This window comes from Mucilaginibacter sp. CAU 1740 (genome assembly GCF_039839285.1).
Taxonomy (GTDB): domain Bacteria; phylum Bacteroidota; class Bacteroidia; order Sphingobacteriales; family Sphingobacteriaceae; genus Mucilaginibacter.
Genome location: NZ_JBDOQS010000015.1, coordinates 1 through 57,671 on the forward strand (window position 1 = coordinate 1; position 57,671 = coordinate 57,671).

Below are 57,671 nucleotides of genomic sequence, written 5' to 3' on the forward strand. Positions count from 1 at the left end.
ATTTACTCAGATAATTCCGCTTTAAGGTTAGATCATTATTGATGTTCCGCATAATTGAATTAACGTTTTTTATTGCTTGTTAATTCTGTTACCGAATTATCTAACCTTTACAGCAATGACGTTTAGAAGATAAAATTGCCTTAAAACTACAACGCCTTTATATAATCCAAAAACATATACAACGCTTTCTTCTTATCCCCGGTCAAATCATAGTCTATCTTCACCATCAAATAATCAACCAAATCAAAATCATCGCGCATGTCCATCTCTTTAAACAAATCTTCACGGTGATCTAACCCATATTTAAGCGCCTGATTAAACTCATCCATAAACTCCTGCGGGATGGGCTTGTTGGCTATCCAGGCTGCAAAAGTGAATGGCAGACCAGTCATTTTTTGCCATTCTTCGGCAAGGTCATAAACGTATTTATATTGATCTTTTTTTCCGAAGGTGCGGTCGCCTATTTGTACAAAGGCGGTTTGCTCATCGGTTGATTGTGAGTAATCCGGCGCATTAACAATTTGTTCCGGGCTTACCTGCCAGTGATTTTTCATCAGCACGCGGGCCAGGTTATTTGATGAGCGCGATTGCGGATCGAGTTGAATGGTTTTCACATCTTTAATATCGCAATTACTGAAGATGAATACCGAATTGACAGCGCCAATGGCACCAATGCAATAGTCGGATACTATTTCCCATTGAGGAAGGCTTAATGTTGCCGCGACCGGGATAAGGCCGATATCAACCACATCATCAATGAGTTTTTGAGCGCAATCGGCCGGCATATCCAGGCTCAGGTCGATCTTGTTAATAATGTCGGTATGTTGGATGCCGTATAAAAAGGGTTTGGTATTAGTGTAGCTTACCGCTGATATTCTGATCTTGTTCACAATAGCTATTTCTGTTCTTCGGAATGTTTTAAATGTTCGGCGTTATTAAAATCGACGATCTCGAATTTTTCGCCGTTGTAGGTTACCTTATAGAGTACCAGGTTTTGATGTGGAAAATTATCCATTTCGGATAATGGTTTGCCTGTAAGGATACATAGCAGCAAACGCATGGCACGACCGTGCATACAGATCAGCACTGTTTTTTCTTCGGGATGGCTCATGATGACCTCCAAAGCTTCACGCTGGCGTTTCTCAACTTCCAGCGGACTTTCGCCGCCTTCAAATTTACTATCCAGCTTGCCATCCAGCCAATCGCGCATGATCTGCAAAAAAGCTGCTTTATTGTCTGCCGTAGGTGCCTGCCCTTCATGCACACCCCAAGCTAATTCGTCTAAACCCGAAAGCTTTTCGAAAGGGATGCCACGGTCGATAAAGGGTTGGATACTTTGTTGTGTACGCTTCAGCGCAGATATGTAGATCTTATCAAACGGAACTGTTTTATAAGCCTCAAAAAACTGGCGGGCTTGTTTACGGCCTTCATCGTTAAGGTCAGTATTAACTCCGCGGCCTTGAATAATGCCTAACTTATTAAATTCCGTTTGCCCGTGGCGTACTATGTATAAGGTTTTTTGTACCATATTTTTGAGCTGAAAGCTTAAAGCCGAAGGCCTAAAGCTTTTTTGCTTTGTGTCTTTTTTGCTTTAAGCTTTCAGCCTTTGGCTTTGAGCTTAGTTAATAACCGGTAACCTATAATATTGAGGTTTGGGTTCGTTCTCAAACTCAAAATTAGTGTAATCTGTTACCACATTATATAAGGTATCACGCTCTATTGGCTGGCGATCTACATGTTTAATTAACTCAACTAATTGCTTGGTGCTCATGCCTGGATTTTGCTCCTCAGCACCTGCCATCGAGTAAATTTTGGTAGTATCATCTAACGTACCATCAATATCATCCACACCAAAATTAAGCGAAAGCTGCGCGGTTGTACGGCTGATCATCGCCCAATAAGCCTTAATATGATCAAAGTTATCCAGGTAAATACGTGCTACAGCATAGTTACGCAAATCCTCTATAACAGAAACCTCAGGTACGTGCGACATCTGGTTATCCTTATTCCTGAATTTAAGCGGAATGAAGGTTTGGAAACCACCGGTTTTATCCTGCAATTGGCGCAGGCGTTCCATATGATCAACCCGATGCTTGTATTGCTCAATATGGCCGTAAAGCATGGTAGCGTTTGAACGGGCACCAAGCTTGTGCCATTCTTCGTGAATAGCCAGCCATTGATCTGCAGTACATTTATCTTTTGAAATTTGATCTCTTATTTCCGGGTCGAAGATCTCAGCACCACCACCGGGGATTGAATCCAGACCGGCTTCCTTCATCAGTCGCATGCCTGTCGCGTAGTCGATCTTGGCTTTTTTGAAAATGTAGTGATATTCAACCGGGGTAAGCGCTTTGATATGCAGCTCGGGCCTGTGGGCGCGGATACGGGCGAATAATTGCTGATAAAAAGGCACATCGTATTGGGGCAATACACCGCCTACAATGTGCACTTCAGTAACCGGTTCGCCATCGTATTTGGTTACCATATCAAACATCTCATCCATGGTGTATTCCCACCCTTCTGATTTTTGTTTCAGCAGGCGTGAGTACGAACAAAATTTGCAATCGTAAACGCAAAGATTGGTTGGCTCGATATGGAAATTGCGGTTGAAATAAGTTTTGTCGCCGTGGCGCTCCTGGCGGATATGATTGGCTAAAGCGCCGAGATATCCAAGCTCGCCCTGCTCATAAAGCAAAACGCCTTCATCAAAAGTGATGCGTTGTTTATTTAGTACCTTTTGGGCAATGTGCTTTAAGTCAGCAGATAAATTCGGATCGTTAAGTAAAAACTGTAAATTATCTGAATTTTGCATCATTATAAATTTCCGCCAAATGTACAAAAAAGCATAAAAGTAATATGCGTTATAACGCATATCGACCAAATTTGACGGTAAATTACATTAAAGTTACAGAGCTTTGATCTCGCTGATGTGGATCCCTATCGAGCAATCGTCCTGGCAACCGTTGGGTACATAAACCGCCATTGATATCATGCCATTATTTTTATTCTCGAAGTACACCGTATTCTTACTTTTATCAGCACTAAGCCATTCGTTTTTTGCTTTTTTATAAACCTCTTCCAGGGTAATTGCCAAAGCGCCTGAGCTATGTTGCCCTATTGCAGCCTTATCTTCGTGCCACAGTTCAAGTGTTTTTTTAGTTGGCGGAACATTGGAACCTTGTTGATACTCTAATCTATATGAATAATAGTCGCGGGCAGTCACAGCTCCTTTTTCAACGGTGATCTTTGTTTCTGAACCAAACCCGAATACCGAACCGGATGTTACCGTATAAGTGTACGAGTTTTTACTTTCGGCTTTAAAGTTTTGCCATGCTTTGTAGCTTTTATCATAAGCAGGATCGTTAACATCTTTTTTGCAGGCGGCAAAACCGGTAATAATGAAGAGTATAAGGATAAAGGCTTTTTTCATAATGGCGAGGTTTTATAACCTATTCGGTTAAAAATAGAAAAACGCTACAGCTAATCACAAATATTCTTTTTTACTTTGGGCGATATCACACAATACGCCATGAAAACTGAAACTATAGCTATACACGCCGGTAACCATGTTGATGAAGCAACAAGGGCCGTGATTCAACCCGTCATTATGTCAACAACCTTTGAGCGCGGTGAAGATGGCGGATTCCCGGCAGGCTATATTTACAGTCGTTCGGCTAATCCCAACAGGCACGGTTTAGAGCGTGTACTCGCTCAATTAGAAGGCGGTGTTGAAGCTGCTTCATTTTCATCGGGGAATGCCGCGGGTATGTCGGTATTTCAATCGCTTGCACCGGGCACACATATTATCGCACCCGATGATATGTATCATGGCCTGCGCAATCAGCTTAAAAACCTGTTTGCAGGTATTTTGACGTTTGATTTTATTGATGTAAATGATGAGGCCGTTTTACAACAACATATCAAACCAGAAACAGGATTGATCTGGATTGAAACCCCGTCAAACCCACTTCTTAAAATAACTGATATAAAAAAGGCAGTTGCAATTGCCAAAGCAAAAGGGATTAAAGTTTTGTGCGATAATACTTTTGCCACCCCAATTTGCCAGCGACCGCTTGAGTTGGGTGCCGATATAGTGATGCACTCCGCCACTAAATATTTCGGCGGGCATAGCGACCTGATGGGCGGAGCTTTGATCACAGCAGAGAAGAGCGACTGGTGGGCAAAAATTCGCCAGGTACAGGAAATGGGCGGCGCTATCCCCTCGCCTATGGATTGCTATTATTTGGTGCGCAGTATTAAAACTTTGCCGTACCGAGTAAAAGGTCATGTACAAAACGCGCAATTGCTGGCCGAATATCTTGAACAACATCCTAACGTAGAGAAAGTAATGTATCCCGGTTTGCCATCACATCCGCAGCATGTAATAGCTAAAGATCAGATGCTTGCTTTTGGCGGAATGTTATCCTTTATTATTAAAGGTGATGAAAACGATACGCATAACATCATCAATAAATTAAAACTCTTTATCAAAGCTACCAGCCTTGGCGGAGTTGAAAGTTTAATAGAACATCGCGCAACAGTTGAGGGGCCGGATACCAAAACGCCACGTAACCTGCTGAGGGTTTCGGTTGGATTGGAGCATATTGATGATTTGATAGCGGATTTGGAACAGGCCCTCGCTTGGTGAGGTGAAAGGCAAAAGGATAAAGGCGAAAGATAAAAGCATTTGGGAGGTCTGAAATATCCGCCTTACGAAAACCTTTTGCCTTTCGCCTTTATCCTTTCAGCTTAAAAACTCCTTTCGCCTTTGACCTTAATCCTCCTTTCTGAAATAAAATTTGGTACATAACCCCATAACCCCTTATATTCGCAACATTATTTGGTAGCAATACCAAAGTCGATCAATACTCCGCACATAGTTCGGGTTTTGATTTATAAAGAAGCGGCGAGAGATCAGGCTCAATGACCCGCTGGCAACCCTTCAATGTTGAAGAAGGTGCCAATTCCTGTCCCGGCAAATAACACCGGGGAATATAAATTTATAACCATGAAAAGTTTAATTAAATTTACGCAACACAACACTTTTTACACCTTAACTGGTAACGTACAATATATTAGCTCTCCTATTAGCTGTATTTGTATGTGTTGCTGCTGTTGATGCTTAGCGCACTCTTGTTTTCTATCTCCGGAAAAGGCGTGCATTGTTAAACCGGTTATTTCACAACCGGCTTTGTCAAAATCCATCTAACATTTAAAATCTAAATTAAACACATAAAAAATCACAAAACTATGTCTGCCTTAAAATTCGAAACACTACAATTACATGCCGGTCAGGAAGTTGATCCAACAACAGGTTCACGCGCTGTACCGCTTTACCAAACTACCTCTTACGTATTTAACAGTGCCGAACATGGCGCAAACTTGTTTGCCCTGAAGGAGTTTGGCAATATTTATACCCGCCTCATGAACCCAACTACCGATGTGTTTGAGAAACGCATAGCGGCATTAGAGGGTGGCGTTGCGGCATTGGCCACAGCATCGGGTCAGGCGGCCCAATTTATCGCGCTGAATAATATTTTACAGGCCGGAGATAACTTTGTTACCTCTCCTTTTTTATACGGTGGTACCTACAACCAGTTTAAAGTTGCTTTTAAACGCTTAGGCATCACAGTACGCTTTGCTAAAGATGATACCGCGGCCAGCATTGAGGCACTTATTGATGATAAAACAAAAGCTATTTACCTGGAAACCATAGGTAACCCGGGCTTTACCATTGCCGATTTTGAGAAAGTAAGCGCGGTCGCCAAAAATCATGATCTGCCTTTAATAGTTGATAATACTTTTGGCGCAGGTGGTTACCTGTTCCGCCCTATTGAACATGGCGCTAACGTGGTTGTTGAATCAACCACTAAATGGATTGGCGGGCATGGTACAAGTATAGGCGGCGCTATTATTGATGCCGGTAATTACAATTGGGGCAATGGAAAATTCCCACAATTCACCGAACCGTCTGAAGGCTACCACGGGCTGGTATTTAACGATGTATTTGGAATCGGCGGTCCGTTTGGAAACATTCAGTTTATTATTCGCGCCCGTGTGGAAGGCTTGAGGGATTTCGGTCCGTCGCAATCGCCGTTTAACGCTTGGTTGAATATCCAGGGATTGGAAACACTTTCATTAAGGGTTCAGCGCCATGTTGATAATGCTTTGCAACTGGCCAAATGGCTGGAGCAGCATCCGCAGGTGGCAACAGTGAACTACCCAGGATTGGAATCATCACCATACCATGACCTGGCTAAAAAATATTTAAAAAATGGTTTCGGCGGTGTATTATCGTTCGAAATTAAAGGTGATAAAGAATTGGCCAGTCAGCTGATCAATAACCTGAAACTGGTAAGCCATTTAGCCAACGTGGGCGATGCGAAAACACTGATCATTCAACCATCGGCAACAACGCACCAGCAATTATCTGAGGAAGAGCAATTATCGGCCGGTGTTAAGCCAACGTCATTACGGGTGTCAGTTGGCATTGAGCATATTGATGATATCAAAGCCGATTTTGAGCAGGCTTTTGCAAAGATCAGAGAGGCTGAGTTAGTTTAACAATGTATAGTTTTTTTTAAGTGATATAGTAAACGTTATTACAGGCAGCAACCTGAATGCAAAGCCGGTTGCGCCTGGAATAACAAACAAAAGAATGAACGCAGAGATATTTAAATACACTGATACTTTTGAGTTTGAATCGGGCCAAACGCTGGAGGGTTTAGAGATAGGCTTCCATACCTATGGCCGTTTAAATAAAGAGAAAAATAATGTAATTTGGGTTTGCCACGCGCTTACCGCCAATAGCGACGTATTCGACTGGTGGAAAGGTTTGATTGGCGAGGGCTATTTTTTTAATCCCGAAGAGCATTTTATTGTTTGTGCTAACATTTTGGGTTCGCCTTATGGCACTACAAGTCCGCTAAGCATTAACCCTGCTACTGGTGAGCCATATTATCTTACCTATCCTCAGTTTACCACAAGGGATATGGTGAAGGCGCACCAGTTGCTTGCCGCACACTTACAAATTAATCATATCAGTGTATTGATAGGCGGTTCGTTAGGTGGCCAACAGGCCATGGAGTGGGCCATTACCGAACCTGAGCGTATCAAAAACCTTATTTTGATAGCCACCAATGCCAAGCATTCGCCATGGGGCATTGCCTTTAACGAGTCGCAACGTTTAGCACTTACCGCCGATCCTACTTTTAATAATAACACGCCCGATGGTGGCCAGAATGGTTTAAAGGCGGCACGCAGCATCGCGTTGTTAAGTTATCGTACTTATAAAACCTATGGCTTAACCCAGCAGGAAGAAAGCGATGATGTAAAGGATGATTTCCGCTCATCATCATACCAAAACTACCAGGGGCAAAAACTGGTGAACCGTTATAATGCCTATAGCTATTGGTACCTTACTAAGGTGATGGATTCGCACAATGTTGGTCGCGGACGCAACGGGGTAGAAAAAGCTTTAAGCCAGATCAAAGCTAAAACTTTGGTTATCGGCATCTCGTCGGATGTGTTGTTCCCTGTAGAGGAGCAGCAATTCCTGTTCAGGCAGATCCCTAAAGCGGCCTTTGCCCAACTGGATTCGTTTTATGGACACGACGGATTTTTAATTGAAACAGAAGCATTAACAAACATATTTACATCGTTTTTTAAAACCGATGTGAAAGGAAAAATTATAGAACTGCAACGTACAGCGTAATGAGTAAAAAGTTAAATATCGGTCTATTTGGTTTTGGAGTAGTAGGCCAGGGTTTATATGATATTGTAAAAACAAAAAAATTAAACATCGAGATAGTAAAATTCGCCATTAAAGATCCTAACAAAAAGCGTTCGTTACCGGCCGAATTATTTACTACTGATAAAGAAGAACTGCTTAACAACCCCGAGATCAATACTATCGTTGAGCTGATCAATGATACTGAAGCTGCTTTCGAAATTGTATCAAGGGCTTTAAAATCGGGCAAAAATGTGGTTTCGGCCAGCAAAAAAATGATCGCCCTGCATTTGGAGGAGTTGATCGAGATCCAGCAACAATACGGCACTTCATTACTATATGAAGGAGCGGTTTGCGGTAGTATCCCTATTATCCGGAACCTTGAGGAGTATTATGATAACGAATTGTTGCACTCTATCAGCGGTATATTCAACGGTTCATCAAACTACATTCTATCAAAAGGTTTTATTGAAGGGTTAGATTACCATAGCGCCCTGAAACAAGCGCAAGACCTTGGCTTTGCCGAAACCGACCCAACCAGCGATGTTGGTGGCTATGATGCTAAATACAAACTGGTTATTGCCGCTGCCCATGCCTATGGCGTAGTTGTACAACCTGATGAGGTATTTAACTTAGGTATTCAAAACCTTGCCGCTGCCGATTTGCAATATGCCCGCGAAAAAAACCTAAAAATTAAACTGGTACCGGTAGCTAAAGAACTGGACGACCGCAATGTAGCCCTCTTTGTACTACCTAAATTTGTAAACGACACCGAGTTTTTATATAACGTGGAGTATGAATACAATGGCGTAACGGTACAGGCAGCCTTTGCCGATCAGCAATTTTTCTTCGGAAAAGGCGCTGGTGGCCACCCTACCGGCTCTGCTGTGCTATCTGACATAGCCGCTTTACGCTATAACTACCAGTACGAATACAAAAAAGCAAAAGAAAAAACCGACCTCAATTTTACCAATAACATTGAATTAACGGTGTATTTGCGCTATGATGACGAGGAATTGGTTGAGGCGCTGAACTTTGAACACATAAATGAGCGCTATTATTCAGGCAGTTATAAATTTGTTATAGGAAAAATCAATTTACAAAATCTGATCGCCAACCAACATCGTATATCTGACAGCAAGGCTTTCGTAGCCTTTGCCGATCAGCTTACGGGGGTCAGCTTAGCATCGGCAGCTAAACAATCGGCCGAAGTTTTTTAGTAGATTCTTCGGCTTATAATAAAAAAGGCTTCTCAATTTGGGAAGCCTTTTTAGTTTATTGTTTATTTGGATTATCTGGCAAAGTAAGTCCCTAATCGTTTTGCAAAAGCTACGGTTATAATACCGATAAAGATCTTCGCCCCCGCCGAGATCACAATACTTTGATCATTGGCAGTTGTGAGGTTATATAAACGGTATAAAAAATCTGGAATTGTACCTACCAGCAACAATCCCCCTATAATTACAAGCGCTATTTCAAATATCACCTTGCGTTCGGCAAATAGTTTAGCGTTTTCCTGGTAGTCTGAAGGAGAGGTAAGCCAGCGCGTGATTTTTTTGGTACCTGCAATCAACAAAATGGCTAATACTATCAGGAAAATAAAATTGAGACCGTTAACCATCAATAAATTGCCTTGTTCGCTCCCTTGCTCGGTTGTTGAGGCTACGTGGTTGCCTATAAAAGTGAGCAGGCCGGGTAGTTTGGAAATATCAGCCACCAGGAGATAAATACCCAGTATTTTAATGGCGACCTCATAGATGTCGGATTTTTTCATTCTCGTTAATTAGGGTTAAATTGGTTATGGCTACAAGATAAACAATTGTACCACAAGTAAAAGAGAAATGAAACTCCGCCGGTAACTATTCCAAATAATAATGCCTGATTCTGTTCAACCCCTCATCCAATTCATAAACCAGTGGCACTGCTGTAGGGATCTCTAAATTAGTCACCTCATCATCACTCAAATTATCAATATATTTTATTAGCGACCGTAGACTATTGCCATGAGCCGCCACAACAACCTTTTGGTTACGGCGCATAGCCCTTACAATCCTTTCGTTCCAAAAGGGCAATACCCTGTCCATAGTTTCGCTCAGGTTTTCGGTTAGCGGTAATTCGCGCTCGGTAAGGTATTTATACCGTAAATCATGACCAGGATAACGCGGATCATCTTTGGTAACTGCAGGCGGGCGCTCATTGGGGTCACGTCGCCATTTTTGCACCTGCTCCGCACCATATTTAGCTATCGTTTCATCCTTATTTAACCCCTGTAGCGCACCATAAAAGCGCTCATTCAAGCGCCATGATTTTTCTACCGGGATCCAGAGGTGGTCAAGTTCTTCCAGGATATAATGAAGTGTTTTAATGGATCGCTTTAGGTATGAGGTAAAACCAACATCAAAGTTATAGCCGTTTTTATTGAGCAGTTTGCCTGCTTGCCTGGCTTGCTCGTATCCTTTATCGGATAGATCTACATCTTCCCAGCCGGTAAACCTGTTTTGCTGATTAAAAACACTTTCGCCGTGGCGGATCAATACTATTTTTTGCATAGGTAATTTGATAACGCAAAAATAGCTTAAGGGTTGTTAAAAACTTGCTTAATATTTATAAATCAGTTAGCTTGCGGTACAAACCAAATTAAACCAAAACTTATTTATGACACTTCCTACCACACCTGCACCGGTGAAGGATGGCATTGCCAACCCCGCCCCGCTTGGGTTATGTGCCTTCGGCATGACCACCGTTTTATTAAACATTCATAATGCCGGCTTTTTTGAAATGAATACTATGATATTGGGCATGGGCATTTTTTACGGTGGCCTGGCCCAGGTTATAGCCGGTGTTATTGAAGCTAAAAAGAACAATACTTTTGGCCTTACCGCTTTTACATCTTATGGCTTTTTCTGGCTGTCGTTAGTTGGCTTATTGGTAATGCCAAAACTTGGTTGGGGGACCGCGCCATCTGAAGGTGCCATGATCGCTTACCTGAGTATTTGGGGCATATTTACGTTGCTGCTGTTTTTTGGAACGCTAAAACTAAACCGGGCTTTGCAATTTGTATTCGCTTCATTAACCGTGCTTTTCTTTTTGTTGGTTGCTGGTGATGCTACCGGAAACGCGAGCATCAAACATCTGGCCGGTTATGAGGGAATTGTATGCGGTGCATCAGCTATTTATACAGGTGTAGCACAGGTGTTGAACGAGGTTTACGGCAAAACTGTTTTGCCGATTGGCCCTGTAAAGGATTGAATTAATTGTGCTAACTTGCACCAGTGAAAGATTACAAAAAATATTACAGCATACCGGCCACTCCCGAAGAGATCTATATGGCCATCACCAACCCTATTACTATTGAATTATGGACCGGCGAAGTAGCGCAAATGTCTACCGAACCCAATTCAGAATTTTCAATGTGGGATGGTAGCATTGTAGGGAAAAACATCGAATTTGAGCCGAATAAAAAAGTTGTACAGCAATGGTATTTCGAGGGTGAGAGTGATAACTCAATAGTGACGATAAAACTTCACCCGGATAAAAACGGTAGTACTTCGGCCGAGTTAAGGCATACCAATATTCCTGATAGCGATTATGATGATATAGTTGGCGGCTGGAACGATAGCTATTTTGGTGGCCTGATAGATTTTTTTGAAGGATATTAAGCAATACTTTATAAACAAAGAAAGCCGCTCAAATTGAGCGGCTTTCTTTGTTTAAGTAGCTTACCTATTAATATAAGGTAAACTCAACCCTACGGTTAGCCTGACGGCCTGCCGCTGTTTTGTTTGTAGCGATAGGCTGGGTTTGACCATAACCTGTTGCTTCAATACGTGATGGGTTAGCACCTTTGCTTGCCAAATACGATTTAACTGATTCAGCACGTTCTTTTGATAAACGCATGTTCAAATCGGCAGAACCGGTGTTATCAGTATGACCCGCAAGTTTCAGGCTGAAGTTTTTATCAACCAATAATTGCGCTACCCTATCCAAACTTGGGTATGAATGATCGCGGATGGTAGCTTTGCCTAAATCAAACTCAAGGTTTTTGATCGCGTCTTTAACTACTTTTTTATCCTCTTCGGTAATATAAACTACTGGTTTAGCTAAAGGACAACCGGAGCCATCTACTTTTTGACCGGCAGGTGTGTTAGGGCATTTGTCGTTTACATCCACAACACCGTCACCGTCACTATCTGTAGTTAACTTAGCAAGGTTAGCATTCGTTGCAGCTAAATCACTTGCCAACTGAGCGTTTCTTGCTTTTTCGGCATCAATTTGTTGTTGCAATTCGGCACGTGTACGTTGGTTTTCAACCATATACTCAGTACGCATTGATGATACCGGATTATGAACAGCCAACTGAGGTTTTTTCCTGCTGCCTAAAGCAAACTCTAAACCTATGTGAGCGTATGAGAACCTGTCATCGCCAGTGCCAAAGTTGTACCCATCGAAGTTATCAGACTGTACAAAGTTAACCTGGTAACCCATATCAAGGTTTACACCCGGAGCAAGGTTAAACTTCAAACCTAAGCCAACAGGGATAAATACTTCGCCAATATGGCCATTATCGGTTTGTTTGAAATTTTGCTGTTGGCCACCGGCCGGGGTTATCCTTGGTGTGTAGTTCATGTATCCTGCACCTGCTGTTAAGTAAGGCTGGATAAATGGCCTGTCGTGTCGCCAGTTGATATTAGCCAATGTGAAGTTGGCGCTCAACGCTGCCGACCAGTTTAGTTTTGTAGAGTACGAATCATAAGTGTTGGTACCTGCCGCGGTTACGTGACTGTTTGAAGATGATACTTCACCGCGAAGGAAATCGGCTTGTAAGCCAAATGATGGTAAAATTTGTTTTTTAATGTAAGCGCCGTAACCAAATTGCTCGCTTGGATGAGTAAAATCCTGGTGGGCATTACGGCCAAAAATAGTGTAAGGGGTTAATAAGCCACCGTGTACGCCTATAGACCAGCTGCGAAATTGATCTCCGCCCGAAAATGGTCTAACATAATCTTTAGCTGCTGATGTATCGGGTGCTTGCGCGAATAACTTGCTGCCTACCAAAACTCCGGTAAGGAGTAGTGAGGCTTTCTTTAAATTTGTTTTCATATTAGTAAGTTTAATTATACGTTTAACATTCAGTGAAACGTACACCCGGTAAGTCAACATTGATGCCATCAAAATAAAAGCATAGTTTAAACAGGCCAGAAAGGCTTTAATAATCTCAGAAAAGAAAAGACTTGAAATTTCATATAAAACGCTGATACACTACGGTAATCCATCGTGTTTTTATGACACAATTCAGGTTGTTTAATAAGGCAAATCAGTCGGCACTATTTGACTTTTTGTATAATATGGTCAGTGAGTTAAAAAGAATACAGTTTTGTACTGTAAGGGGGTAAATAAACAAAATTGGTTTAAGCCATTACGGCTACTAAATTGAATAAATTTTCGCCAAGGTTAATATTTCCACTAATCTCAGAAATTTTAATGGCCAATTGTGGGGTAATGGCTTTAGTAAATACCTTCCAGGCAGTATCTGGCGATAAGCTTACAATCGTATCAGGTTGTTTATCAAGAGTTTTTTTCAGGTTCCAACTGCTGTTATTGTATTGTAAAAACCAGCTTCCACCGGCCTCTCCTCTAACATCTATTTGGATAAGGGAATCCTCAGCGGCTTCAACATCGCGATAAGCATGCGGTAAGCCTCGCATAAACGTATCTATACAGGGATAAAACAATTCGGCAGTAATAATGCCTTGCCTGCCCACCGCTTCGCGAATTTGTTGTTGATGATGGAATTTCTCTGTGTATTCGCGCGCTATGTGAAACCAGTTTAACGAGTGCTCCTCTCCTGCCCACGCAACCGAAAATTGTGATTGCGCAAAGGGATCAAGCCCGGCAATAATTTCATTGAACTGTTTCCCTGTTATTTCTAAAAGCTCAATGAGTAGCTGTGGGCTCATTTGCTTCATGGCCTGTACCCAAGTGGCATTTAAGCCGTTCAGGTAACTTACAAGATCCTGATAGCTGTTAATAGGTGCAGATGGCGGATCGCCAGGGTGTTGATGAGAAGATGAGATGGTACGTATGTTTCCATCCAAAAGATGGGCGGCGATATCTTTAACCTTCCACAGGCGGGCAACGGTAGGTTTATTCCAGTCATCGGCTGATAGTGACTTGAGCAGCTCTATCAGCTTTTGATTTAAAATGGGGAACAGGTGTACTGTTCTAATAGGTATCTCCTGCTCCTCCATTTATTTAAACTATTAAAAATATTATTGTGCCGGATGTACTTCTACCTTCCACTTAATATCGGCACCTGCTTTTGATAATGTAGCTGCAACCGAGCAGTATTTGTTAATAGAAAGTTCGGCAGCGCGTACCGCCTTATCATAATCAACATTACCGTAAATATGAAACTCGATATCTACATCCTGCCATAGTGAAGGTTCAACACCTGCTTCACGTTCGCCGTTTACTACCATTTTGTAATCAACAACTTCCTGGCGTTGCTTTTTAAGGATGCTGATCACATCAATTGCCGAGCAGCCGGCAAGGCCCATTAATAACATTTGCATTGGGCGGATACCAAAATCCTGGCCGCCGCTTTCCGGACTGCTGTCCATTTTTACAGTGTGACCAATGGAATCAACGGCTTCAAAGCCGAAATCGCCATGTACACGTTTTAATTCAATCTGAGCCATAGTGTTTAGATATTACAGTACGAAGTTATACAATTGCAGCCGAATGCAAAAACACGCTACGCTTTGTTTAACAGCTTTTAACCAAAAATGACTTAATCCGCATATTTCCGGTCTTTTACCGGGATCACCAGTTTCAAACCCGACCATACCTCATCAACCGCACAAACTTTTATATCAACCAGGCCAATTGATATGGCGTAATTCCGGATCAGATCTTCGGTAATATCAGTAACTACTTTCGATGCTTTTTTTGGCCACGATACCCAGATCATCCCGTCGGGTTTAATTTGCTTCATTAGCGTAGGAAGCATTTGCCTATACTCATCCAGGCTTTTGGTAAAAAAATGGATCAGATCTTTCCGGATAGTAACATCGTCAACAAAAAGCGCATCGGCAGGCATATCGCTGAATAACTCCATATAATGCTTAGGCGGGTTTATCAGCGCCACTACCGAATTTGATTTAATACCAAGCTTTTTTGCCGGCGGCGTTTCCGAATATCCTGCCATTACAGTATATCTTTTAAGTGATGTAACATATGCTCAACATAATCTGCCGCAAGCCATTCTACCGTTTGTAGGTTTGGTTCATGTTTGCTGTTATCACATTTCGCTGTCAATCTATCGGCAGGATAATTTTCCAGTACCCTTGCAATTTGCAGGTTCAATAACGCCCATAAATCTATCAGATCATCAATGTCTGCATGTTGATACCGGGCTGCCTTTACCCATTCTACCTGCTCATAAGTAAGCCGGAAACCTTCTTCGTAAGTGCAACGCACAAACCTTTGTAAATTGATCTGCGCGCTATCAATCAGGTGCCCTATTACTTCTTTCTTCGACCATTTTAAGGGCGATGCTTTGTGCGCCCAATCAACCTGTTGGTTCTTTAGCTGCCTTACCGCGTTAATGGTTTCATTAAGTTTACTGATAGTTGAGTTCATTGGCAGGTATCATTATTTCATATTCAACAACAAAAGCGCTAACTTCAAAGCCTTAAACATTACTATGGCCCTTAACTATATCTGGATAGCGTTTTTTGTAATTGCTTTTGTGGTGTCGCTTATAAAATTAGTTTTTTTTGGCGATACCGAAGCGTTCAAATTACTGGTTGAAGGTTTGTTTAATTCTTCCAAATCATCGGTAATGGATATAGCGCTACCACTGGCCGGTTCAATGGCGTTTTGGCTGGGCATATTGAATATCGGCGAAAAAGCCGGGGCAATTAATTTTTTATCGCGCATAGTAAGCCCTTTTTTCAGCCGTCTTTTTCCTGATGTCCCTAAAGATCATCCGGCTACCGGCCAGATGATGATGAATTTTTCGGCCAATCTTTTAGGGCTTGATAATGCGGCTACCCCGCTTGGTTTAAGGGCGATGGGCAGTTTACAGGAGCTGAACAAGGACAAGGAAACTGCCTCAAACGCGCAGATCATGTTTTTGGTGCTGCATACTTCGGGTTTACAACTACTTCCCGTTACCATCATAGCACAACGAGCCATACTCAATTCAAAAGATCCCGCCGAGGTTTTTCTCCCATGTATTATTGCCACATATGTAGCTACAGTAGTGGGACTTATAGCGGTCGCCATTAGGCAAAAGATCAATCTTTTTGATAGAGTGATCATCGGCTGGCTGGGTGGTGTTACCACATTTATAGCATTGATAGTGTGGTATTTTACCACTCAATTAACCCGCGAACAAATAGGTACAGTATCATCTATAGTGAGCAACGTGATGCTATTCACTATCCCCGTGATATTCATTGTTGGCGGCCTAATAAAAAAAGTAAACGTATTTGAAGTTTTTGTTGAGGGAGCGAAAGGCGGCTTTGAAACCTCTATAAAAATAATCCCCTACCTGGTAGCTATGCTGGTAGGTATAGCTGTTTTTAGAAGTTGTGGCGCGTTGGATTATATGAATGAAGGCCTGCGCTGGATCTGCGTTCAACTGGGGTTAGATACGCGTTTTGTTGATGCCATGCCCGTTGCTTATTTAAAACCTTTAAGCGGCTCGGGATCAAAAGGAATGATGATCACTGTGATGCAGCAATTTGGCGTTGATAAATTTGCCGGTCGCCTGGCCGGGATATTTAATGGTTCTGCAGATACAACTTTCTATATCGTTGCCCTTTATTTCGGCTCAGTAGGTATCAAAAAATCGCGCTACGCTATTCCAGCTGGCCTAATTGCCGATTTGGCGGGCGTTGTTGCAGCTATATTTATCGCCTATTTGTTTTTTGGACATCAACCCTGATAACCGTTTTTCCGTAAACAGCGAAATCAATTTTACGCCTCAGGGTTGTTAATTGATTTTATTGTTACTTTTGATTCCCCGGTTATAAACTAATGGAAAAAACTTATCTTAAAGACAAGCACCTCAAAAAAAAGAGGGCTATGAAGGGCGTGTATGCTATTATGATCGTAGCGCTGGTATTTGTGTTTATAATGATCAAATTTGCCACCTCGGGCGGTGCATCTGACATTCTCTCCTTCGGCAAAATGCCTAATGCCGATGATGCTTACAAAATTGCACAGGAGTTTGTGATACCCACTATCAGAACAACTAACACCTCTTTTCCTGAAGACGGTTACCAATTTGGTAAAAAATCAGATTCGGTGTACGTCATAAAATCCTACGTAACGTCTGTTGATGAACGCGGACGTACAAACCGCACTAATTTTCAAATGATTTTAAAATACAACGGCGGGGCAAAATTTTTGAAAAAAAACTGGTCGATGGTTGATATTAATGAAAGTTCACAATAACGGTTTTAACTTCGTCTATGGAAAACACCGAATCGGAATTAATAGAAAGTGCCAACGCGGTAATTGCCCGTAGCCAATATCAAACCATAGTTACCAGTGGCGGCCACGCCCTTGTGGCCGATGAGCCGGTAAAATCGGACGGGACGGATACCGGTATGAATCCCTTTAGCTTGTTGCTGGCAAGCCTGGCCAGTTGTACGGTTATAACCTTGCGTATGTATATCAATCGCAAAATGTGGCCGATAGATGAGATCAGGGCCGATATAGAAATGTTTAAAACCCCGAATGGCACCCGCATAGAAACTAAACTAAGTTTTAAAGGCGAGATAAATGCAGAGCAACGTGAAAGGCTGCTTAAAATAGCTGATGCCTGCCCTGTACATAAAATACTGGTGGGGAATATCGCTATCAATACTGTAATACAAAACCCATAAAAAAGCCGGTATGGTATTAAACCACACCGGCTAAATCACTCTAAAACAATCACCTCTTAAAAAAGAAGTATTTTTAGTATAAATAATTTTAGATAGCAGGTATTTGTAGCTATTGAATTATTTGTAGAAACAAATGTACCTATAATAACAAGTCGGAATTAACCCCTGAGTCCTTTTTGACGACTAACTGACAGTGCGGGCGTTTTATACTTTTTGATGACTGATATTGCGAAGTCCGAACTCGTTAGTATGAAGTTATAAGTCAAAAAAACGGTTTTTAACTTCAGTCTGTCAACTAAAACTAATACATCAATCCTTTAATAAAAATATCTACCAGGAGCAGTTTTTTGGTGTGAATTTCTTCGAGATGCTCTTTGCGGGGGAAGTTTGTTTTCTTTTGAGAAATTGCTCCTACCCTGATGCCGTGCAGCGCGTCCATCAATACATCAACAACCTCATCAGGATTGTTAATAGGTTTTATCGCGCCTTTTTCTACTTCGGTTTTGATAGCGTCGCTAAGTAATCTAAGTTCAGTGGCATGCACTTCGCCCACTATTTGCCAGATGGTTTCGGGCAGGTTTTGCTCATTCAGTCTGAAAAAATCAAAAAAGTTGTAATTGTTTACAATAAACTCATGATGCGTATTTACCTGGAATGTAAAAGCCTCATTTAAATTGGCGAATGTACCTATCCTGCTTTCAAGCGTTTTAAGATAATCATTAGCAAGCTTGCGCATTACGGCTATGTACAGCTGGCTTTTATCAGGGAAGTAATAATAAAGCAAAGCTTTCGACATAGACAGGTCGCCAGCAATCTCGTTCATGGTAGTTTTTGAATAACCATAATGTAGAAAGCGCTGATGAGATGCTTCTAAGATCTTTTCTCTTTTTATATCCTGCTGGTCATTCGCTGCTGCCATGTGATCGTTAAAATTTATTTAAACAGGTAAACAAAAAATCAAAACAATCGATTTCCTGACTTTTTTAACAAAACTATCAAAAATTCACTAAACTATATGTAACAACACTTATGAAGGGCCTTTTGCTAAAACAATTTTACATTCCAACTATTTTACAAGGGAAAACATTCTTATTAGCTATGGATATTGAAAACAGCTTACCTGCCGACTGGGTTGAATTTTCGCACCGGGTTCCCTCATTTTTATGGAACCTGATCATCGCCTCGGTAGCAATACTTGTAGGCCTCATTATAAAGTTCATCATTACCCGCCTGTTTAAACTTTATGCAAAAAAGAAGGATACCTCCTACTCTATTCTTCGTTCAATATTGGTAAACCTGGGGCCTGCAGTAGCTTACTTTATCCCACTTTTTTTGTTCAATATCCTATCGCCCTTAATGCGGATGAACGCTGTTTACTACAAGCCCATTGATAAAACCTTCGAGATATTACTTACCATTTCTTTTGCAGGTTTGCTTGTGCGTTCGGTACGGATATTGGAAGATTACATTTATCACACCTACGATTTGAACAAGGTAGATAACCTGAAAGAGCGGAAGGTTCGCACCCAGATCCAGTTTATCAGGAAGATCATTGTTGTAACTATCATCTTTTTAACCATAGCCATCATTCTGCTTAGTTTTGAAAGCATGCGCAAAATTGGCACAGGCTTGCTTACCGGTGTAGGTATTGGCGGTATTATAGTGGGCTTTGCGGCACAATCATCATTGGGTAATTTGTTGGCCGGTTTTCAGATAGCCTTTACGCAGCCTATCCGTATAGACGATGTGCTGGTTGTTGAAGGTGAGTGGGGACGTGTAGAAGAGATCACCCTCACCTATGTGGTATTAAAAATTTGGGATGAGCGCAGGCTCATCCTCCCCATAAATTATTTTATCCAAAAGCCATTTCAAAACTGGACCCGCACATCGGCAGATATCCTTGGTACAGTTTTCTTATACATGGACCATACCGTACCTGTAGATGCCATCCGCGACGAATTTGAACGCCTTATTGTAACAACCAACCTTTGGGATAAGCGTGTTAAAGTAGTGCAGGTAACCGATGTAAAAGAACATACCATAGAGATCCGGGTTTTAATGAGCGCCAGCACTTCATCAAACGCTTTCGATCTGCGATGTTTTATCCGCGAAAACCTGATCACTTTTATTCAGAAAAACTACCCGGGTAGCTTGCCACGTTCACGTAACGAGATCAGTAATCTTGGTGCACTGGAGAAATATGTGCAACCGCAGGTGGGTAATTAAGCATTTGCGCACAGGGTAACACCTGCACCTATAGTTAAAATATCCTCAACCCCTCCTATTACAGGATCTGGAATGTGACTGCTTTTAACGATATTTTTACGTAAAAAATAACCGGCATACGTTGAGGCTATTGCCGTAGCTCCGCCTATTAAAGCACCCGTTAAAGCCTTGCCACCGGCTGCTTTACAAATAGCTGCACCAGCCAGTGCACCGGATAAACTCCTTCCAATTACGCCCCCTGGTTCAGTGCGATTTGGTGTTGAAGGTAGTTTATCAACTACTATTTCGCTAACAGATATTACTTTACAAACAGTTGCAACAGTTGGTGATTGCATGAACCTTAATGGTGAACCGCCAAGGCGTTTAAATCGCCCACGGCTAAGGATATGTGTAGCGGCAACCATAGCTGCCGTTGTACGCATTCCTGCTAATATGCCAAGTGCAGTCGCCTGCAAAATTTGTTTAGATGGTGTGGATTTCATGATTTATGCTGAAGCTATGCTTTAGATAACCGATAACATCAATTTATGTTCCGCTTAAATTTTTGTTCATTTCAGGATTTACTAAAACACAAAAGCCGCTCCAAATGGTGCGGCCTTTATGCTGGTTAAGTTGATTTGTTGGGTTTACACCGTTTCTGCTTCAAAAACATCGGCAGGTTTAGTATCCTTTTTACCGAAAAAATAGTTTTTAAGGTTATAACGGATAAGGTACATACATGGTACCAATATGAGCGTAATAATTGTAGCAAACCCTAAACCGAAGATCATAGTCCATGCTAAAGGCCCCCAGAAGGCCACGTTATCGCCACCAAAATGAATATGTGGTTTAAAGTGGCTAAACATCTCCACAAAGTCGATATTGAAACCAACCGCCAGCGGTATTAAGCCCAATATAGCCGCAGTAGCGGTAAGCAATACTGGTGTCATACGGGTGTGGCCTGCTTCTACCACAGCATCGTGAACACTTGCGCCTTGCTCTATCAGCATATCCGTAAATTCAACCAATAAGATACCGTTACGTACTACCACACCGGCCAGTGCTATGATACCAACGCCTGTCATTACGATGGCCATGGTCATGCCGAATAAACTTACACCTAACAATACGCCTATTATACTGAAAAATATCTCGCTGATAATGATCAGCGTTTTACCTATCGAGTTAAATTGAATCATTAAAATAATCAGGATCAAACCAAATGAGGTAGCTAAAGCACCACCAAGAAATATTACGGCTTCCATCTGATCTTCCTGGCCGCCCCCCTGCCTGATAATGATGTTGTCGGATTTTTTAAAGCTGCCGATCGCTTTTAAAATATTAGCATTTACATCATTGGCGTTGTATGGTTTTATTACGTTCGATCCTAATGTTAATACCCTGCGCTGTTGCTTGCGCTTAATGTTACTATAAGTATTGGTATATCTGATATCGGTAAATGCTGATATAGGCACCTGGCGTATAGCACCACCGGTTGCAAGATCGCGATAAGTGATTTTGATGTTACGTAACTCATCTAAATTACCCCGCTGACTTTCTAAAGCGCGTACCTGTATTTTGTAATCATCCTCTTTGGTGTTACGGAAGTTGCCCGCCGGTGTACCGAATACAGAAGTCTGCAAAGCATCGGTAATAGTTTTGGTGCTGATGCCCTCGCGATTTGCCCGTTCCCTGTTAATATCGAAAACAATTTCGGGTTTGTCATTCTGTACATCTGCAACAAGGTTTTCAATACCTGCTATATTTTGTTTAGCGATGAAATACTTTAAACGGTCGCCGGTTTTAACCAGAGAATCAAGGTTATCGCCAATGAGTTCGATACTGATATCTTTTTGTACCGGCGGACCGCTGTTTTCCTGCGTTACTGAAATTTTTGCACCTGGCACTCCTTGTACAGCCCCACGGATCCTCTTTAATATATCCTTGGTGTCTTTCCCGTTACGTTTACCAAATTCAACAAAAGCCACAGTTATTTTACTTTTGTTTTCATAATCTCCCTGATCCTCATCGGTTGGATCGGTTACGCCTGTGGTAACGTTTGATATTACAGATGATACAATATCTTTATCGGGTTCTACAATTTCAGCAACACGCTTTTCAAGTTTCCTGGTAACCTCATTTGTAGTGGCCTGATCGGTGCCAATTGGCATTGCCACATACACATAGGCAAAGTTGGGATCGCCGGAAGGGAAAAATTCAGGTGTTTTGCCTAAGAAATGGTTTATTACTAAAGCAAGTACAAACAGTACAAAAGTACCCCCTAAAACGGTTACGGGCCTGTGTACGGCACGCTCCAGCCATTTGGCGTACCACTTTTGAAACTTAGGCCATGCATTATTTTGAAACCTGTCAATCACCCTTAACAATACAAAATGATTAAGCAGGTATAAGAAGATTATAAACACGATAAAGTTGCCCATACCCATAGTCCATTTCCCAGCAATGAACATCAGGTAACTCAACACGGCTAAAACTGATAATACAATCAGTACACGAACAGTTTTTTTATCAAACTTAGGGTTATCATGCTCGCCTTTATGGTGGGGTTTCATAAAATCAACCGCGAATACCGGGTTCATGATATAAGCAACCACCAACGATGCTAATAATGTAATAATAAGCGTTATTGGCAGGAAGAACATAAAGTGCCCTATTAAACTATTCCAGAAAGCTAATGGGATAAACGGTGCAAGCGTGGTCATTGTACCTGAAAATACCGGTAAGAAAACTTCGCCGGCAGCCATTTTAGCTGCCTCTTTAATAGGCACCTTGCCGTTATCAAAAATACGGTGCGTGTTTTCAATAACCACAATGGCATCATCCACCACAATACCCAAGGCCAGCAGGAATGAGAACAGTACGATCATGTTGAGCGTAAAGCCGATAGCAGGCATTATCAGGAATGCTATAAAGCATGATAGCGGTACTGAGAGTGCAACGAATATAGCGTTGGTTGTACCCATAAAAAACATCAGGATCACCGTTACCAAAATAAAACCAATTACAATGGTGTTAATAAGGTCATTCAGTGTTGTACGGGTTTTGTCAGATTGGTCGCCTGTTACGGTGATGTCAAGACCTTTAGGGAAAACTGTTTTTTGTTTCAGCTTAATAAGCTCATTGATCTTGTCCGAAGCTTCTATCAGGTTTTCGCCGGCACGTTTACTTACATTAAGCGTTATAACATTTTTAAAGTTCGGGTTATCCGGGGTTTTTAAACGGGCATAGCTCTCCTGCTCTAAAAACGAATCTTTAACATCGGCAATATCGCGCAGGTAAACAGCCTGCCCTTTCGGGTTCCTGATCACCATGGCGGCTACCTCATCGGCATCTTTAAAATCCTTTTTGATGTCGATGCTGCGGCGCACCCCATCCGATTTAATACTACCGGCCGACGACAGGATATTTTCATATCCCACCATCTGATTAATATCGCTAAAGCTAACCTGCGCCGCGGCCATCTTATTCAAATCAACATTGATCTGAATTTCGGGCGTTAAAGCACCAACTTCGTCAACCTTCGATATTTCCTTGTAACTTTCTATTTCGTCTTTTAGTAGATCAGCATATTCTTTCAGGCGTTTCAAATCGTAATCACCGGATATGTTGATGTATAAGATAGGCAAATCAGCAACATTAATATCAGAAATGATCGACTCCTTTAAGTTAGGATCACCTTGCGGCAAATCCTGTTTTGCTTTATCAACCGCGTCTTTTACATCGATCTTGGCATCCTTTATCTTAACATCAGCCTGGAATTCGGCGGTGATAGTAGATATGTTTTGGGCCGAATTTGATGTAACCTTCTTTAACCCTTTTAATGATTTTAATTGTTTCTCTATCTGGCGGGTAACCAGGTTCTCAACGTTTTGAGGCGATTGCCCCAAAAATGGTGTTCGAACAAATACTTTTGATTGCGCTATATCCGGAAAGTTCTCTTTCGGTAATGTGTTATAGCTGATCAGGCCCAATACTGTGATCAAAAAAATGAGCACATATACGGCAGTTTTGTTATCGATAGCCCAACTTGACGGGCCAAATTCCTTTTTCACATCTTTCATAATGAACAGATCAATTGATTAACAACTAATTACCTGACTGAACAACCTTAACTTTATCGCCGTCCTCTACCTCAGTAGCGCCCTCAACAATTAGTTGGTCGCCAACTTTCAGTCCTGATAAAATTTCTGTCTGGCCACCATAGGTTATACCTGCTTTAACATTTACACGTTTAGCGGCATTACCTTGATTAACAAAAACATAATCGCCATTTTCTGATTTTTGGATAGCCTTAACCGGTACGGCGATTGTATTACCCTTCGAATAATCGGCAATTTTTATAATGGCCGTCATGTTAGGGCGAAGCGTGCTGCGTACCGGCAATTTGATCTCAACAGCAAAGCTGCGCGAAGTTGGATCGATGGCCTTTGCAGCAAAAGTTACTTTAGTAACCAACGAATCATTGGCATCGGGCACTAATATTTTAACATCATTACCGGTGTTTACACTGCTTGAGTACGATTCAGGGACATCAGCCTTAACTTTCAAAACGTCGGCATTTACAATGCGGATCCCTGTTTGACCAGGGGTAGCAACCTGACCAAGCTTCAAATCCATCTGATCAATTGTACCGTTGATAGGTGATACGATACGGAAGAAAGCTGATTGTTTTTTCAAAGCATCCAAAGCCTTTTTACTGCTTTGTAAATTGGTTTGAGCTTGTAAGTACTGAACTTCAGTGCCTATTTTTTGATCCCAAAGATTTTTCTGACGATCAAACAGTTGTTGGTTCAGGCTCACCTGAGCTTCACTTTGTGCAATATTTTGTTGCATTACGCTATTATCCAACTGCGCTAAAGTTTGCCCCTTACTTACATGCTGACCAGCCTTTACGTAAATAGCTGTAATAGTAGCCTGAGTTTGCGGATAGGCAGTAACGTTATCCTGCGCATCAATTTTACCCTGAATTTGTACATAATTAGTGAAGCTGCCAGCTTTCACTTCAATAGCACTAACATCTGTTGTTTTACCAGAATCGGTAGTGCCAATTTCTGATTGCAGTTTGGCAATTTTGGCGCCCAGGTCGGCTTGTTGTTTTTTAAGGTCGTCAAGTTCGGCCTTTTTATCTTTAGGCTTGCTTGAGCAGGCAGCCAGCAAAACCAGGAATGGTATGTATATAAATTTCTTCATTTTCATTGTTATATAGTGAGTTGAGCGTTGTTGTTTATTTAATACGTCCGTAAGCGTTATCCAGGTCAACCTTGCTTACCAATGCATCATACAATCCTTGTATATATTTATTATCAGCATCTTCAAGGCTGGTTTGCGCCTGCGTAACCTCTATACTTGAGCCTACACCCTGCTGGTATTTTATTTTAGATACCCGCAAAACTTCCTGCGCCAGCTCCTGGTTGCGTTTTTGGTTATTAAGGGTTTGTAAGCCATTAATATATGACACGGTAGCTACCTTGGCTTCAAGATTAATAGAGTTTTTAAGGTTATTGAGGTTGTTTGATGACTGCTGAACCACAATTTTTGCCTGCCTTACCTGGTTAAGCCTTTGGCCCCCACTAAAAATGGGTACATTAAGCGTTAAGCCGATATAGCTTGAAGGGAACACCTGGCTGTAAAGCTTATTAAAGTTGTTATCCTGGTATGATGCTGCATAGCTGCCGTTGGCATTAAGCGTAGGTAAATAAGATGACTTTTTATTGCTCAGGTCAAGCTCGTTCAGCTTTTTCTGGGTTTCCTGCAAGGCGTATTCTATTCGGTTATGATAAAACGAGGTATCGGTGGTCATTTCGGCAACATTATTATCCAGGTTGATATCGCTTAGCTTATCGGTAAGTACCAAGCTGTTCTCGATCGGCATCCCCATCTGAAATTTCAGCATCTCGTAATTCAATGCCAATGAGCGCACAATGTTTTCACGACTGGTTACCAGGTTATTGTATTGTACGGTAATGCGATCTACATCGATCTTTTCTACAAAACCTTGTTTGTTTTGCGCTACGGTTTGGTCAACCTGTTGTTTTAACTGGGCAATGTTGGCATCGTAAAGTTTTATCTGTTCATTGCTTACCAATACCTGGTAATAAGCTTTGGTTACAGCAACATTGGCCGCTATTTTTGAACGGGTATAATTTCGTTGTGAAAGTTCACGATAGGTTTTTGAAGCTTTCAACCCTACAAGATAACTACCGTTAAACAGGATCTGGTTTAAGCTTACACCAAGGTTTGATTGATACTTTACACCAAACTTAACCGGGATAAATGTACCGGGCGCGCCAAAAAATTCACCGGGCAATAAAGTGGTTGGTATTTTTAAATAATCCTGAAATGAGGCCGTACCGCTGATCTGCGGTAAACCGATCCCTGTTGTTTCCTTAACCTTATATTCGGCGCTTTTGATATCCAGTCCTGCGTTCACCACCGCATTTTGGTGTTCGTAGGCGTAGTTAACACAATCCTGCACACTAAAGTTAAAGGTTTGTGCATTTGGCGGTGCCTCCTGCGCATAGCTTTTAACAGCTATGGAGCAAATTAGCGTTGCCGTGTAGAGTAAATATTTCATTTATATATGGTGATTGAGTGATTATTCGGTTAATTGGATCGCCACAAATTTCGGGCTATGGCTGACAGCCCTATGTCAGCATCTTATTCATTATTATTTTTTTTGTACTCGTCAAGCAGCTTGTAACCCTCCAGCGTGCATACCCCATAGTTAAAGTGATCAAGAAACTGGATCTGCACTTTCCATGGGTTAAACTCAGCTACCGGAAATATTGAGGTGTTAAAACCAAGCTCAACCTGGTTAACCCGCATGCGGGCTATGATCTTTACATCAATATCCGTACGGATATAGCCCTGCCCCATTCCTTTGGTTAAAAGCTCTTCCATTTTCTGGGTTAAAAACTCGGCCTTAAATTTTTGAAAATCGTTCCAGGCTTCGGGATGATACCGCTGCAGATCATGGATCACTACCGGGTTGATGCGTGAAAAAATATCTTCCGAGCATTTATTCATGTTCATCATTTCCTCGATCACGTTATTTGAATTGGCAACTATATCGTTGATCTGGTCTTCATCTTCCTGTAGTTTCTTCCTCGTCAGTGCCGAAACCAATTCATTTTTATCCTTAAAAAACTGGTAAATTGTTTTTTTCGACATGCCGAGGTGCCTTGCAATATCATCCATAGTGATACTGCGGATACCTGATGTTAAAAACAGGTCTTCAGCTCCTTTAATAATTCTTTCTGTTTGACTCATTGACTTTCCGGGTCAAAACTATGGAAACATTTTTTGATTACAAAGTTTCCTATGGTTTTTAATTTCTTATTACAAATAATTGTTCATTTTAAAATCCGTTTAGTTAAAGCTTGTTGTTCAGGTGTTTAATCGCAGAGGTTTTAATCTGCCAAAGGCTTTTCAAAAATGATTACCTTTGCAAAAAATTATCACCCACTCTTTTAATATATATGACGCTTACTTCACTTTCAGCGATCTCGCCTATTGATGGCCGTTATAGAAACACCACCGCAGATCTTGCCGCATACTTTTCAGAATATGCCTTGATCAAGTACCGTGTGTTTGTTGAGATAGAATATTTTATCGCGCTTGCTGAGCATCCACTACCTCAGTTACAGGCTTTTGATAAAAATTTATCAGAAAAGTTACGCGACATTTACAGGAATTTTTCGGAAGCTGACGCTGAAAGTATAAAAGTGATCGAAAAAACAACCAATCACGATGTTAAAGCGGTTGAATATTTTATTAAAGGAGAGTTTGATAAATTAGGCTTAGAAGCATTTAAAGAGTTTATCCACTTCGGCCTTACCTCGCAGGATATTAACAACACAGCTATCCCCTACACCTTTAAACTGGCGTTGAATAATAGCTACTACCCTGCTATTAATGATTTGGTTAGTATCTTAAAATCATTTGCTAATGATTGGAAAGATATCCCATTGTTGGCTCATACCCATGGCCAACCAGCATCACCAACCCGTTTAGGTAAAGAGATAGAAGTTTTTGTTGAACGTTTGGAAGCTCAGCTGGAGTTGTTAAAACCAATCCCAAATTCGGCTAAGTTTGGCGGCGCTACCGGTAACTTTAACGCGCACAACATTGCTTACCCGGCTATCGACTGGAAAGCATTCGGCAACAACTTTGTAAACAATATCCTTGGCCTTAAACGTTCACAGTACACTACCCAGATTGAGCATTACGATAACTTCGCTGCCCAATGTGATGCGTTGAAACGCGTTAACAATATCCTGATAGATCTGGACCGGGACATGTGGACTTACATATCCATGAACTACTTCAAACAAAAAATTAAAGCGGGCGAAGTAGGCTCATCGGCCATGCCACACAAGGTTAACCCTATCGATTTTGAAAACTCGGAAGGTAACTTAGGTATAGCCAATGCGTTATTTGAGCATCTTGCTGCTAAGTTACCTATCTCAAGGTTGCAGCGCGACTTAACCGATTCGACCGTGTTAAGGAATATCGGCGTACCATTTGCACATACTTTAATAGCTATTAAATCAACCGTTCGTGGCCTGAACAAATTGCTGTTAAATACAGATGCTATTAATGCAGATTTGGAAGCTAACTGGCCTGTTGTTGCCGAAGCTATCCAAACCATTTTAAGGCGCGAAGGATATCCAAACCCATACGAGGCACTGAAAGACCTTACCCGTACCAACCAACAGATCAACGCAACAACCATTGCCGAATTTGTTGACAACCTGCAGGTAAGCGACGCCGTAAAAGAAGAATTGAAAAAGATAACGCCGTTAAATTATACAGGGATTTAATAGATGTGCAGATTTCAAATGTGCAAGTGTGCAAATGATTTATTAAAAAGATGATGTTTTGATTTGAAATAATCTGCACATTTTGCATCTGCACATTTGCACATCGATAATCTGCACATCAAAGAAATGTCATAACAAAGTTTAGGGTAGCTTTTAACAAAAAAGCTGTTTAAATTTGTTAATTAAGATTGAATAAAAACACGAAACGATGAATATCAACGTATATACCGAATTAACGCCCAACCCGGCAACTATGAAATTCATAGTTAACAAACTGCTTATCAACGGCAGTGTTGACTTCCCTACTAAGGAAAGCGCCGAAAAATCACCATTTGCAAAAGAGCTTTACAAGTTTTCGTTTGTGAACGGTGTATTTTTTGCCAGCAACTTTGTAACCATTACCAAAGCCGAAGGCAGCGATTGGGCAGATGTTGAGCCGATAATGAAAGAGTTTGTTAAAGGCGCCATCGAATCTGAATTAAAGATCCAACTGGAAGAAGAAGCCGAAGCCGGTAACTTTGAAGGCACAGATACCGAAGTAAAAATTCAGCAGATCCTTCACGATTACGTTCGTCCGGCTGTTGAGCAGGATGGCGGCGCTATTTCTTACCGTTCGTTTAATGAAGGCGTTGTAACTGTTGAACTTCGCGGTTCATGCAGTGGTTGCCCTTCGTCAACTGTTACGCTTAAAGCAGGTATTGAGAATTTATTGAAACGTATGGTGCCTGAAGTTACCGAGGTAGTATCTGAAGCACTTTAATATATTTCAATTTTCCATAATGATTTCATTGATGGATAAATTGCAGTTATAAATAAACAAATAAGGTGTCGGTTTAATAACCGACACCTTATTTGTTTTAGGGAATTAAGAAAATTAATCGCGATCAGGAAAACATTGAGGACCGGCAGCTCCGCCTTCATATTCCAATACAACGCTATTGTTATAGGGTATATATCTACAACTATCATTATAAACTTGTTTCTGTCTCTCTCCTAAAGGTTGATCAAGTAGCAAGTACGAATACATCCCTAATCCGCTCCTGGCGAAACCGATCTCAGTGTTTTTTCCATTTTCAATAGAAATACAATGGGCTTCAATGAGTAACCTTTTAATGGTTTTGAGGGTTTCTTTATTCCAACTAACTATTTTGAGCATTTTATTAAGCTTCTCTCCATCAGGCTCAAGCTGCCAATCCTGTGTAACGGTTGTTTCTTTATTTTTTATTGCAGTGATCTTTAAATCAATACTCTCCTTAATATTGAAAATTCTATTTTCTGGTTCAAACTCAATTGATACCGTATAATTGCGGGGAACCAGTTTTGCATATCGGCTTTTCAATAAAATGATCTGCTCATAGTTGGCTTTAACATTTGCGATCAATTCTTTTTTAGAACTTTTTGGCATCGATAATACAAATAAAATACCGGCTTTATTTTGCTCTGACCCGGAATTATACGCGTCTATAAATTCTTGCTTCCTGTCATCCGGAATATTCTTTATAAGCTCTTTAAAAGAGAATCTATATTGATTGATTTATTTAATTGCTGAGCCGACAGATTATTAAAGCAAATGGCTAAAACAAAGCAAAGGAGAAAAAAGGGCTTCATGATAAGGTGTTATTTGTCATTACAAATATATCATTGTGCAGCATACGCAACATAATTATCTACGTATCGCCTTATCAAGTACCTATGTTACTTATAACCTTAAAATCAATATTACTTTTAGTTAGTAAGTTTTTTATTTTAGCAGTCTGAACCTTAAAAATCTGTTGCGATATCACATTTTAATAAGGCGATAATTTTTATTTATCCTGATTATTTAAACGATGCAAGCCGAAGAACTACTGAATTGTAAAAACTGTGGAGCCGTATTACCGGCAAGCACCAATCAAACTATTAAATGCACCTATTGCTCAACAGTTTATAATCAAAAACAAGCGAGCAATGATTTTTTTAATACGGCGGGAAATGACTTTTTTAATAATGCAGGAGGTGATTTTTCAAAAACGATGGAAAATGTGTTTTCAAATGCAATAGGGAACGCGGTTACAGACACATTAAAAAACGAATTTTCGGAAATTAAGCAAACTGAGTACGGAACTATCAAAGTACAGGTTAAGCAATTTCATTTTGAAAATGAGGAAGCCGAAAAAGCATTTCTGCAAAAGCAAGAGCATATTGATTTTGAAAACGATAGCGTACAAGAAGCTTCTGCTAAAAAACGACAGGCTAAAAAATTTGAAAAGAATGATCCAGCTGTACGTATTGTTGCTATCGCGATGTTATTTTTTATTGCTTGGATAATCGTGACCATCATAAAAAAGATCTTTTAGTATAGGGATTGGAAAACGTAAAAGCGCAGCAACAATAACTAATAGCTAATGTAAACTAAGGGGCAGATGTCAATGAAAATACTTTTGTATCACTTCAAGCATTTCCTCTGTTATTTTTCCATTGGTAGCAAGTAATTCACGGGCTTCCAACACTTCACTCCCACCTTTAAAATTCACGACTTCGCCCCCGGCTTGTTTAACGATAACAATTCCGGCCGCAACATCCCAGGCGTTCAGGTTATACTCATAAAAAGCATCAAAGCGCCCACACGCAGTATAAGCCAAATCAACTGCTGCCGACCCTAAGCGCCTTAAGCCGTGGCTGCTGCGCATTAATTCGGTAAATACCTCGATGTAAGCGGCTTGTTTAGTAAAATCATAATACGGGAAACCTGTAGCCAGTAAACCGGTACCAATGGTTGCATTTTTACTTACGCTGATCTCTTTGCCATTCAGATAGGCCGGGGTATCGTTCGAGGCGTAAAAGCATTCATCAAGATTAACTTCATATACTACTCCTGAAATTAGTTCGTCATATTCTTTCAGGGCAATACTTACAGAAAAAGCGGGTACGCCATGGATAAAATTGGTAGTCCCATCCAGCGGATCAATGATCCAGTTATAACGTTCACCTATTTTGGTGGTTGTTTTTTCTTCGGTAATGAAACCGGCTTCGGGCAGGATCTTGCTCAGGCCGGCTACGATCATTTGCTCTGCGGTTTTATCAACGTACGATACCATATCGTTGAGGCCCTTGTACTCAATCTTATCCGGATCAAAAGCTTTACGTTCCTGGCGGATAAAACCTCCGGCTTGTTTTGCTACTTCAGTTACCTGGTTGGTTATGTTGGCCGTTTGCATGGTTACGTTTTAATGAAAGGCTGAATGAAAAAACTTTATGTATAAAAAAGCTGGCAAAGAAGAGACTGAGCGCAGCCGAGATCCGGGCTACTGTAGGGTTAAAATTACAGGCCTGAATTAATATTTTAACTACCGTAAGGTTAGCGAAAAAGCCAACGGTAGCCACAGTTACAAAGCGGATAAACTGTTTTTGCGGTGCGGATTTCGATTCGTTAAAAACCATGTAACGGGTGATCAGGAAATTAACCAGCACGCCCATAAAAAACGAAAGGGCTAACGATACTGTGTAATTACGCAATGTAATACCCAATATTTTATAAGTGTGTTGTACCAACAGGTTATGGTAAAACAAGTAAAAAGCAGATACATCTACCAAAAAACCGGCACCTGCCGAAAGCACGAATCTAAAAACCTGGTTTTGAAGTAGCTTATGTGTTGAAGAGCTTTTAGCCATTTGTAGCCCCCAGCGTTTTCTTTTGTTTGTTCAGTCCGTTTACGATGAGCGCAGTTCCACCCAATACCATGATCACCGAGATCATTTCGGCCTGGGTAAACGAAATACCGGCAACCGTGTATTTTGTATTAACCCTGATAAGCTCGATAATAAAACGCTCAACACCAGCCAATATCATATATATGCCAAACAAAACGCCCGGAGCTTTAAAATTGTGCCTTATTTTCCATAATACAAAGAACAGTAATAAACAAATTACACTCTCGTAAAATGATGTTGGATAAACCGGAAGTGGTAATTCATGGCAGAATTTGCCCGCGCAACTAACCATTTGTATCCCCTCGTCGTTAACATTGTGCGGAAACTTGAAACTCCACATCCAATCGGGTGCCCAGCTTAACCAGCCTGGTTTAGGCGCGGTATTTACTATGCCCCAATCACCGTCGCCGCTCATTTGGCAACCTATACGGCCTAAGCCGTAAGCCAGCATCATACCGGGGCCGCCAATATCAAGCATATCCAAAGGTTTAACACCGTTTTTTTTGGCTATATACAAAACAGCAGCGCCGCCGCATATTAAACCGCCGTAAAATGTAAGGCCACTAAAGCCTATTAGCATACCAACGGGGTCTTTCATAAAATCGCCCCAGTTTTCAAGCGCGTTAAACAGCTTGGCCCCGGCAAAACCAAATACCGCCGCCCAAAGCAATATGCTGCCCAATAACTCGTGCGGCTGAACGTCAATCACAACAGTTTGGGGTTTATCTTTTTTCTGTTTGTTTGCTTCGTGCCAAGCCCAGTAAGCAAATATGGCCGCACCTAATAAACCGCCAATCCAGTTACCTCTTAGTGATAATAAAAAGCCTTGCGGGTTGTCTATCAGTTCATGATAGTTAAGCGCGCAATCAATAATTTTATAACCTAATACAAAGCCAAAAATCCCGTTACCTACAAGTTCGCCAGTTGACGCAGGTAAGCCCCTCGTAACAGTTTTTTTAAATGAATGGAGAATGCCCAATGCTTCCTTCCGTTTAAATTCCTGCCCAAAAGCCCAATATCCGCCTACAAAAGCAATGGCCACAAAAAAGCCGAACGTTTGTATAGGCAGCGGAAGATTAAAACCGAAAAGGTATTGTAACAGCGAGGTTAACGTAGGGAACATAGGTTAAATTTTAGGGCGAATATAAAGTTTAATGCACTAATATTTCTTCGCCTTCTGTTATTTCAACATCACCATCAGGTGAAATATTGGTTAAATGAACGGTTTTTAATTCGTTCACCAGTACGGGATCGTACTTGGTGCGCACCTTTACGTAGTTGCGGGTAAAGCCGTGCATAAAGCCGTCTTTAATGTCGCCCTCAAACAAAACTTCCTCGGTTTTATTGAGTTGGCTTTCGTAAAAAGCACGGCGTTTTTTATCCGATAGGATATGCAGCATTTTACTCCTTTCGCCACGTGATGAACCCGGCACAGCACCTGTCATCTGGGCGGCAAGGGTGTTTTCCCTTTCTGAGTAGGTAAATACGTGCAGGTATGAAATATTCAGGTCGTTCAGGAAATTATAGGTATCGATAAAATCCTCACGGGTTTCGCCGGGGAAGCCTACTATCACATCCACACCGATACAGCAATCAGGCATCAGTTCTTTAATTTTCTCAACCCTGTTTACATACAGGTCGCGCTTGTAACGGCGGCGCATCAATCCTAAAATCTTATCCGAACCTGACTGTAGCGGAATATGGAAATGCGGAACAAAACGTTTTGAGGTTGCTACAAAAGCGATGATCTCGTCGGTTAATAAATTTGGTTCGATAGATGAGATCCTGAAACGGTCGATACCTTCTACTTCATCCAGCGCTTTAACCAGGTCGAAGAATTTATCTTCGCGTTTGCCATTGCGGATACCGAAATCGCCAAGGTTTACACCGGTAAGTACAATTTCTTTTACACCTGATGCGGCAATTTGCCTGGCCTGCTCCAATACGTTTTCGATAGTGTCACTACGGCTTGAACCACGGGCCAGCGGAATGGTACAGAAAGTACAAGAGTAATCACAACCATCCTGCACCTTTAAAAATGTGCGGGTACGGTCGCCAAATGAATAAGCGGGAACAAACTCGTTAGCTTCCGATACCGGCTGATTGAATACAAGCGCCTTAGGGCGTTTGGTCAGATCGCTGATATGATCAATGATCTGGAATTTTTCGGCAGCGCCAAGCACCATGTCAACACCGGGAATTTCGGCAATTTCCTGTGGTTTTAACTGCGCGTAGCAACCTACGATGGTAACGTAAGCATTAGGCGAAATCTTAAGCGCTTCCTTAACTATCTTCTTACACTTTTTATCGGCATTATCAGTAACCGAGCAGGTATTGATAACAAAAACATCTGGCTTATCGGTAAAGCCAACAGTATCATAGCCAGCTTGGTTAAACAGGCGACCAATAGATGAGGTCTCCGAGTAATTCAGCTTGCAGCCTAAAGTGTAAAAAGCGACTTTCTTATTCATTTTGAAACGGCAAAGATACAGTTTTTTAAAGAAATGCCTAAGTGGGTAAATTTCATGCTACGGTAAAAGTAGCAACGGCATTACAGATGGTTGAAAAGTATTACCTTATCTGCATCAAACAGAACAGATCATCAAAAAATGTAAATATTACATTTATAAACTTAATTCTATCGCATGGAAATGGCTATTATATATGGTGTGATCACCTTACACAATGATTACTTGCGCTCTGCAGAGTTTATCAAATCATTAGGAAATGATTTGATGTTTCCGCACGTATCTGCATCAGATTTCGGCCTTGGAGATTATGATACTTATCATCACGAAGGGATGCTTACCTATAATTATACCTGGGATAATATGGTTATAAGCTATGCCCAGACTACCGGCGCGGCTATATTTGATGATCAGCATCTCAAGTTCTTTATATTGAAGATGGAGCACATTTTACGGAATATTGATTTTGTTAAGGCGATAATGCATCTCGAATCGACAGAATCATTAGAAGGAGCTAACTTATTTTGGGAGAAAAAAGAACATCGCTATTTTGATAAGCAGGAAGATTTAGCAAATGAAGTAATGATAGAAACCGACGAATGGAATTTTGGATTTGGCAGAAGGTCGCTTTCAGGTTACTTAGATGAGCAGGCTGATAAAATCTGGCACTCTTTTAAATATCATCCATATCCGCCAAGGTTTCCAAAACAATTTGTTGATGCTTTCTTCGGTAGGATGAGCGAATTGATTGACAAGTACGGAGCAGCCGAAATCCCTATAGAAACTGAATTTGAATCAAAATTGACAAGTATTACAACGCAGCAAATTGTCAATTATTTATTGTTCAAAAAAATTATAGCGCCTGCTGACACGAGTGAAAATTTAAGAATAGTTAAAGTGATTAAGCCCGAACTGTTAAATATAGAGAGCCTGTACTTATGATCTCTCTGTAAAAGAGAAACAGCATCTAAAATAGTTATATAATCCCCTCCTATTTCCCTATTTTCGAACGGATAAAAATCCTAAACCAATAAAACAATGATCATATACGGTACCAAAGCCAAACTCCTTAAAAACGAGATAGCAAACGCTTCCTGCCCCAACTGCAATACTGCCAATAGCATACAGATGAATGTTTTTCAGCGCTGGGCACACATATTTTGGATCCCGTTTTTTCCGATAGGTAAAACCGGCGTTTCGCAATGCCTACATTGCAAGCAGGTTTTGAAACTAAAAGAGATGCCAGCCTCGCTCAAGTTAAGCTACGATAATTTGAAGGGGCAAACCAAAACACCGGTTTGGACATTTAGCGGCGTAGGCGTAGTTATTGTTATAGGGATATTTGCTTATATCCACACCAAACAAACTGCCGAACGCATTAACCGTTGGGTATTAACCCCTAAAAAGAACGACGTGTACCATGTGAAACTAAAAAACGACCATTATACCTTATATAAGGTTGACCATATTGTTGGTGATACTGTTTATCTCGCCCTCAACAAATACGAAACAGATCGTGAAGAAGGCTTAAGCGACATGGCAGCCAAGGGTGATACGGCTTATGATCTGGCACAGCAAGGCTTGCCCAAAAGTATACTGGCCGATATGGCTAAAGAAGACAGGATTTTGGATATTGACAGGAAATAAACCGGCTTTATGCAATCAGAAACCGCCGCCAGCTCGTCATGGCTGGGCAAATTTTTTGAGGTTGTTTTAGTTTTTGTAGCCGGTGCATGCGGTATTTATATGCTGCTCACCTCTTTTGCACCTCAAACTTTCTATATGTATTTTGGCCGAATGCTTGATACCTGGCTGATTGAAGGATTGAGCGCGGCGGTATTGCTTGCTCTTGGATATTCGATATACTGGCACCTTAAAGAACGCAAAACGCAATTCGGTTCAACCATCAAATACGCCTGGTTTAGGGCTATTATTCGTTACTTTGTTGCTTATACCATAAGCGTTTATGGCTTCGCTAAAATCTGTCAAACACAATTTGCTCATTATTATTTCAGAGATGATATACCTGCGGGGCATTTAAATGGGTTATCGCTTACCTGGTATTACTTTGGCCACTCTTATACCTTCGCGGTAATTTTGGGCTGCATCCAAATCTCGGGTGGTATTTTACTGATGTTCAGGCGTACTACATTGTTAGGCACCTACATATTGTTGCCGGTAATGTTTAATATTGTACTCATTAACCTGTTTTACGATATCGCTTTTGGAGCGCTTGTAGTTGCCATCATACTAACTGTAAGCTTAGTTTATTTATTACTATTGCGATGGCACGATCTTAAGGTATTGTTTCTGAGCAAGCCAATAATTCCTCCAATAAAACTTAGTTTTTTAAAACCGATAGTAATACCTTTATTATTGGTTACTGCCTTTTACAGCGTGTATCATTACGTTGCCAATAAACCATCTCCGGCCCCATTTACCGGGATATGGAAAGTTACTGAGTTAAAGCGAAATGGCAAACCCGACAATGAAAACGCATGGGTAGAACATGCATCATCATTTCATAAAATCTATATTGAAAAAGATGGTACAATAGCGTTTTCGGCTAACCCGTACGTTTTTGATGATATGAAAGCGTGGTTTGGTAGTTATCAGTATGATGACCGCCGTAAAGTGCTAAATGTATTTTTTAACGGTCCTACCGGAGATACCACCAAAGTTATTGTAAAGGACGATTACATCGACAAAAGTATGCGATGGAATACGGTGATCAATAAGGATACTTTGCAAATAAAGCTTTACAAGCAATAAAGCTACACATTCCCCCACCCCAATGCTAAAACATCGGCTAGGTGCATAGTTTGTATAGGCAAGTTATTTTTATCGATATACCCTTGCAAGTGCATTAAACATGAAGCATCTGTAGAAATAATATATTCAGCCCCCGCAGCAAGGGCATTATCCACCTTCTGCTGTGCCATAGCTGTAGAAATGCCATCAAACTTAACAGCAAAAGTCCCCCCAAAGCCGCAGCAGGTTTCACCATCTTTAAGGTCGACCAGCTCCAGGCCGTGTACTTTTTCGAGTAGTTTGCGGGGTTCTTCTTTGATCTTGCATTCGCGCAGAGCGGCACAGCTATCGTGGTAAACCGCTTTGCCATCCAATTCGGCACCGAAGTAATCAAACTCCATAATATTAATCAAAAAGTCGGATAGTTCGTAGATGTTGCCTTGTATGGCGCGACAGGTGTTATGTACAGCGGTATTGGTAAACAGATCATTATAGTAATTTTTCACCATTCCTGTGCAGGAGGCCGATGGAGAAACGATCACACTCTCCGCCGAAAAATCGCTTAAAAATTTACTACCTATGGCCTTGGCATCGTCCCAAAAACCGGCGTTAAATGCCGGCTGTCCGCAACAGGTTTGGGCGGGGTTGTAACTAACTTTGCAACCTGCCTTTTCAAGCACCTTAACGGTATTGAATGCCGTGGCAGGAAACAACTGATCGATAAAACAAGGAATAAACAACTCAATATTCATCGGCACAAATTACTTAAGGCTGCTAAAATCCGAATTTCTATTAACGTTTTTCTCTGCCTTCAATAAAGAAAACAATAAAACAAGGCCGACAATGAAAAATATACCCAGCACCAGTACCGAATTACGCGGGCTGCCTGTCAACTCTTCAAAAAAGCCAAAGCTAAACACACCGCCTACTATCGCCAGCTTTTCGGTAACATCATAAAAACTAAAAAACGAAGCAGTATCCGGAATGTTTTCGGGAAGATATTTTGAGTAGGTAGAACGCGACATTGATTGGATCCCTCCCATTACCAAGCCTACTACCACGGCTATAATATAAAATTGAGTTTGCGTATAAGTAAAGTAAGCAGCAACACAAACCGCTATCCATAATGCAACCACACCTATCAATACGCGTACGTTGCCATACTTGCTGGATAAACGCGACATTAGCGTAGCACCTAAAATTGCCACCAGCTGGATGATCAAAATAATGGCAATTAATTGCTCCGTTGCCATTTTAAGTTCTTTGGCAGCAAAGCCGGTTGCCACCAGCATAATGGTTTGCACTCCCATCGAATAGAAAAAGAAAGACGGTAAAAACCTTTTTAACAAAGGCATTTCTTTCACTTTTTTCCAAACATGTCCCAATTCAATAAAACCACCTTTAATAATATTATGATCGTGTTTTTGTGCGTTAGGGCTACCTTTAGGCAACACAGAAAATGGAATAATAGCGAAACCGATCCACCATAATCCCACCAATAAAAATGAAAGCCGGGAAGCCAGAGCCTGATCAATACCGAAGGCCTTCCCTTTCATTACAAAAAACACGCATATCAATTGCAATAAAACGCTGCCTATGTAGCCGTAAGTAAATCCTTTGGCGCTTACGCTATCCTGCATATCTACAGTAGCAATTTCGGGAAGGTATGAATTGTAAAACACAAACCCACCTGCATAACCTATTGCGGCCAATGCAAAGGAAATAATTCCCATTTCCAAGTGATCTTTATCAAAATTAAATAAAGCGCAACATGCGGCCGACCCCAATAAAGTAAAAAAGATCATGAAGGCCTTTTTATTCCCTTTATAATCAGCAATTGATGATAGTATCGGCAACAACAAAACCATCACCAGGTAAGCGGCCGATAATGCATAATCAGATAGCGCTGTGTTTACAAAACTGTGGCCGAAAAAGTTAACCTTATCGCCATTGGCTTTATTGGAGGTGATAGCTACATAATAAGCCGGAAATATGGTTGAGGTAATTACGAGGTTATAAGCCGAATTGGCCCAATCAAAAAATGCCCAGGCCCGGATGGTTTTCTTGTTGTTTTTGTTTTCCATTTACGAACTAAAAGTAGGCAAATTTTGGTAGTTGCAAAATCCTATAAACCAATACACCTTCTTCGGCCTTAAATAAAACGCTAACTACTCGTTTAACATTTTTTTGATCTCGGCGGCCAGGTCTATTTTATTATCTTTTATATACATCGCGCCAACACGTTCGTAAACAGTTTTTTGACTATTTGCTATCACATCGTTAAGCGGCCCGCTATTGCCACCCGGATACTTAGCCATATCCCAGTTTATTTTGAAATCTATTTTTTGAGTTTTACCGGTTTCTCCTATCGAACATGTTAAAACATCATAGCGCGCACCGTTTTTGTTCCCCAAACTTTGGCTTGTTACGTTAAGATCACGGTCATCAATCAATATAGCCCTTGTTATCAAATATTCTTCATCAACGCTGTTAACTACATATTCGGCTTGCGGGTCGAAAGAAGAATAATTGGGATCCAGTTTATTGTTTTGTGTATAATAAGCCCACAGGCACACATCTCTTAAACGATCTGACAACCCACTATTATCTGGAAAAAGCTTATAAGCTTGCCATGCTACATCAAAAGCATTTTTAAAATCATGCATACTGATGTATGTGAAAATAATACGTCCGTAGGCAAATTCGGCTGTGTTTGCAGGATTGTTCTTATTAAGCTCTATCGACTTTTTAAAATACCATATGGCCGAATCAGGCTTATGCTCATTTAAACAAAACACACCTAAAAAATGATAGGTTCCAAAAAACGAAGGATCTTTTACCATTGCTGCCTGGAAATTTGCTTTAGCAGCTGCTTTATCAACATCTACCAGTTTCAACCCGGCAGCAAATTCGGAAGGTACCTGGGCAAAAGATGTTGTGATTTTAAATAATAAAACAGTAAGGATTAGGCTTTTGAAGGTGTTCATATTTTATGTTTAGGATAGTGCCAATATCCATAATACAAATCAAAACACAAAGCTTAAAAGTAAATACCGGATCCTCTTGTGTATTTAGTCGCGGTTGATATACAAGTCTTCTACCTTTTTCCTGGCCCAATCAGTTTTGCGCAAAAACTTCAGGCTCGATTTAATACTCGGGTTATCATTAAAACAATTGATCCGGATGCGCGCCCCCAGCTCCTTCCAACCATAATGGGCTACCAGTTCGGTTACTATAGCTTCGAGTGTTTTGCCGTGGAGCGGGTTATTGGGCTGCTGTTCCATCGCACAAAAGTAATTAAAATAGTACAACCTAATTTGTTAACATTCCGTTTAAATACTAAACGCTTATTAGCTGGTATTTAATAAATAATAAAATTTATTAAATTTAGAGCAGGTATAGCGCCCCATAAAAACCGCTGCTTCAAAATTGCCCAGAAATATTTTAATGAATAGCTTTAAGTATTACCTTGTTTTGCTGTTGCAGGCTATTTTCGTATGCGCTTTTTCGCAAAACCGACCGCTCCATTTTCAGCACATCGGCAGTAACGAAGGGCTTTCCGAATTAAATATTAATTGTATTATTCAGGATAGCCGCGGATTTATTTGGGTGGGCACACGCGATGGTCTTAACCGGTACGATGGTATTCAATTCAAGATCTTTAAAAATATACTTGGCGATACCACCAGCCTTAGCAATAGCTTTGTGCAGGATATAGTTGAAGACACAAAAGGCAACCTCTGGATAGCTACAAGCGGTGGCGGTTTAAATATGTACGACCGAAAAAAAGACCGCTTTGTGCATTATCGCCATAACGAAAAAAACAGCAACTCGCTTGCCAGTGATATTTTAGTTAAGATAGCACTTGATAAAACCGGCAACCTATGGATCTGTAATCAAAAGGAAGGCCTCGACAGGCTTGATATCACCAAAAACAAGTTCACCCATTTTAAATATAACCCTGCTGATAGCAACAGCCTGAGCGATAATAATACCCGCGTAGTATGTATTGATAGGGCCAACAACCTTTGGGTGGGTACCACCTACGGCGGCCTCAACCTTTATAATCGCAGCAACAATAATTTTACCCGCTTTGTTCAGGATGGCAGTAATAGCGCGTCGATATCTTCCAATAAGATCAACGCCATTTTTGAGGATACTGATCGCCGTTTATGGATTGGCGTTAGCGATGGCGGGCTCAACCTGTACAATCCGGATTCAAAAAGCTTCACGCATTTTAAAAACGATCCGCATAACAGCAATTCCCTTTCGTACAACAGCGTTCAAGGATTAGCTGAGGATAGCGCAGGCAACCTTTGGATAGGCACCGAAAATGGTGGTTTGAGCATTTTTAACTACGCCGCGGGCAAATTCAATAACCATTTTCAGGATGATGTAGATAATAGCAGCATAGCCAATAATTCGGTTGATGTTATACTGCGCGATAAAAGCGGTAACATGTGGATTGGCGCTTTTGCATCGGGACTTAATTTTTATAAAAAAACGCGCGAAAACTTTGCTCACTATAAGCACAACGCCGCCAAAACCAGTCTATCCAACAATTTTGTGCTCAGTATTTATGAGGATAAAAAGGATAATATCTGGCTCGGAACAGATGGCGGGGGTTTGAATTTATTCGACAAAGAGACTGGAGATCTCAAAGCCTATAAACATAACGAAAACGACAAAAGCACCATTTGTGGCGATTATGTGCTGGCGATAAAAGAAGATGCCAAAAACAACCTTTGGATAGGTACCTGGGGCGATGGCGTAAGTATGATGAACCCTGCTACACGCACTTTCAAATCGTACAGGCACAACCCTAAAGATACCGGCAGCATCAGCGGTAATAATATCTATGCCATTGAGAAAACGCCCGATGGTAAGTTATGGTTCGGTACATTGGGAACCGGGCTTGACAGGTTTGATCCTAAAACCAGTAAGTTTATCCATTATCGCCATGATGCAAAAAATCCAAAAAGCATCAGCAGCGATAATATTAACTCGTTGCTTGCCGACTCGAAAGGGAACCTATGGGTTGGTACTAACGATGGTGGTGTTAATTTGTACGATACTTTAACAAACTCATTTAAACCGGTACAGTACGAAAAACTAAACAGTGCCCTTGGCAATAATACCGCGCTTGATCTGTTTGAAGATCATCTGGGCAATATCTGGATTTGTACCTATGGGGGCATTTATCGCTTAAATCCGGCTACGGGTAAAGTCGCCAATTTTAAAATGAAGGATGGTCTGCCGGCAAATTATTGTTATGCCGTGGAAGAAGATAGCGACGGCAATTTATGGATCAGTACCAATAAGGGTCTCTCCCGCTATAATCCTAAAACCAACAAATTCCGGAATTTCACTATTGAAGAGGGCTTACAGGCCGAAGAGTTTAAACCGCACTCGGCAGTAAAGGGGCACGATGGCGTACTTTATTTTGGTGGGGTTAACGGCTTTAACATGTTCAACCCGGATAGCATCAGGGATAATGTTTATGATCCGGAAATGGAACTAACCGATTTTCAGATCTTCAATAAATCCATCCGCGTAGCTCAAAACAGCAATGATCCATCGCCGCTTAAAGAAGATATAACCGAAGCAAAATCGATCACCTTAACACATACCCAATCGGTAATTTCATTCGAATACGTATCACTTGATTACGCGCTGAGTTACAAAGAATCGTACGCATACATGCTGGAAGGCTTCGATAAAACATGGAATTACGTGGGCAATAAAAACAGTGCTACATATACCAACCTGCCCGCCGGCGATTATACCTTCAGGGTGAAAAGCAGGGATGCAGATGGCCATTGGTCGAGGCATGAAATAAGCCTGAAAGTTACCGTATTGCCGCCTTTTTGGCTTACCTGGTGGTTTGTTAGCCTCGCAATATTATTTATAGCGGCTGTTATTTACGCCGTATATCGTTACAAAGTGAACCTACTCATCAGGCAAAAACACCAACTGGAAGAGCAGGTGACCGAACGTACAGCCGAGGTAATCCAACAATCGGAAGAGTTGAGGACGCAATCAGAGAACCTGCAGATCCTTAACGTTGAGCTTCAAAATCAATCGGAAGAGCTGCAGGCTTTGAACGAAGAATTGCTTTCGCAATCGGAAGAGTTACAAATACAAAAACAACAGGAACAAGAAGCCCGCGAAGAGGCCGATAAAGCCAACCAGGCCAAAAGCGTTTTCCTGGCCACCATGAGTCATGAGATCCGTACACCGATGAACGGTGTTATCGGCATGGCCTCGCTTCTTAGCGATACTGAACTGAATGCCGAGCAAAGAGATTACACAGATACCATCATTTCCTGCGGTGATAGTTTGGTGAATGTAATTAACGATATCCTCGATTTTTCAAAGATCGAATCGGGCAAAATGGACCTGGAGCAGGAAGACTTTGACCTGAGGCTTTGTATTGAGGAGGTGATGGACATCTTCTCTCAAACCGCTGCCAAACGCGAGTTGGAGTTGGTTTACCAGATAGACCCTGCCCTGCCCCAGCAAATTATTGGCGATAGCCTGCGGCTTAAGCAGGTGCTTACCAATTTAACAGGAAACGCCATCAAGTTTACCGAAAAGGGTGAGGTATTTATTAAAGTGTTCCTTTCAAAAAGCGTTAATGACAAGGAAATTGAGATAGGCTTTAGTGTGATGGATACCGGTATTGGTATCCCCGAAGATAAGCTTACCACGCTGTTCAGCGCTTTCTCGCAGGTTGATTCATCTACCACCCGTAAATACGGCGGTACGGGTTTGGGCCTGGTGATCAGCGAGCGGTTAGTATCATTAATGGGGGGCGAAATTTGGGTAGAGAGTGTGTATGGCGAGGGATCTGTTTTCGTATTTACCATTAAAACGTCTATCAGCAAAAAGCAATCTAAAAACGTACCTATTGTATTTAACGCCGCCGAACTGGAAGGTAAAACCGTTTTAATTGTTGATGATAATAAAACCAACCGTTTTATACTACAAACCCAGCTGGAACAATGGGGCATACAAACCGTAGCTGCCGCCTCCGGGAAGCACGCTTTAGATATTTTGGCCGAAACCGAAGGTTTTAACCTGGTGATAACAGATATGGAAATGCCGGGAATGGACGGCGCAGCGCTTGCAAGAGCTATAAAGGAAAAACATACCGGCCTTCCCGTTATTATGTTAAGCTCTATTGGCGATGGCTCTAAACGTAAGTACCCGGGCTTATTTTCAAGCATCCTTACCAAGCCAGTAAAACAGGCTCAGTTGGGTAAAAGTATCCAGACCGAGTTTCAAGGGAAAGTATTTAGTCCCCCTACAGAAGCTAAAACTGACAAATTACTTGATGCTACTTTTGCAAAAGAACACCCATTGAGCATCCTTGTTGCGGAAGATAATACAGTAAACCAAAAACTCATCAGCCGCATGCTGGAGAAATTGGGTTATGATTTTGTTTTGGCGCAAAACGGTTATGAAACACTGGAGAAACTAAAATCCAACCCTACTTTTGATGTGGTGTTCATGGATGTTCAGATGCCCGAAATGGATGGTTTTGAGGCTACGCGTCATATTCGCCAATACGCGTTTAAGCAGCCTTTTATTATAGCCATGACCGCCAATGCCGGCCCCGACGACAGGGACATGTGTATTGCCGAAGGCATGGACGATTACATTGCCAAACCCATGAAAACCGAAGCATTGATCAATGTATTGAGGGCTGCCCACAAAATGATGAAAAGGCCTAACGGTAAATATGTATAGATCATTTCTTGATATATCCTGATAGCCCTGTAGAGGCAATTGTAACTGCTTCACTACAATTGTTACATTAACATTTAAAAATCTTATTGCTTTTCAGCCCAATTCTTCGATATTTGGTTTAAGCGTGCTTGAGCGCGTTATTAAACCAATTTACCTTTTTGTATAGATAATACAGGGCATTCTATTGGAGATGCTTAGTATTTTCAACAGAAAAATAACCTGCAAACCAAAAATCTACCGAATGGAAAAATCACGTCGTACTTTTATCAGGCAGGCCGCGTTGGCCGGGGCTGGAGTTGTATTAACATCAAAAGGCTGGAGTGCCCAAAGTTATAAACGCATTATTGGCGCGAACGACCGTGTGCGGGTTGGCGTAGTGGGCTTTTCAGATCGTCACAAAAGTTCGCACGTACCCAGCTTCATGAACCATTATAAAGAGCTTAATTTTGATGTGGTAGGCGTATCTGATATCTGGAACAAACGCCGCGACGAGGGAGCCGCACTTTGGAAAGACAAAATGCAGCACGATGTAAAGGCCTATCGCAATAATGAAGAATTATACGACAGCAAAACCGTAGATGCCGTATTTATCAGCACTGCCGATTTTCAGCATGCCCGCCACACCATCGAGGCCGTAAAAGCCGGATGCGATGCTTATGTTGAAAAGCCGTTTGCCGAAACTATGGAGGATAACAAAGCGGCATTGAAAGCGGTTAAAGACTCGGGCAAGATAGTGCAGATCGGTTCGCAACGCCGTAGTGGGGCAAACTACCACGCGGCTAATGATTTTATCCGTTCGGGAAAATTCGGGCCGATAACTATGGTTGAGCTTACCTGGAATGTAAATCAGCCAGGTCGTTGGCGCAGACCTGAATTGCTCAGTCAGCTAAAAGAACAGGATACAGATTGGAAGCGTTTTATCATGAATCGTCCTTACGAGGATTTTGATCCGCGTAAATATTTAGAATATCGCCTATTCTGGCCTTACTCATCAGGTTTGCCTGGCCAGTGGATGAGCCACCAAATTGACACCGTACACTGGTTTACCGGTTTAAAACACCCACGTAGCGTTGTAGCTAACGGTGGTATTTATGTTTGGAAAGATGGCAGGCGTAATTGGGATACCATTTTAGCCGCGTTTGATTACGGTCCGCTTGACGATCCTAAAACCGGTTTCCAGGTTACCTTTGGCTCACGCATGCACAATGGCGATGAGCACCCTGCCGAGATCTATTACTCAAACGGAGGTGAACTGAACCTCAATACTAATAAGGTATCACCCGAAGGAGGTCTTACCCAGAAAATGGCCGACGCCATGCACATGAATGCTAACCTCCTCCCCGATCTTAGCCTGGCTAATACCGAGAAAGTTGTGGCATCAGCCAATACCGGCGGAGATGTGCTTACTTCAAATCACGTCCGCAACTGGATGGAATGCGTTCGCAGCCGTAAGCAACCTAACGCCCCGGTTGATGCAGGCTACAGTCACTCAATAGCAAACATCATGACCAATGCCGCCGTGCATACCGGTTATAAAGCAACCTTTGATGAAGCCACACAAGAAGTGATGGCCAACGGAAAAGTGTTTAAATATTGATCGTCCTGATCATTTTTACCGGGTTAGGTTTTATCAAATAACCTAACCCGGTATTAACCTCACATCACCATGAAAATATTAAAAACCTGCACGCTCATATTCGCGGTTAGCTCCGCTGCTATTACCGTAACAAGGGCGCAAAAAGCCGAACCGGTAACAGTAACACAATCAGCAAAAAACAAAATTGATATCAGCATTGGAGGAAAACCATTTACAAGTTTCCTTTATCCCGATACGCTCGAAAAGCCGGTGCTATACCCTATCCAGGCGGCAAACGGAACACTGGTAACCCGAGGCTTTCCGCTGGCTACCCGTCCCGGCGATCCTACCGATCATCCGCATCATATAGGACTTTGGTTCAACTTCGAAAACCTGAACGGGCTTGATTTCTGGAATAACTCGTTTGCTATACCTGCTGATAAAAAAAGTGGCTATGGCTGGATCCGGACTGATAAAATAACAAAAGTACAAAGCGGCAATAAAGGTGTACTGGCCTACCATGCCAACTGGACAAACCAACAAAAGCAGGTAATACTGGAAGAAAACACCCGCTTTGAATTTAGCGGCACAGGCGACGATCGTGTTATAGATCGCATAACCACCTTAACCGCCAACACCGACGCCGTATTTAAAGATGCCAAAGACGGAATGCTTGGCCTACGCCTGGCGCATGAACTGCAGATACCAGATCCTGCCGATCAGAAATTTACCGATGATAAAGGTAACGTAACCATAGTAAAAGGCGGTGAAGATAAGGTAGCCAATGGCACTTATCTTACCAGCGAGGGTAAAGCAGGTAACGATGCCTGGAGTACGCGTGGTGTATGGTGCAAAGTTTACGGTAAAATGGGTGCCGATTCGGTAAGTATCGCTATTATTGATCATCCTCAAAATCCTAATTATCCAACTTTTTGGCATGCCCGCGGCTATGGCCTGTTTGCTGCGAACCCGCTCGGCGAGAAGATTTTCACCAACGGCAAATCGGAGAAGAACCTTACTTTAAAAAAGGGGGAATCGGTAACGTTTAGATATCGGATTGTGGTGCATAGTGGTAAGCAAACAAGTAGCGTGGCTTGGCTGAATAATACGGCTACAGAATTTGGAAAAACGAAATAACGCGAGATAGAATCTGTTACACTTTAGCATATAAAGTCTTCTTTAATGAAAATTTAAAGAAGACTTTTCTTTTTTAAACACCAAAGTAATTACACACCGGAATATATTTCTTAAAAGTTGTTTAAAAACAATTAAATAAAACTGCTTTATCTCCCATGTCATTGCGAGGAACGAAGCAATCCCCTACTATACAAGGCGAACTTGGATAGCTCCTCTGCCTATCTGGGATTGCTTCGTACCTTATAATGACGACTTTTATATATTTTTAAACGGCCTCTTGGCATCAATGGCTACATTTTTAATATAATTAATTTAAGATGGAATTTAACTCAATATATGGAGCTATAAGATTAAACAGGGATTATAAACGTTCAATCAACTTTATTAAATCTTTAGGGCAGGATAACTATTATCCGTTCATCAATACTAATATATTCAGTTTCGGTGATTATCAGATTCCTTATTATTACGAGGAGATGATGCTATCTTTTGCCGCAACTTATAAAGGTTTTGGCCTTGAACTTCACGACTGGAATAAATTGGTTTTAAAACTCGAACATATATTGAGAAACATCGATTTTACAGTAGCTCAATTTCATGTTGACAGTTATTTAGACGATTTCACATTAACCTGGGTGTGTAAAGAAAATTTCTATCCTCCAGACGATTATTTAAATAAAGGCTATCAATTAAAGAAAAATGACGATCTATATTTTGGATATGGTGTAAGATCGATGTTTACAGGCTATTTACGGCAAGAGCTAAATGAATGTGATACTTTAGAAGGGCTTAATATGGGCTTTAGCTACCCCATTGTTTTTGCACCAGCGGCAATAGATTATGTGCGGCAAAAATTTGAGCAAACGTCTCATCTACCTATCGGCTCAATAATTGATGCCCGGCTGAAATATGGGGATCCGTTGCTTGATCGTGTGGATGAAGTACTTTACTCTTTAGTATTAGCAGGTAAAATAGATTTTGCAGCTTATCGAAGATTGGAGGAAATAATTATCCTCGAACAGCCGTGGTATCAATAAACTCATCAAAATCAATCACCTCTCATTACAACTTTACCAGTTCCTCGTACCTGTCATTACATTATGGATCATACCTATATTAAAGTTAAATCTTTCAATTTCAATAAGGCTTTCAGAGTGGAATTTGAAAGGAATTATAAAGAGGTAAAATTTTATACACGCGGTTTTTTAGCATTTGGCAGGGAAGTTTTGTATGCTCATTTTTATCATACACAAATTAACTACTATGCTTTACTAAAGGCCATTCCCAAAAACAAACTTGAAGAGAAAGACAGTCTGTACATCAGTCGTTTTTTTTCTGAACTTTCAGATTGCAGCATCTGTGGATATAAGGCAGTTTTTCTGGATGAATGCCACTATTGTAAAAATACTCAATGGGATAGTACTAACAAAGCGCGTTGGCCTAATACATTCTATGAAATAGAATATGATTACATAAAAGAATCGCAAATGGATTGGATATTAGATGCAGATGGCTCCAGAAAGCTTAGGGCCGCCGAAAAACTCTTTGAACAATCAACCAATCATGAAATACTATTTACGCAGGAGGAATTATCGCAATACGCAAAGGAACAGGAAGAGCTTTAGCAAATGATTAACCGTTATCATCAAACACCTTTAAATCCCCCCTAAAACAGAAAACCCTCTTAAAATCACTTTTAAGAGGGTTTTTACATCCTGTGCGGAAGAAGGGACTCGAACCCCCACGCCGTGAAGCGCCAGATCCTAAGTCTGGTGCGGCTACCAATTACGCCACTTCCGCGTTTCTGATTTAACAGGCTGCAAAGATAGCGTTTAGTGTTAAATAAAAAAACATATTTTTCATTTTTTATCTATCATGCTCATTTTGTTGACATTAATTTTTTGTCACCTCATTAATCAATCCCTTAAAGTATTCGGGCGCGTATAAAAGCCTACTCCCGTACCATGAAAACATCTCACCATCCACTAATATGATCTTAGCATTTGGGAGCATTATTTTAAATTCATCAATGTGTTTTTGCCCGAACGGATAAGGTTCGGATGAAAGAAGAATTATATCCGGATCGACCTCAATAAGTTGATCCGGGGTAACTACGGGATATCTCTCCTGCATTACAGCATTAGTAAAACCGCAGATTTTAAGCATATGATCAATATAAATATCAGTACCTGCTGCCATATAAGGTTTGCGCCAAATAAGGTATGCAACCTTGAGATTGATATCAATTTTAGACAGGGCGTTGAATCGCTGGATAATTTCCTTGCAAAGACTTTCTGCCTGTTCTTTTCGCTCAACCATGTCACCAACTGTGGTTATCATTTGCAAGGCAGAATCAAGATCATTAATGTCGCTTATCCATACCGGGCAGATCTCCATTAATTGCTCAACCTGTACACGATCATTCTCTTCTTTATTGGCGATGATCAAATCGGGAGCCATCAACCTGATCTTTTCTATATCGAGTTGTTTCGTCCCTCCTATTTTTTCGGCGGTTTTAAATTTATCGGCAGGATGGATACAGAATTTGGTGATGCCGATAACCTCGGTATCAAGCCCCATAAAAAACAATAGTTCCGTTTGCGACGGAACTATTGATATAATACGTTTGGGTGTATTGTGGAGGCTTATAACACGATTTAACTGATCGCGAAATTCGGCCATGTTAAAACGCGTTCTTCTCGCCTTTTACCACATTCCAAACCGTAAGGAAAATGATCTTCATATCTAACAAAAACGACCAGTTTTCGAGGTACCAAACGTCGGCTTCCACACGCTCAAGCATAGCCTGGGTAGTTTGCGTTTCGCCCCTTAAACCCCTAACCTGTGCCCAACCGGTAATACCTGGTTTAAGGAAATGCCTAACCATAAAAGTATCTATTAGTTGTGAATACTGTTGGGTGTGGCTGATCATATGTGGCCTTGGCCCTACTACAGACATGTTGCCCAATATCACATTAAAAAACTGGGGTAACTCATCCAAACTGGTTTTACGGATAAATGCTCCCGATTTGGTGATACGCGAATCGCCGCGGGTAGCTTGCTTTTTATCCGAATCGTGGTTAACCCGCATACTGCGGAATTTATAACATTTAAACGGCTTATTATCCCTGCCCGATCTTTCCTGCACAAAGAAGATAGGTCCGCGTGACTCCAGTTTAATAATGATGGCCAGTATAGGGAACAACCAACTGAAAATAAAAAGGATCACAAACAAAGCGAAGCAAATATCAAATAAACGCTTAATTGAACGGTTAAGCATATTCTCTAAAGGCTCTGGCCTTACCGATATAACCGGGATATGGCCAAAGCTTTGTATAAAAGTTGGTTTTTTAGCATAATCGTAATACTCGGGGATAAATTTAAACCTGATGAGGTTCTTATCGGCATCAAGCATCAGCTGCTCTATTTTGTTAGCTTCAGAATTTGGCAGCGTACAAAAGATCTCGTCAACCTTGTTATTCAGTACGTAGCTGATACAATCGTCGGTTCCGCCTAAATACATATTAGGTTCCAGAACCCTGTTCCGGTCGTCATCAAAAAAACCCATCAGGTTGTAACCACGCTCAGGGTTTTGTTTAAAAAAACTGTACAGATCTGCACCTATGCGGCCTCCACCGATTATGATCACTGCACGGGTATCAATAAGCGAGGCGCGGTCACTTTTACGGATACTGAGGAAAATAAGCTTCCAGAGGCCAAGTAAAAAGCCAAATAAAGCCAACGAGTAAAAAAGGTATTCGCGGGTAATGGCGTAAGCATTAGTGCCTATTAAAATAATGATTGTAAAACATATCAGGCTCACAAAAAGCAGGTAGGTTTTAATTACACCCCGATAAGTTTTAATTGAATCTTTATTCAATACATGCTCATACAGCCCTGAGATGTTTGCAGATAGCAACCATATCAGGTTAAAAACCAATACTATGGGCAAATACTTCCGGTTATTAATCCAAAAAATGTATGATCGATCTTCGATGAAGTAAGAAATAACCATGCTCATATTAAGTATAATATAATCAATGGTAAGGTTCACTGCTTTAATAAAAGTAGCGTATCTGTGAATCATGTATATGAGAGCTTATTGTAGTATCCTTGCTAAATTTAGAATAATTATTGCAAATAACAATGTCATAATGAAATGAGAGCAAGGTTATGAATGTATTATCCTAATAGGCACAAAATTAAAAATTAAGAAATTCATTCAAAATGAAATCTCCGTTATCAATAGGTAAAAATGAAATTTTTATAAATAAAAATAACTGTAAAAGCAACATTTACAACCGTCCGTTTATAATCCCGGCGTCAACAACACCCTTTATATCATAAATTACCGAGGCGGGTGTCCGCTTTAAAGCCTGGTAATCCAGATCGTAAAATTCACGGTGGGCTACAGCCATAATTACAGCATCATAACTACCAGTTAATTCAGATTGTTTTTTTATTGTTGATATTCCGTACTCCCGTTTAACTTCTTCAGGGTCGGCCCAGGGGTCAAAAATTTCATAGCTGGCATCAAAACCACTAAGGCCGTCAACTATATCAATAACCCGTGTGTTGCGCACGTCAGGGCAGTTTTCTTTAAAGGTGAAACCCAATATCAGTATTTTGGAGTTTTTAACCGGAATATCGTTTTTCACCATTAATTTGATCACCTCAAGCGCCACGTATGATCCCATGCCATCGTTAAGTCTCCGCCCGGCCAAAATAATTTCGGGGTGATAGCCCATTTGCTGGGCCTTGGCTGCCAGGTAATAAGGATCAACCCCGGTGCAATGCCCGCCAACAAGTCCGGGTTTAAAATTTAAAAAGTTCCATTTAGTACCCGCAGCCGCCAAAACAGCGTGGGTATCAATACCCATAATATTGAAAATCTTGGCCAACTCGTTCACAAAAGCGATATTGATATCCCGTTGCGAGTTTTCTATCACCTTACAAGCTTCCGCTACTTTTATTGCAGGCGCTTTATGCGTGCCGGCTTTTACGATGGAACGATAAAGATCGTCGATAAAATCAGCCGCCTCGGGTGTTGAGCCAGATGTTACTTTTAAAATATTGGTAAGTGTATGGATCTTATCGCCGGGATTGATCCTTTCGGGCGAATAGCCGGCATAAAATTCGGCGTTATACTCCAGGCCAGATTCGCTTTGCAATATTGGCACGCAAACCTCTTCGGTAACGCCGGGATAAACGGTAGATTCATAGATCACCACGTCGCCGGTTTTCAATACACTCGCTATTGATTTGCTGGCCTTGATAAGTAGACTCAAATCCGGCCTGTTGTGCTGATCTGTTGGGGTAGGTACAGATACTATATATACATTACAGGTCGAAATATCTTTTACCTGCGATGTAAAGCTTAGTCCGTTGCCTCCCTCCTGTTGGTTTAAAACTGCCGAAAGCTCGTCGCTGCTTGTTTCAAGCGTACGATCATGTGCCTGGCTCAATTCATCAACACGGCTTTGTTTTATATCGAAACCTTTTACAGGATATTTTTTGGCAAACTCTACAGCTAAGGGCAGGCCTACGTAACCAAGACCAATAATTGCGATGCTGACATTGGCTGGAGGTTGAAACTTCGGGGTGATCGGGTTGGGTTGATCAAACATTTAACACGGTAGTATTTAGATAGCGTAAAGTTAACAATTGTGTGTAATAACACAGCATCGCTTTAACCCCAAACACCCCGCAATTGTTTAACTCAATTGAAAATTAAATGGTATAAATTTGATAAATCCCTGCTATCGACTTGTTTTGCGGCGAGCCGATAAGTAAAGTGGTAATTTTTTTTTCGATCATGATCTGCTCTGCCCTACCTACAAACTCATCGCCATCAATTATAATGGGGCTAAAGGTCATGATATCGCTAATGGTTAACGTTGAAGTATCCGGATGTTGTAACAAGGCACGCCTCAAATCGCCATCGGTTACTATACCTTTAATATATGATGCATCGCCCACCATCACCATGCCCAAACGCCCTTCCGACATCTTTAATAGCAGATCCATAAACGAGGCATCTTCATTAATAAACGGAAGCTTATCTGTACGCATCAAATCTTTCACCTTAACTAATAGCTTGCGGCCAAGGCTGCCACCGGGGTGAAAGCGCGCAAAATCATGATGCTGAAACTTCCTGGCTTCCATTAAAGCAATCGCCAGGGCATCGCCCATAACAAGTGCCGCGGTTGTTGATGACGTTGGTGCAAGCTCAAGCGGGCAGGCCTCGCGCGGAACTTTAACGTAAAGGTGATAGCTTGAATTTTTAGCTATGGTTGATTCCTTGTTGCCGGTTATAGCAATGATAGTATTGTTATTCCATTTTAAAAACGGAATAACTTTTAACACCTCATCTGTTTCGCCAGAGTACGAAATGAGTACAACCAGGTCATCACGGCCTACCATACCCAAATCGCCATGAAATGCCTCGCCGGGATGCAGGAAAAAACTTGGTGTGCCTGTGCTTGATAAAGTTGCAGCTATTTTTTTACCGATAAGCCCTGATTTGCCAATGCCCGAAATGATCAGTTTGCCGGTTGATTTTAATATCACGTCAACCACCTCATCAAAACTATCATCAAGCAGGCCGGCAACATGTTGCAAAGCCTCTATCTCAATATCAAAAACCCGCCTGGCAATATCCTTCATATAGCGATACCTTGTTCTAAAAATGTTATCCTATTAACGGCAAAATGGCGTTTTCCAATTCATGCAGCTTAACCATGTTAGGGCCGTCGCTAAGAGCATTATCCGGATCAGGGTGTGTTTCCATAAAGTAACCACTGGCACCGAAGGCTTTTGCAGCAAGGGCCATCATGGGTACAAAGGTACGGTCGCCGCCGGTTTTACCACCTGCGCCGCCCGGGCGTTGTACCGAGTGGGTGCAATCCATACATACGGGATGGCCAAAAGCTTTCATATCGTAAATGTTCCTGAAATCAACAGCGAGGTTGTTGTAACCAAACATGTTACCACGCTCGGTTAATATTACCTGGTTGTTGCCGGCCTCGATAACTTTTTGTGCAGGATAAAACATATCCTGGCCTGAAAGGAACTGTGCTTTTTTAACATTTACTATTTTACCTGTTTGGGCGGCAGCAACCAACAGGTCGGTTTGGCGGCATAAAAAAGCAGGGATCTGTAATATATCGGCAACTTCGGCAACAACAGCTGCCTGGGATGGCTCGTGAATATCTGTAGTAACAGGCAGGCCAAAGCGTTTTTTAACGTTGAAAAGCATCTCCATACCTTTCTCTAATCCCGGACCACGATACGAATGGATAGATGTGCGGTTAGCCTTATCAAACGATGATTTGAAAATAACCGGTACATTATATTTCTGACCTAATTCGGCTACTTTCTCGGCTACGGTATATAATAGTTCCTGGTTTTCCATTACGCATGGACCAAGAATAAAAAACGGCTTTTGGCTTATTTGTTCAAACAACATAGTATTTGTGATTTGTAGGGTACAAAGATGCTGATTTTTTTGCGAAGTAGTTATAGATCATAATTAGCGCCGAAACACTTACATATCAATAAAATCAAAAAAAACACTTGCGTAAGTGATTGCTTACATATAAATTTGTAAGCAATCACTTACATATTAAAATAATGAGACGAGATGTATTCCAGGCCATAGCCGATCCTACCCGCCGCGACATCATAAACCTGATAGCTTTTAAGCCCATGAACCTGAATGCTATTGCCGATAATTTTGACGTTAGCCGCCCGGCCATTTCTCAGCACATTAAAATTTTAATGGAGTGCGGACTGATAGATATAAAAAAAAGAGGCCGCGAAAGATATTGCGAACCCCGCTTAAAACAACTTAACGAGGTAGCCCAATGGGTTGAGCGTTACCGCAGGTTGTGGGAAGAAAAATTTGACGCGCTTGATAACCTACTCGAGGAGCTTAAAAATAACGATAACCAATAAAAACCACTATTATGACAAAGCAATTCTGGATCAACCTGCCTGTAAAAGATGTAAACGTATCGCGCGAGTTTTTTGGCAAACTCGGCTTTAAATTCAATTCGCAATTTGGTAACAGCGCAAATTCGACAGCTATGCAAATTGGCGAAAAAGATGTAATTGTGATGCTTTTTGACGAGCCTACCTTTAAAGGTTTTGTTGAAAATTGCGGCCTTGCAGATACCGCAAAAGGTGTAGAGGTATTATTATCAATAGACGCCGAAAGCAAGGAAGAAGTTGATGAGCTTGTAGAAAAAGCCGTTGCAGCCGGTGGAAAAAGCAATCATAAACCACACGATATGCAGGGTTGGATGTACGGCAGCCTGTTTATCGACCCCGACGGCCATAGCTGGAATGTGCTTTATATGGATATGAGCAAAATGCCACGATAAAAATAAAATTGTCGCTATCGCCCCCTGATCTCGTCGTTTTTGCACTCCCTGCCCAGCTAAACCCGCGGGTAACTTTGGATTATCAAAAACGAAATTTTAACCAATTAAAAAAACAGAAACCATGGCAACATTTAAAGCACAACAAAAAGTAAATCCATTTTTATGGTTTAACGGCAACCTTGAGGAAGCGCTGAAATTTTACACTTCGGTATTTAAAAATTCGGAAAGCGAACTGAGTTCGTTGACAGATCCAAACAGCGGCCATAAAATGTTGGTTGCAACCTTCCGGATAGAAGACCAGCAATTTATGGCTTTAGATGGCGGACCGATGTTCACCTTCTCTCCTGCTGTTTCATTTTATATTGATTGTAAAGATCAGGAAGAAATAGACCATCTGTGGGAGGCTTTACCTGCCGGAGGCGGCAAAACAAGCCAGTGCGGATGGCTGGAAGATAAGTTTGGCGTTACCTGGCAAATAGCACCGGCCATTATGAGCGATCTGCTTTACAACAATCCTAACTCAGCAAAAGCCCAACGGGTTATGGCTGCTATGATGAAGATGACCAAACTCAACATTAAAGAACTGCAGGAAGCCAACGATAACGATTAACCGATCACCCTAAATAAAAAATCATGATCACTGCCAAAAACCAAACCAGCATTAAAGCCGAACCCGGTAAACAGGAAATTTTTATTGTTAGAGAATTTGAAGCACCTCGTGAACTTGTATTTAAAGCCTTCACCACGCCAGAGCTAATAGTAAGATGGCTCGGCCCGCGCGAACTCACTATGAAGATCGATAAATTTGATGTTAAGAGCGGCGGCTCGTACCGGTACATTCATGGTGACACTGCCGGTAATGAATACGGCTTTCACGGGGTCATTCATGATGTTACCAGTCCTGAGCGCATTATCCAAACCTTTGAATTTGAAGGCTTACCGGAAAGCGGCCACGTTACCCTGGAGACGGCCCGCTTTGAAGCTTTGCCCAATAACCGGACAAGGGTAACTATTCAATCAGTATTTCAATCCGTCGCTGATAGGGATGGCATGCTGCAATCAGGTATGGAACGAGGCGTAAATGATTCGCACCACCGCCTGGATGAGCTTTTTGAAGCGGAAGATATCAGTTAACATATATTTAAAGGTGTTCTGGCGGAACCATCAGAACACCTTCATAAAGTAAGTTCCCGCTGCCTGCCTAATTGTTTATCAAGCTCAAGCGCGGCACTGATCA

Annotated in this window: 57 protein-coding genes, 1 tRNA gene and 1 riboswitch (1 of these 59 running past the window's edge); of the genes, 25 read left to right on the forward strand and 33 right to left on the reverse strand. The window is 41.4% G+C overall.

Annotated features, from left to right (window positions below):
* Positions 1-146 precede the first annotated feature (146 nt).
* From AAFN85_RS26040 to AAFN85_RS26055, 4 genes are all read right to left on the reverse strand, one after another.
* The gene (locus AAFN85_RS26040; RefSeq protein WP_347530789.1) at positions 147-890 is read right to left on the reverse strand and encodes a menaquinone biosynthesis protein; all 744 of its coding nucleotides are present in this window, start codon (positions 888-890) and stop codon (positions 147-149) included.
* 5 nt (positions 891-895) lie between these two features.
* Complete coding sequence (locus AAFN85_RS26045) at positions 896-1,528, reverse strand: histidine phosphatase family protein (RefSeq protein ID WP_347530790.1); 633 nt, start codon at positions 1,526-1,528, stop codon at positions 896-898.
* Between the two features lie 90 nt (positions 1,529-1,618).
* Positions 1,619-2,812 (reverse strand): aminofutalosine synthase MqnE, encoded by a 1,194-nt coding sequence (mqnE, locus tag AAFN85_RS26050; RefSeq protein ID WP_347531107.1) that lies wholly within the window; start codon positions 2,810-2,812, stop codon positions 1,619-1,621.
* A 93-nt stretch (positions 2,813-2,905) separates the two neighbouring features.
* The gene (locus tag AAFN85_RS26055) at positions 2,906-3,430 is read right to left on the reverse strand and encodes a hypothetical protein (RefSeq protein WP_347530791.1); all 525 of its coding nucleotides are present in this window, start codon (positions 3,428-3,430) and stop codon (positions 2,906-2,908) included.
* A 99-nt stretch (positions 3,431-3,529) separates the two neighbouring features.
* On the opposite strand from AAFN85_RS26055, the gene AAFN85_RS26060 reads away from it, so the two are divergent.
* The 4 genes from AAFN85_RS26060 (at position 3,530) to AAFN85_RS26075 (ending at position 8,949) form a co-directional block, all read left to right on the forward strand.
* The gene (locus tag AAFN85_RS26060; protein ID WP_347530792.1) at positions 3,530-4,648 is read left to right on the forward strand and encodes an aminotransferase class I/II-fold pyridoxal phosphate-dependent enzyme; all 1,119 of its coding nucleotides are present in this window, start codon (positions 3,530-3,532) and stop codon (positions 4,646-4,648) included.
* A gap of 242 nt (positions 4,649-4,890) precedes the next feature.
* Positions 4,891-5,001: riboswitch (SAM riboswitch) on the forward strand.
* A gap of 249 nt (positions 5,002-5,250) precedes the next feature.
* On the forward strand, positions 5,251-6,564 hold the full coding sequence (locus AAFN85_RS26065) for an O-acetylhomoserine aminocarboxypropyltransferase/cysteine synthase (RefSeq protein WP_347530793.1): 1,314 nt from the start codon (positions 5,251-5,253) through the stop codon (positions 6,562-6,564).
* A 94-nt stretch (positions 6,565-6,658) separates the two neighbouring features.
* A complete protein-coding gene (gene metX, locus AAFN85_RS26070) occupies positions 6,659-7,714 on the forward strand; it encodes a homoserine O-acetyltransferase (protein WP_347530794.1) in 1,056 nt (351 codons plus the stop codon).
* Entirely contained in the window at positions 7,714-8,949 is a 1,236-nt protein-coding gene (locus AAFN85_RS26075; protein WP_347530795.1) for a homoserine dehydrogenase, read from the forward strand. The genes metX and AAFN85_RS26075 overlap by 1 nt, the downstream gene beginning before the upstream one ends.
* A gap of 71 nt (positions 8,950-9,020) precedes the next feature.
* Here AAFN85_RS26075 and AAFN85_RS26080 read toward each other — a convergent pair whose 3' ends face one another.
* Together AAFN85_RS26080 and gpmA are read right to left on the reverse strand one after the other, a co-directional pair.
* Positions 9,021-9,503, reverse strand: coding sequence for a hypothetical protein (locus tag AAFN85_RS26080; protein ID WP_347530796.1), 483 nt, complete (start codon positions 9,501-9,503; stop codon positions 9,021-9,023).
* 85 nt (positions 9,504-9,588) lie between these two features.
* Positions 9,589-10,278, reverse strand: a complete 690-nt coding sequence (gpmA, locus tag AAFN85_RS26085) for a 2,3-diphosphoglycerate-dependent phosphoglycerate mutase (protein ID WP_347530797.1) — start codon at positions 10,276-10,278, stop codon at positions 9,589-9,591.
* 106 nt (positions 10,279-10,384) lie between these two features.
* On the opposite strand from gpmA, the gene AAFN85_RS26090 reads away from it, so the two are divergent.
* Both AAFN85_RS26090 and AAFN85_RS26095 read left to right on the forward strand, forming a co-directional pair.
* Entirely contained in the window at positions 10,385-10,978 is a 594-nt protein-coding gene (locus AAFN85_RS26090; RefSeq protein WP_347530798.1) for an acetate uptake transporter, read from the forward strand.
* A gap of 23 nt (positions 10,979-11,001) precedes the next feature.
* The gene (locus tag AAFN85_RS26095) at positions 11,002-11,388 is read left to right on the forward strand and encodes an SRPBCC domain-containing protein (RefSeq protein ID WP_347530799.1); all 387 of its coding nucleotides are present in this window, start codon (positions 11,002-11,004) and stop codon (positions 11,386-11,388) included.
* A 67-nt stretch (positions 11,389-11,455) separates the two neighbouring features.
* Here the strand turns inward: AAFN85_RS26095 and AAFN85_RS26100 are convergent, their stop codons facing one another.
* From AAFN85_RS26100 to AAFN85_RS26120, 5 genes are all read right to left on the reverse strand, one after another.
* A complete protein-coding gene (locus AAFN85_RS26100) occupies positions 11,456-12,829 on the reverse strand; it encodes an OmpA family protein (protein WP_347530800.1) in 1,374 nt (457 codons plus the stop codon).
* Positions 12,830-13,137: 308 nt separating this feature from the next.
* Positions 13,138-13,977 carry a maleylpyruvate isomerase N-terminal domain-containing protein gene (locus AAFN85_RS26105; protein WP_347530801.1) on the reverse strand — a complete coding sequence of 280 codons (840 nt, stop codon included), beginning with the start codon at positions 13,975-13,977 and terminating at the stop codon, positions 13,138-13,140.
* A gap of 21 nt (positions 13,978-13,998) precedes the next feature.
* On the reverse strand, positions 13,999-14,427 hold the full coding sequence (locus AAFN85_RS26110) for an OsmC family protein (protein ID WP_347530803.1): 429 nt from the start codon (positions 14,425-14,427) through the stop codon (positions 13,999-14,001).
* Positions 14,428-14,519: 92 nt separating this feature from the next.
* Positions 14,520-14,936: a DUF3052 domain-containing protein gene (locus tag AAFN85_RS26115; RefSeq protein ID WP_347530805.1), complete on the reverse strand. Its 417-nt coding sequence runs from the start codon at positions 14,934-14,936 to the stop codon at positions 14,520-14,522.
* Positions 14,936-15,370, reverse strand: a complete 435-nt coding sequence (locus tag AAFN85_RS26120; protein WP_347530806.1) for a DinB family protein — start codon at positions 15,368-15,370, stop codon at positions 14,936-14,938. Before AAFN85_RS26120 ends, AAFN85_RS26115 begins: the two co-directional genes overlap by 1 nt.
* Before the next feature lie 64 nt (positions 15,371-15,434).
* Here AAFN85_RS26120 and AAFN85_RS26125 point away from each other — a divergent pair, with 64 nt between their 5' ends.
* From AAFN85_RS26125 to AAFN85_RS26135, 3 genes are all read left to right on the forward strand, one after another.
* The gene (locus tag AAFN85_RS26125) at positions 15,435-16,682 is read left to right on the forward strand and encodes a nucleoside recognition domain-containing protein (protein WP_347530807.1); all 1,248 of its coding nucleotides are present in this window, start codon (positions 15,435-15,437) and stop codon (positions 16,680-16,682) included.
* A 92-nt stretch (positions 16,683-16,774) separates the two neighbouring features.
* Positions 16,775-17,194 (forward strand): hypothetical protein, encoded by a 420-nt coding sequence (locus AAFN85_RS26130; protein WP_347530808.1) that lies wholly within the window; start codon positions 16,775-16,777, stop codon positions 17,192-17,194.
* A gap of 17 nt (positions 17,195-17,211) precedes the next feature.
* Positions 17,212-17,628, forward strand: coding sequence for an OsmC family protein (locus AAFN85_RS26135; protein ID WP_347530809.1), 417 nt, complete (start codon positions 17,212-17,214; stop codon positions 17,626-17,628).
* 301 nt (positions 17,629-17,929) lie between these two features.
* On the opposite strand, the gene AAFN85_RS26140 is transcribed toward AAFN85_RS26135, so the two are convergent.
* Positions 17,930-18,547, reverse strand: a complete 618-nt coding sequence (locus AAFN85_RS26140) for a TetR/AcrR family transcriptional regulator (RefSeq protein ID WP_347530810.1) — start codon at positions 18,545-18,547, stop codon at positions 17,930-17,932.
* A gap of 110 nt (positions 18,548-18,657) precedes the next feature.
* Here AAFN85_RS26140 and AAFN85_RS26145 point away from each other — a divergent pair, with 110 nt between their 5' ends.
* The gene (locus tag AAFN85_RS26145) at positions 18,658-19,854 is read left to right on the forward strand and encodes a mechanosensitive ion channel family protein (protein ID WP_347530811.1); all 1,197 of its coding nucleotides are present in this window, start codon (positions 18,658-18,660) and stop codon (positions 19,852-19,854) included.
* Here AAFN85_RS26145 and AAFN85_RS26150 read toward each other — a convergent pair.
* The 5 genes from AAFN85_RS26150 to AAFN85_RS26170 all read right to left on the reverse strand — a co-directional run bounded on the left by AAFN85_RS26150 (position 19,851) and on the right by AAFN85_RS26170 (position 27,123).
* On the reverse strand, positions 19,851-20,336 hold the full coding sequence (locus AAFN85_RS26150; RefSeq protein ID WP_347530812.1) for a DUF4126 family protein: 486 nt from the start codon (positions 20,334-20,336) through the stop codon (positions 19,851-19,853). The two genes, AAFN85_RS26145 and AAFN85_RS26150, sit on opposite strands and share 4 nt — an antisense overlap.
* 144 nt (positions 20,337-20,480) lie before the next feature.
* Positions 20,481-23,915, reverse strand: coding sequence for an efflux RND transporter permease subunit (locus AAFN85_RS26155; protein ID WP_347530813.1), 3,435 nt, complete (start codon positions 23,913-23,915; stop codon positions 20,481-20,483).
* A gap of 25 nt (positions 23,916-23,940) precedes the next feature.
* Positions 23,941-25,044, reverse strand: coding sequence for an efflux RND transporter periplasmic adaptor subunit (locus AAFN85_RS26160; protein ID WP_347530814.1), 1,104 nt, complete (start codon positions 25,042-25,044; stop codon positions 23,941-23,943).
* A 34-nt stretch (positions 25,045-25,078) separates the two neighbouring features.
* Positions 25,079-26,428 carry a TolC family protein gene (locus AAFN85_RS26165; RefSeq protein ID WP_347530816.1) on the reverse strand — a complete coding sequence of 450 codons (1,350 nt, stop codon included), beginning with the start codon at positions 26,426-26,428 and terminating at the stop codon, positions 25,079-25,081.
* Positions 26,429-26,511: 83 nt separating this feature from the next.
* Positions 26,512-27,123, reverse strand: a complete 612-nt coding sequence (locus AAFN85_RS26170; RefSeq protein ID WP_347530817.1) for a TetR/AcrR family transcriptional regulator — start codon at positions 27,121-27,123, stop codon at positions 26,512-26,514.
* A 209-nt stretch (positions 27,124-27,332) separates the two neighbouring features.
* On the opposite strand from AAFN85_RS26170, the gene purB reads away from it, so the two are divergent.
* Entirely contained in the window at positions 27,333-28,676 is a 1,344-nt protein-coding gene (gene purB / locus AAFN85_RS26175; protein WP_347530818.1) for an adenylosuccinate lyase, read from the forward strand.
* 208 nt (positions 28,677-28,884) lie between these two features.
* Positions 28,885-29,436, forward strand: coding sequence for a NifU family protein (locus tag AAFN85_RS26180; protein WP_347530819.1), 552 nt, complete (start codon positions 28,885-28,887; stop codon positions 29,434-29,436).
* A gap of 114 nt (positions 29,437-29,550) precedes the next feature.
* On the opposite strand, the gene AAFN85_RS26185 is transcribed toward AAFN85_RS26180, so the two are convergent.
* Positions 29,551-30,081, reverse strand: a complete 531-nt coding sequence (locus AAFN85_RS26185) for a hypothetical protein (protein ID WP_347530820.1) — start codon at positions 30,079-30,081, stop codon at positions 29,551-29,553.
* Between the two features lie 424 nt (positions 30,082-30,505).
* Between AAFN85_RS26185 and AAFN85_RS26190 the strand changes: the two genes are divergently transcribed.
* A complete protein-coding gene (locus AAFN85_RS26190) occupies positions 30,506-31,012 on the forward strand; it encodes a hypothetical protein (RefSeq protein WP_347530821.1) in 507 nt (168 codons plus the stop codon).
* 69 nt (positions 31,013-31,081) lie between these two features.
* Here AAFN85_RS26190 and AAFN85_RS26195 read toward each other — a convergent pair whose 3' ends face one another.
* Genes AAFN85_RS26195 through mtaB form a run of 4 tightly spaced genes read right to left on the reverse strand, consistent with a single transcriptional unit; the run spans position 31,082 to position 34,837 of the window.
* The gene (locus tag AAFN85_RS26195) at positions 31,082-31,873 is read right to left on the reverse strand and encodes an inositol monophosphatase family protein (RefSeq protein WP_347530822.1); all 792 of its coding nucleotides are present in this window, start codon (positions 31,871-31,873) and stop codon (positions 31,082-31,084) included.
* A complete protein-coding gene (locus tag AAFN85_RS26200; RefSeq protein WP_347530823.1) occupies positions 31,839-32,327 on the reverse strand; it encodes a GtrA family protein in 489 nt (162 codons plus the stop codon). Before AAFN85_RS26200 ends, AAFN85_RS26195 begins: the two co-directional genes overlap by 35 nt.
* The gene (locus AAFN85_RS26205) at positions 32,320-33,489 is read right to left on the reverse strand and encodes a prolipoprotein diacylglyceryl transferase (RefSeq protein WP_347530824.1); all 1,170 of its coding nucleotides are present in this window, start codon (positions 33,487-33,489) and stop codon (positions 32,320-32,322) included. Before AAFN85_RS26205 ends, AAFN85_RS26200 begins: the two co-directional genes overlap by 8 nt.
* Before the next feature lie 28 nt (positions 33,490-33,517).
* The gene (mtaB, locus tag AAFN85_RS26210; RefSeq protein ID WP_347530825.1) at positions 33,518-34,837 is read right to left on the reverse strand and encodes a tRNA (N(6)-L-threonylcarbamoyladenosine(37)-C(2))-methylthiotransferase MtaB; all 1,320 of its coding nucleotides are present in this window, start codon (positions 34,835-34,837) and stop codon (positions 33,518-33,520) included.
* A gap of 174 nt (positions 34,838-35,011) precedes the next feature.
* Between mtaB and AAFN85_RS26215 the strand changes: the two genes are divergently transcribed.
* From AAFN85_RS26215 to AAFN85_RS26225, 3 genes are all read left to right on the forward strand, one after another.
* Positions 35,012-35,776 carry a hypothetical protein gene (locus tag AAFN85_RS26215; RefSeq protein WP_347530827.1) on the forward strand — a complete coding sequence of 255 codons (765 nt, stop codon included), beginning with the start codon at positions 35,012-35,014 and terminating at the stop codon, positions 35,774-35,776.
* Positions 35,777-35,872: 96 nt separating this feature from the next.
* Positions 35,873-36,481, forward strand: coding sequence for a hypothetical protein (locus AAFN85_RS26220; RefSeq protein ID WP_347530828.1), 609 nt, complete (start codon positions 35,873-35,875; stop codon positions 36,479-36,481).
* Between the two features lie 9 nt (positions 36,482-36,490).
* Positions 36,491-37,606 carry a hypothetical protein gene (locus tag AAFN85_RS26225; protein ID WP_347530829.1) on the forward strand — a complete coding sequence of 372 codons (1,116 nt, stop codon included), beginning with the start codon at positions 36,491-36,493 and terminating at the stop codon, positions 37,604-37,606.
* Between the two features lie 2 nt (positions 37,607-37,608).
* On the opposite strand, the gene AAFN85_RS26230 is transcribed toward AAFN85_RS26225, so the two are convergent.
* From AAFN85_RS26230 to AAFN85_RS26245, 4 genes are all read right to left on the reverse strand, one after another.
* On the reverse strand, positions 37,609-38,337 hold the full coding sequence (locus AAFN85_RS26230; protein ID WP_347530830.1) for a (Fe-S)-binding protein: 729 nt from the start codon (positions 38,335-38,337) through the stop codon (positions 37,609-37,611).
* Positions 38,338-38,346: 9 nt separating this feature from the next.
* The gene (locus AAFN85_RS26235) at positions 38,347-39,669 is read right to left on the reverse strand and encodes an MFS transporter (RefSeq protein WP_347530831.1); all 1,323 of its coding nucleotides are present in this window, start codon (positions 39,667-39,669) and stop codon (positions 38,347-38,349) included.
* An 84-nt stretch (positions 39,670-39,753) separates the two neighbouring features.
* Entirely contained in the window at positions 39,754-40,572 is an 819-nt protein-coding gene (locus AAFN85_RS26240; protein WP_347530832.1) for a hypothetical protein, read from the reverse strand.
* An 84-nt stretch (positions 40,573-40,656) separates the two neighbouring features.
* Complete coding sequence (locus tag AAFN85_RS26245; RefSeq protein ID WP_347530833.1) at positions 40,657-40,869, reverse strand: VF530 family protein; 213 nt, start codon at positions 40,867-40,869, stop codon at positions 40,657-40,659.
* Between the two features lie 163 nt (positions 40,870-41,032).
* Here AAFN85_RS26245 and AAFN85_RS26250 point away from each other — a divergent pair, with 163 nt between their 5' ends.
* The 5 genes from AAFN85_RS26250 (at position 41,033) to AAFN85_RS26270 (ending at position 49,675) form a co-directional block, all read left to right on the forward strand.
* Entirely contained in the window at positions 41,033-45,337 is a 4,305-nt protein-coding gene (locus AAFN85_RS26250) for a two-component regulator propeller domain-containing protein (RefSeq protein WP_347530834.1), read from the forward strand.
* Between the two features lie 241 nt (positions 45,338-45,578).
* Positions 45,579-46,934, forward strand: coding sequence for a Gfo/Idh/MocA family oxidoreductase (locus tag AAFN85_RS26255; protein WP_347530835.1), 1,356 nt, complete (start codon positions 45,579-45,581; stop codon positions 46,932-46,934).
* Between the two features lie 69 nt (positions 46,935-47,003).
* Positions 47,004-48,050 carry a PmoA family protein gene (locus AAFN85_RS26260; RefSeq protein ID WP_347530836.1) on the forward strand — a complete coding sequence of 349 codons (1,047 nt, stop codon included), beginning with the start codon at positions 47,004-47,006 and terminating at the stop codon, positions 48,048-48,050.
* Between the two features lie 317 nt (positions 48,051-48,367).
* Positions 48,368-49,087 (forward strand): hypothetical protein, encoded by a 720-nt coding sequence (locus AAFN85_RS26265; RefSeq protein ID WP_347530837.1) that lies wholly within the window; start codon positions 48,368-48,370, stop codon positions 49,085-49,087.
* A 63-nt stretch (positions 49,088-49,150) separates the two neighbouring features.
* Entirely contained in the window at positions 49,151-49,675 is a 525-nt protein-coding gene (locus tag AAFN85_RS26270; protein WP_347530838.1) for a hypothetical protein, read from the forward strand.
* 93 nt (positions 49,676-49,768) lie between these two features.
* On the opposite strand, the gene AAFN85_RS26275 is transcribed toward AAFN85_RS26270, so the two are convergent.
* From AAFN85_RS26275 to kdsA, 6 genes are all read right to left on the reverse strand, one after another.
* Positions 49,769-49,850 (reverse strand) — tRNA-Leu (locus AAFN85_RS26275).
* A gap of 93 nt (positions 49,851-49,943) precedes the next feature.
* Positions 49,944-50,732 (reverse strand): helical backbone metal receptor, encoded by a 789-nt coding sequence (locus tag AAFN85_RS26280; protein WP_347530839.1) that lies wholly within the window; start codon positions 50,730-50,732, stop codon positions 49,944-49,946.
* Position 50,733: 1 nt separating this feature from the next.
* On the reverse strand, positions 50,734-52,137 hold the full coding sequence (locus tag AAFN85_RS26285; RefSeq protein WP_347530841.1) for an undecaprenyl-phosphate glucose phosphotransferase: 1,404 nt from the start codon (positions 52,135-52,137) through the stop codon (positions 50,734-50,736).
* 208 nt (positions 52,138-52,345) lie between these two features.
* Complete coding sequence (locus tag AAFN85_RS26290) at positions 52,346-53,677, reverse strand: nucleotide sugar dehydrogenase (protein ID WP_347530842.1); 1,332 nt, start codon at positions 53,675-53,677, stop codon at positions 52,346-52,348.
* Between the two features lie 103 nt (positions 53,678-53,780).
* Positions 53,781-54,716: a KpsF/GutQ family sugar-phosphate isomerase gene (locus AAFN85_RS26295; protein ID WP_347530843.1), complete on the reverse strand. Its 936-nt coding sequence runs from the start codon at positions 54,714-54,716 to the stop codon at positions 53,781-53,783.
* Positions 54,717-54,741: 25 nt separating this feature from the next.
* Complete coding sequence (gene kdsA / locus AAFN85_RS26300) at positions 54,742-55,518, reverse strand: 3-deoxy-8-phosphooctulonate synthase (RefSeq protein WP_347530845.1); 777 nt, start codon at positions 55,516-55,518, stop codon at positions 54,742-54,744.
* 164 nt (positions 55,519-55,682) lie between these two features.
* Here kdsA and AAFN85_RS26305 point away from each other — a divergent pair, with 164 nt between their 5' ends.
* The 4 genes from AAFN85_RS26305 (at position 55,683) to AAFN85_RS26320 (ending at position 57,568) form a co-directional block, all read left to right on the forward strand.
* Positions 55,683-56,006: a metalloregulator ArsR/SmtB family transcription factor gene (locus AAFN85_RS26305; protein ID WP_347530846.1), complete on the forward strand. Its 324-nt coding sequence runs from the start codon at positions 55,683-55,685 to the stop codon at positions 56,004-56,006.
* Positions 56,007-56,017: 11 nt separating this feature from the next.
* The gene (locus AAFN85_RS26310) at positions 56,018-56,434 is read left to right on the forward strand and encodes a VOC family protein (protein ID WP_347530847.1); all 417 of its coding nucleotides are present in this window, start codon (positions 56,018-56,020) and stop codon (positions 56,432-56,434) included.
* A 121-nt stretch (positions 56,435-56,555) separates the two neighbouring features.
* Positions 56,556-57,044, forward strand: a complete 489-nt coding sequence (locus tag AAFN85_RS26315; protein ID WP_347530848.1) for a VOC family protein — start codon at positions 56,556-56,558, stop codon at positions 57,042-57,044.
* A 23-nt stretch (positions 57,045-57,067) separates the two neighbouring features.
* A complete protein-coding gene (locus AAFN85_RS26320; protein ID WP_347530849.1) occupies positions 57,068-57,568 on the forward strand; it encodes an SRPBCC family protein in 501 nt (166 codons plus the stop codon).
* Between the two features lie 41 nt (positions 57,569-57,609).
* Here AAFN85_RS26320 and AAFN85_RS26325 read toward each other — a convergent pair whose 3' ends face one another.
* Positions 57,610-57,671, reverse strand: partial view of a glycoside hydrolase family 15 protein gene (locus AAFN85_RS26325; protein WP_347530850.1) — the 3' portion only. Its footprint extends 1,768 nt past the window's final position; the window shows 62 of its 1,830 coding nt (coding positions 1,769-1,830); its start codon lies off the right edge, out of view; the stop codon is at positions 57,610-57,612.

Coding starts and splice junctions, on each gene's coding strand:
- AAFN85_RS26135 (WP_347530809.1), top strand. CDS start 17,212: ATGGAAAACACCGAATCGGAATTAATAGAAAGTGCCAACGCGGTAATT.
- AAFN85_RS26315 (WP_347530848.1), top strand. CDS start 56,556: ATGGCAACATTTAAAGCACAACAAAAAGTAAATCCATTTTTATGGTTT.
- AAFN85_RS26130 (WP_347530808.1), top strand. CDS start 16,775: ATGGAAAAAACTTATCTTAAAGACAAGCACCTCAAAAAAAAGAGGGCT.
- AAFN85_RS26125 (WP_347530807.1), top strand. CDS start 15,435: ATGGCCCTTAACTATATCTGGATAGCGTTTTTTGTAATTGCTTTTGTG.
- mtaB (WP_347530825.1), bottom strand. CDS start 34,837: ATGAATAAGAAAGTCGCTTTTTACACTTTAGGCTGCAAGCTGAATTAC.
- AAFN85_RS26225 (WP_347530829.1), top strand. CDS start 36,491: ATGCAATCAGAAACCGCCGCCAGCTCGTCATGGCTGGGCAAATTTTTT.
- AAFN85_RS26090 (WP_347530798.1), top strand. CDS start 10,385: ATGACACTTCCTACCACACCTGCACCGGTGAAGGATGGCATTGCCAAC.
- AAFN85_RS26145 (WP_347530811.1), top strand. CDS start 18,658: ATGAAGGGCCTTTTGCTAAAACAATTTTACATTCCAACTATTTTACAA.
- AAFN85_RS26235 (WP_347530831.1), bottom strand. CDS start 39,669: ATGGAAAACAAAAACAACAAGAAAACCATCCGGGCCTGGGCATTTTTT.
- kdsA (WP_347530845.1), bottom strand. CDS start 55,518: ATGTTGTTTGAACAAATAAGCCAAAAGCCGTTTTTTATTCTTGGTCCA.
- AAFN85_RS26065 (WP_347530793.1), top strand. CDS start 5,251: ATGTCTGCCTTAAAATTCGAAACACTACAATTACATGCCGGTCAGGAA.
- AAFN85_RS26185 (WP_347530820.1), bottom strand. CDS start 30,081: ATGCCAAAAAGTTCTAAAAAAGAATTGATCGCAAATGTTAAAGCCAAC.
- AAFN85_RS26270 (WP_347530838.1), top strand. CDS start 49,151: ATGGATCATACCTATATTAAAGTTAAATCTTTCAATTTCAATAAGGCT.
- metX (WP_347530794.1), top strand. CDS start 6,659: ATGAACGCAGAGATATTTAAATACACTGATACTTTTGAGTTTGAATCG.
- AAFN85_RS26230 (WP_347530830.1), bottom strand. CDS start 38,337: ATGAATATTGAGTTGTTTATTCCTTGTTTTATCGATCAGTTGTTTCCT.
- AAFN85_RS26080 (WP_347530796.1), bottom strand. CDS start 9,503: ATGAAAAAATCCGACATCTATGAGGTCGCCATTAAAATACTGGGTATT.
- AAFN85_RS26105 (WP_347530801.1), bottom strand. CDS start 13,977: ATGGAGGAGCAGGAGATACCTATTAGAACAGTACACCTGTTCCCCATT.
- AAFN85_RS26165 (WP_347530816.1), bottom strand. CDS start 26,428: ATGAAATATTTACTCTACACGGCAACGCTAATTTGCTCCATAGCTGTT.
- AAFN85_RS26110 (WP_347530803.1), bottom strand. CDS start 14,427: ATGGCTCAGATTGAATTAAAACGTGTACATGGCGATTTCGGCTTTGAA.
- AAFN85_RS26265 (WP_347530837.1), top strand. CDS start 48,368: ATGGAATTTAACTCAATATATGGAGCTATAAGATTAAACAGGGATTAT.
- AAFN85_RS26215 (WP_347530827.1), top strand. CDS start 35,012: ATGGAAATGGCTATTATATATGGTGTGATCACCTTACACAATGATTAC.
- mqnE (WP_347531107.1), bottom strand. CDS start 2,812: ATGCAAAATTCAGATAATTTACAGTTTTTACTTAACGATCCGAATTTA.
- AAFN85_RS26150 (WP_347530812.1), bottom strand. CDS start 20,336: ATGAAATCCACACCATCTAAACAAATTTTGCAGGCGACTGCACTTGGC.
- AAFN85_RS26195 (WP_347530822.1), bottom strand. CDS start 31,873: ATGCAAACGGCCAACATAACCAACCAGGTAACTGAAGTAGCAAAACAA.
- AAFN85_RS26295 (WP_347530843.1), bottom strand. CDS start 54,716: ATGAAGGATATTGCCAGGCGGGTTTTTGATATTGAGATAGAGGCTTTG.
- AAFN85_RS26310 (WP_347530847.1), top strand. CDS start 56,018: ATGACAAAGCAATTCTGGATCAACCTGCCTGTAAAAGATGTAAACGTA.
- AAFN85_RS26055 (WP_347530791.1), bottom strand. CDS start 3,430: ATGAAAAAAGCCTTTATCCTTATACTCTTCATTATTACCGGTTTTGCC.
- AAFN85_RS26285 (WP_347530841.1), bottom strand. CDS start 52,137: ATGATTCACAGATACGCTACTTTTATTAAAGCAGTGAACCTTACCATT.
- AAFN85_RS26205 (WP_347530824.1), bottom strand. CDS start 33,489: ATGTTCCCTACGTTAACCTCGCTGTTACAATACCTTTTCGGTTTTAAT.
- AAFN85_RS26305 (WP_347530846.1), top strand. CDS start 55,683: ATGAGACGAGATGTATTCCAGGCCATAGCCGATCCTACCCGCCGCGAC.
- purB (WP_347530818.1), top strand. CDS start 27,333: ATGACGCTTACTTCACTTTCAGCGATCTCGCCTATTGATGGCCGTTAT.
- AAFN85_RS26155 (WP_347530813.1), bottom strand. CDS start 23,915: ATGAAAGATGTGAAAAAGGAATTTGGCCCGTCAAGTTGGGCTATCGAT.
- AAFN85_RS26250 (WP_347530834.1), top strand. CDS start 41,033: ATGAATAGCTTTAAGTATTACCTTGTTTTGCTGTTGCAGGCTATTTTC.
- AAFN85_RS26245 (WP_347530833.1), bottom strand. CDS start 40,869: ATGGAACAGCAGCCCAATAACCCGCTCCACGGCAAAACACTCGAAGCT.
- AAFN85_RS26075 (WP_347530795.1), top strand. CDS start 7,714: ATGAGTAAAAAGTTAAATATCGGTCTATTTGGTTTTGGAGTAGTAGGC.
- AAFN85_RS26260 (WP_347530836.1), top strand. CDS start 47,004: ATGAAAATATTAAAAACCTGCACGCTCATATTCGCGGTTAGCTCCGCT.
- AAFN85_RS26170 (WP_347530817.1), bottom strand. CDS start 27,123: ATGAGTCAAACAGAAAGAATTATTAAAGGAGCTGAAGACCTGTTTTTA.
- AAFN85_RS26180 (WP_347530819.1), top strand. CDS start 28,885: ATGAATATCAACGTATATACCGAATTAACGCCCAACCCGGCAACTATG.
- AAFN85_RS26045 (WP_347530790.1), bottom strand. CDS start 1,528: ATGGTACAAAAAACCTTATACATAGTACGCCACGGGCAAACGGAATTT.
- AAFN85_RS26100 (WP_347530800.1), bottom strand. CDS start 12,829: ATGAAAACAAATTTAAAGAAAGCCTCACTACTCCTTACCGGAGTTTTG.
- gpmA (WP_347530797.1), bottom strand. CDS start 10,278: ATGCAAAAAATAGTATTGATCCGCCACGGCGAAAGTGTTTTTAATCAG.
- AAFN85_RS26160 (WP_347530814.1), bottom strand. CDS start 25,044: ATGAAGAAATTTATATACATACCATTCCTGGTTTTGCTGGCTGCCTGC.
- AAFN85_RS26115 (WP_347530805.1), bottom strand. CDS start 14,936: ATGGCAGGATATTCGGAAACGCCGCCGGCAAAAAAGCTTGGTATTAAA.
- AAFN85_RS26190 (WP_347530821.1), top strand. CDS start 30,506: ATGCAAGCCGAAGAACTACTGAATTGTAAAAACTGTGGAGCCGTATTA.
- AAFN85_RS26220 (WP_347530828.1), top strand. CDS start 35,873: ATGATCATATACGGTACCAAAGCCAAACTCCTTAAAAACGAGATAGCA.
- AAFN85_RS26320 (WP_347530849.1), top strand. CDS start 57,068: ATGATCACTGCCAAAAACCAAACCAGCATTAAAGCCGAACCCGGTAAA.
- AAFN85_RS26060 (WP_347530792.1), top strand. CDS start 3,530: ATGAAAACTGAAACTATAGCTATACACGCCGGTAACCATGTTGATGAA.
- AAFN85_RS26200 (WP_347530823.1), bottom strand. CDS start 32,327: ATGGCTAAAAGCTCTTCAACACATAAGCTACTTCAAAACCAGGTTTTT.
- AAFN85_RS26280 (WP_347530839.1), bottom strand. CDS start 50,732: ATGGCCGAATTTCGCGATCAGTTAAATCGTGTTATAAGCCTCCACAAT.
- AAFN85_RS26240 (WP_347530832.1), bottom strand. CDS start 40,572: ATGAACACCTTCAAAAGCCTAATCCTTACTGTTTTATTATTTAAAATC.
- AAFN85_RS26120 (WP_347530806.1), bottom strand. CDS start 15,370: ATGAACTCAACTATCAGTAAACTTAATGAAACCATTAACGCGGTAAGG.
- AAFN85_RS26255 (WP_347530835.1), top strand. CDS start 45,579: ATGGAAAAATCACGTCGTACTTTTATCAGGCAGGCCGCGTTGGCCGGG.
- AAFN85_RS26140 (WP_347530810.1), bottom strand. CDS start 18,547: ATGGCAGCAGCGAATGACCAGCAGGATATAAAAAGAGAAAAGATCTTA.
- AAFN85_RS26290 (WP_347530842.1), bottom strand. CDS start 53,677: ATGTTTGATCAACCCAACCCGATCACCCCGAAGTTTCAACCTCCAGCC.